The sequence below is a fragment of the Aliarcobacter vitoriensis genome (assembly GCF_003316695.1).
Taxonomy (GTDB): Bacteria; Campylobacterota; Campylobacteria; order Campylobacterales; family Arcobacteraceae; genus Aliarcobacter; species Aliarcobacter vitoriensis.
The window spans coordinates 1-57,671 of record NZ_PDKB01000011.1 but is presented as its reverse complement, the minus strand read 5'-3'; the positions used below and the strand labels follow the sequence as shown (position 1 = coordinate 57,671).

Annotated in this window: 46 protein-coding genes (1 of these 46 running past the window's edge); 22 read left to right on the top strand and 24 right to left on the bottom strand. The window is 28.1% G+C overall.

The genetic code is table 11. The annotated features are described in order from the left end of the window. A protein-coding gene (locus tag CRU91_RS07385) for a TonB-dependent receptor domain-containing protein (protein ID WP_113894585.1) crosses the window boundary here: on the bottom strand, positions 1-1,409 show its 5' portion. It extends 535 nt beyond the left edge of the window; only the first 1,409 of its 1,944 coding nucleotides appear in the window; the start codon lies at positions 1,407-1,409; its stop codon lies off the left edge, out of view. A 300-nt stretch (positions 1,410-1,709) separates the two neighbouring features. Between CRU91_RS07385 and CRU91_RS07380 the strand changes: the two genes are divergently transcribed. Then, positions 1,710-2,591 carry a DMT family transporter gene (locus tag CRU91_RS07380; protein WP_113894584.1) on the top strand — a complete coding sequence of 294 codons (882 nt, stop codon included), beginning with the start codon at positions 1,710-1,712 and terminating at the stop codon, positions 2,589-2,591. An 8-nt stretch (positions 2,592-2,599) separates the two neighbouring features. Here the strand turns inward: CRU91_RS07380 and CRU91_RS07375 are convergent, their stop codons facing one another. From CRU91_RS07375 to hisF, 9 genes are all read right to left on the bottom strand, one after another. Further along, positions 2,600-3,373, bottom strand: a complete 774-nt coding sequence (locus tag CRU91_RS07375) for an AraC family transcriptional regulator (RefSeq protein ID WP_113894583.1) — start codon at positions 3,371-3,373, stop codon at positions 2,600-2,602. 29 nt (positions 3,374-3,402) lie between these two features. Further along, positions 3,403-4,401 carry a sensor histidine kinase gene (locus CRU91_RS07370; RefSeq protein WP_222718416.1) on the bottom strand — a complete coding sequence of 333 codons (999 nt, stop codon included), beginning with the start codon at positions 4,399-4,401 and terminating at the stop codon, positions 3,403-3,405. Positions 4,402-4,528: 127 nt separating this feature from the next. Then, positions 4,529-5,182: a response regulator transcription factor gene (locus CRU91_RS07365; protein WP_113894582.1), complete on the bottom strand. Its 654-nt coding sequence runs from the start codon at positions 5,180-5,182 to the stop codon at positions 4,529-4,531. Positions 5,183-5,223: 41 nt separating this feature from the next. Beyond that, a complete protein-coding gene (locus tag CRU91_RS07360) occupies positions 5,224-5,490 on the bottom strand; it encodes an RNA recognition motif domain-containing protein (protein WP_113894581.1) in 267 nt (88 codons plus the stop codon). 52 nt (positions 5,491-5,542) lie between these two features. Next, positions 5,543-6,952 carry a glutamate--tRNA ligase gene (gene gltX, locus CRU91_RS07355; protein WP_113894580.1) on the bottom strand — a complete coding sequence of 470 codons (1,410 nt, stop codon included), beginning with the start codon at positions 6,950-6,952 and terminating at the stop codon, positions 5,543-5,545. An 88-nt stretch (positions 6,953-7,040) separates the two neighbouring features. Further along, on the bottom strand, positions 7,041-8,123 hold the full coding sequence (rlmN, locus tag CRU91_RS07350) for a 23S rRNA (adenine(2503)-C(2))-methyltransferase RlmN (RefSeq protein WP_113894579.1): 1,083 nt from the start codon (positions 8,121-8,123) through the stop codon (positions 7,041-7,043). Then, positions 8,123-8,674 carry a phosphorylase family protein gene (locus tag CRU91_RS07345; RefSeq protein WP_113894578.1) on the bottom strand — a complete coding sequence of 184 codons (552 nt, stop codon included), beginning with the start codon at positions 8,672-8,674 and terminating at the stop codon, positions 8,123-8,125. Before CRU91_RS07345 ends, rlmN begins: the two co-directional genes overlap by 1 nt. Further along, positions 8,671-9,369, bottom strand: a complete 699-nt coding sequence (locus CRU91_RS07340; RefSeq protein ID WP_113894577.1) for an SIMPL domain-containing protein — start codon at positions 9,367-9,369, stop codon at positions 8,671-8,673. The genes CRU91_RS07345 and CRU91_RS07340 overlap by 4 nt, the downstream gene beginning before the upstream one ends. A gap of 1 nt (position 9,370) precedes the next feature. Further along, a complete protein-coding gene (gene hisF / locus CRU91_RS07335) occupies positions 9,371-10,132 on the bottom strand; it encodes an imidazole glycerol phosphate synthase subunit HisF (RefSeq protein WP_113894576.1) in 762 nt (253 codons plus the stop codon). Between the two features lie 73 nt (positions 10,133-10,205). On the opposite strand from hisF, the gene rsmA reads away from it, so the two are divergent. The 8 genes from rsmA to CRU91_RS07295 are packed head-to-tail and all read left to right on the top strand — an operon-like array spanning position 10,206 to position 18,236. Continuing rightward, positions 10,206-11,009, top strand: coding sequence for a 16S rRNA (adenine(1518)-N(6)/adenine(1519)-N(6))-dimethyltransferase RsmA (rsmA, locus tag CRU91_RS07330; protein ID WP_113894575.1), 804 nt, complete (start codon positions 10,206-10,208; stop codon positions 11,007-11,009). Continuing rightward, positions 10,987-12,915 (top strand): ribonuclease J, encoded by a 1,929-nt coding sequence (locus CRU91_RS07325; RefSeq protein WP_113894574.1) that lies wholly within the window; start codon positions 10,987-10,989, stop codon positions 12,913-12,915. Before rsmA ends, CRU91_RS07325 begins: the two co-directional genes overlap by 23 nt. 8 nt (positions 12,916-12,923) lie before the next feature. Further along, positions 12,924-13,886 (top strand): KpsF/GutQ family sugar-phosphate isomerase, encoded by a 963-nt coding sequence (locus CRU91_RS07320; RefSeq protein ID WP_113894573.1) that lies wholly within the window; start codon positions 12,924-12,926, stop codon positions 13,884-13,886. A gap of 41 nt (positions 13,887-13,927) precedes the next feature. Next, the gene (locus tag CRU91_RS07315; protein WP_222718424.1) at positions 13,928-14,698 is read left to right on the top strand and encodes a pseudouridine synthase; all 771 of its coding nucleotides are present in this window, start codon (positions 13,928-13,930) and stop codon (positions 14,696-14,698) included. Further along, on the top strand, positions 14,682-15,866 hold the full coding sequence (locus tag CRU91_RS07310; RefSeq protein ID WP_113894571.1) for a replication-associated recombination protein A: 1,185 nt from the start codon (positions 14,682-14,684) through the stop codon (positions 15,864-15,866). Before CRU91_RS07315 ends, CRU91_RS07310 begins: the two co-directional genes overlap by 17 nt. A gap of 3 nt (positions 15,867-15,869) precedes the next feature. Then, a complete protein-coding gene (hemJ, locus tag CRU91_RS07305) occupies positions 15,870-16,379 on the top strand; it encodes a protoporphyrinogen oxidase HemJ (protein ID WP_113894570.1) in 510 nt (169 codons plus the stop codon). Then, positions 16,379-17,782, top strand: a complete 1,404-nt coding sequence (locus tag CRU91_RS07300) for a PhoH family protein (RefSeq protein WP_113894569.1) — start codon at positions 16,379-16,381, stop codon at positions 17,780-17,782. Before hemJ ends, CRU91_RS07300 begins: the two co-directional genes overlap by 1 nt. A 46-nt stretch (positions 17,783-17,828) precedes the next feature. Next, positions 17,829-18,236 carry a hypothetical protein gene (locus tag CRU91_RS07295; RefSeq protein WP_113894568.1) on the top strand — a complete coding sequence of 136 codons (408 nt, stop codon included), beginning with the start codon at positions 17,829-17,831 and terminating at the stop codon, positions 18,234-18,236. A gap of 164 nt (positions 18,237-18,400) precedes the next feature. On the opposite strand, the gene CRU91_RS07290 is transcribed toward CRU91_RS07295, so the two are convergent. The 7 genes from CRU91_RS07290 to accB form a co-directional block, all read right to left on the bottom strand. Then, positions 18,401-20,350, bottom strand: coding sequence for a TonB-dependent siderophore receptor (locus CRU91_RS07290; RefSeq protein ID WP_113894567.1), 1,950 nt, complete (start codon positions 20,348-20,350; stop codon positions 18,401-18,403). Positions 20,351-20,690: 340 nt separating this feature from the next. Beyond that, positions 20,691-22,283, bottom strand: a complete 1,593-nt coding sequence (gene asnB / locus CRU91_RS07285; RefSeq protein ID WP_113894566.1) for an asparagine synthase (glutamine-hydrolyzing) — start codon at positions 22,281-22,283, stop codon at positions 20,691-20,693. Between the two features lie 4 nt (positions 22,284-22,287). Beyond that, positions 22,288-23,181 carry an AEC family transporter gene (locus CRU91_RS07280; protein ID WP_268876313.1) on the bottom strand — a complete coding sequence of 298 codons (894 nt, stop codon included), beginning with the start codon at positions 23,179-23,181 and terminating at the stop codon, positions 22,288-22,290. A gap of 60 nt (positions 23,182-23,241) precedes the next feature. Beyond that, positions 23,242-24,828 carry an inorganic phosphate transporter gene (locus tag CRU91_RS07275; RefSeq protein WP_113894564.1) on the bottom strand — a complete coding sequence of 529 codons (1,587 nt, stop codon included), beginning with the start codon at positions 24,826-24,828 and terminating at the stop codon, positions 23,242-23,244. 194 nt (positions 24,829-25,022) lie between these two features. Next, the gene (locus tag CRU91_RS07270; RefSeq protein ID WP_113894563.1) at positions 25,023-26,537 is read right to left on the bottom strand and encodes a DEAD/DEAH box helicase; all 1,515 of its coding nucleotides are present in this window, start codon (positions 26,535-26,537) and stop codon (positions 25,023-25,025) included. A gap of 197 nt (positions 26,538-26,734) precedes the next feature. After that, complete coding sequence (locus tag CRU91_RS07265; RefSeq protein WP_113894562.1) at positions 26,735-28,087, bottom strand: acetyl-CoA carboxylase biotin carboxylase subunit; 1,353 nt, start codon at positions 28,085-28,087, stop codon at positions 26,735-26,737. A 9-nt stretch (positions 28,088-28,096) separates the two neighbouring features. Next, a complete protein-coding gene (gene accB, locus CRU91_RS07260) occupies positions 28,097-28,576 on the bottom strand; it encodes an acetyl-CoA carboxylase biotin carboxyl carrier protein (RefSeq protein WP_113894561.1) in 480 nt (159 codons plus the stop codon). Between the two features lie 144 nt (positions 28,577-28,720). On the opposite strand from accB, the gene CRU91_RS07255 reads away from it, so the two are divergent. The 11 genes from CRU91_RS07255 to CRU91_RS07205 all read left to right on the top strand — a co-directional run bounded on the left by CRU91_RS07255 (position 28,721) and on the right by CRU91_RS07205 (position 42,719). After that, complete coding sequence (locus CRU91_RS07255) at positions 28,721-29,167, top strand: deoxycytidylate deaminase (RefSeq protein WP_113894560.1); 447 nt, start codon at positions 28,721-28,723, stop codon at positions 29,165-29,167. Between the two features lie 69 nt (positions 29,168-29,236). Continuing rightward, positions 29,237-29,986: a (Fe-S)-binding protein gene (locus CRU91_RS07250; RefSeq protein WP_113894559.1), complete on the top strand. Its 750-nt coding sequence runs from the start codon at positions 29,237-29,239 to the stop codon at positions 29,984-29,986. Then, on the top strand, positions 29,983-31,353 hold the full coding sequence (locus CRU91_RS07245; RefSeq protein ID WP_113894558.1) for a lactate utilization protein B: 1,371 nt from the start codon (positions 29,983-29,985) through the stop codon (positions 31,351-31,353). Before CRU91_RS07250 ends, CRU91_RS07245 begins: the two co-directional genes overlap by 4 nt. After that, a complete protein-coding gene (locus CRU91_RS07240) occupies positions 31,346-31,933 on the top strand; it encodes a LutC/YkgG family protein (protein ID WP_113894557.1) in 588 nt (195 codons plus the stop codon). Before CRU91_RS07245 ends, CRU91_RS07240 begins: the two co-directional genes overlap by 8 nt. Positions 31,934-31,958: 25 nt before the next feature. Continuing rightward, a complete protein-coding gene (locus CRU91_RS07235) occupies positions 31,959-34,151 on the top strand; it encodes a sensor histidine kinase (RefSeq protein WP_113894556.1) in 2,193 nt (730 codons plus the stop codon). Further along, a complete protein-coding gene (locus tag CRU91_RS07230) occupies positions 34,152-34,796 on the top strand; it encodes a response regulator transcription factor (protein WP_113894555.1) in 645 nt (214 codons plus the stop codon). It begins immediately after the preceding gene. A gap of 80 nt (positions 34,797-34,876) precedes the next feature. Then, positions 34,877-36,517, top strand: coding sequence for a lactate permease LctP family transporter (locus tag CRU91_RS07225; RefSeq protein WP_113894554.1), 1,641 nt, complete (start codon positions 34,877-34,879; stop codon positions 36,515-36,517). 115 nt (positions 36,518-36,632) lie between these two features. After that, complete coding sequence (locus CRU91_RS07220; RefSeq protein WP_113894553.1) at positions 36,633-39,473, top strand: FAD-binding and (Fe-S)-binding domain-containing protein; 2,841 nt, start codon at positions 36,633-36,635, stop codon at positions 39,471-39,473. A gap of 77 nt (positions 39,474-39,550) precedes the next feature. Beyond that, on the top strand, positions 39,551-40,375 hold the full coding sequence (locus tag CRU91_RS07215) for a peptidylprolyl isomerase (RefSeq protein ID WP_113894552.1): 825 nt from the start codon (positions 39,551-39,553) through the stop codon (positions 40,373-40,375). Positions 40,376-40,396: 21 nt separating this feature from the next. Continuing rightward, the gene (gene gatB / locus CRU91_RS07210) at positions 40,397-41,821 is read left to right on the top strand and encodes an Asp-tRNA(Asn)/Glu-tRNA(Gln) amidotransferase subunit GatB (RefSeq protein ID WP_113894621.1); all 1,425 of its coding nucleotides are present in this window, start codon (positions 40,397-40,399) and stop codon (positions 41,819-41,821) included. Between the two features lies 1 nt (position 41,822). Continuing rightward, positions 41,823-42,719, top strand: coding sequence for an NAD(P)H-dependent glycerol-3-phosphate dehydrogenase (locus CRU91_RS07205; RefSeq protein WP_113894551.1), 897 nt, complete (start codon positions 41,823-41,825; stop codon positions 42,717-42,719). Position 42,720: 1 nt separating this feature from the next. Here the strand turns inward: CRU91_RS07205 and CRU91_RS07200 are convergent, their stop codons facing one another. Next, positions 42,721-43,059 (bottom strand): winged helix-turn-helix transcriptional regulator, encoded by a 339-nt coding sequence (locus CRU91_RS07200; RefSeq protein ID WP_113894550.1) that lies wholly within the window; start codon positions 43,057-43,059, stop codon positions 42,721-42,723. A gap of 110 nt (positions 43,060-43,169) precedes the next feature. Between CRU91_RS07200 and CRU91_RS07195 the strand changes: the two genes are divergently transcribed. Beyond that, positions 43,170-44,147 carry a YhdH/YhfP family quinone oxidoreductase gene (locus CRU91_RS07195; RefSeq protein WP_113894549.1) on the top strand — a complete coding sequence of 326 codons (978 nt, stop codon included), beginning with the start codon at positions 43,170-43,172 and terminating at the stop codon, positions 44,145-44,147. Positions 44,148-44,201: 54 nt separating this feature from the next. On the opposite strand, the gene CRU91_RS07190 is transcribed toward CRU91_RS07195, so the two are convergent. From CRU91_RS07190 to purB, 5 genes are read right to left on the bottom strand one after another with little or no spacing between them, the layout of a single operon-like run. Then, positions 44,202-44,690, bottom strand: a complete 489-nt coding sequence (locus tag CRU91_RS07190; RefSeq protein ID WP_113894548.1) for a hypothetical protein — start codon at positions 44,688-44,690, stop codon at positions 44,202-44,204. Between the two features lies 1 nt (position 44,691). Beyond that, positions 44,692-45,654 (bottom strand): OmpA family protein, encoded by a 963-nt coding sequence (locus tag CRU91_RS07185; RefSeq protein ID WP_113894547.1) that lies wholly within the window; start codon positions 45,652-45,654, stop codon positions 44,692-44,694. A gap of 21 nt (positions 45,655-45,675) precedes the next feature. Continuing rightward, positions 45,676-46,695 carry a ribonucleotide-diphosphate reductase subunit beta gene (locus tag CRU91_RS07180; RefSeq protein WP_113894546.1) on the bottom strand — a complete coding sequence of 340 codons (1,020 nt, stop codon included), beginning with the start codon at positions 46,693-46,695 and terminating at the stop codon, positions 45,676-45,678. A gap of 25 nt (positions 46,696-46,720) precedes the next feature. Beyond that, the gene (locus tag CRU91_RS07175; RefSeq protein ID WP_113894620.1) at positions 46,721-49,105 is read right to left on the bottom strand and encodes a ribonucleoside-diphosphate reductase subunit alpha; all 2,385 of its coding nucleotides are present in this window, start codon (positions 49,103-49,105) and stop codon (positions 46,721-46,723) included. A 10-nt stretch (positions 49,106-49,115) separates the two neighbouring features. Beyond that, on the bottom strand, positions 49,116-50,444 hold the full coding sequence (gene purB, locus CRU91_RS07170; protein ID WP_113894545.1) for an adenylosuccinate lyase: 1,329 nt from the start codon (positions 50,442-50,444) through the stop codon (positions 49,116-49,118). A 112-nt stretch (positions 50,445-50,556) separates the two neighbouring features. On the opposite strand from purB, the gene CRU91_RS07165 reads away from it, so the two are divergent. Further along, entirely contained in the window at positions 50,557-51,459 is a 903-nt protein-coding gene (locus CRU91_RS07165) for an RluA family pseudouridine synthase (protein ID WP_113894544.1), read from the top strand. A 57-nt stretch (positions 51,460-51,516) separates the two neighbouring features. Here CRU91_RS07165 and CRU91_RS12235 read toward each other — a convergent pair. Continuing rightward, positions 51,517-57,671: hypothetical protein (locus CRU91_RS12235; protein WP_113894543.1), on the bottom strand; the 6,155-nt coding region annotated here is incomplete at its 5' end.

The following is a 57,671-nucleotide window of genomic DNA, read 5'->3' as shown; positions in this document are numbered from 1 at the left end:
AAATGTAGATTATCTTCATTTGCAAAAATATCATTAAAATCAAGTTTTGTTCCTACTTCATATTTTTCAGATTCTTGAGCTTTTAAATCTCCATTTACTGAACCATTAAATGTTGGTACTTTATTATCAGTTAGCCAACCAATAGGAACTGTATTTGAAGAACTAACAGTTTCTCCCCAACCAGCAAAAACTGATATATTATCTGTTATAAAATATTCAGCATTAATATTTGGAGATACTTTATCTCCACTAAATTTCTTATTTGCAATAGTTTGTTCATAATCATCATATCTAGCACCAAAAGATAAATTAAAACTATTAAATATCATTCTATTTTGTACAAATAAACCTCTATTCTCATCTTCTACTTTTCTATTAAATCCTTGTGATTCACCCTTATTTTCTTCATAATCAACACCAACTGTTAATTCATTTTTTAAAGTATCGTTTCCAAAAGAAAAAGTATTCCTTAAGTCTGCACCTTTTGTTTCATTTGAATATTTTGTAGAAGTATCCAATCTTTGTAAATCTTGATCATTTTTATATAATTTCAATCCTAAATCTACTAAATCATTTGGATTAAATCCATAATTTAAAACTGATGTTTTTCTTTTAACCTTTTGTGGTACAGCTTCATTTTCATCTATTAAATATCCCATATCACTACCAGTTGAGCCAAACTTATAAAGTCCTTCTTGAGTATTTTGTTCATGGCTTACTCTTAAACTATGATTTGCTAAATCAATCATACTTAATTTTACTAGGTAATTTTTAACTTCTTCTGCTGAACCTAAAACCTCTTTGCCACTACCAGTTTTAAAATTTTCACTATCTGATTTATTCCCATAAATCAAAAGCCCAATATTATTATCCAATTTCCCATATAAAGCTAGAGAATTTTTGTAAGAGTCATCAATACTTCCTAAAGTAGTTTTTATAAATGCTCCATAATTTTTTCCATCTTCTAATAAATCTTGAGCATCAACTGTTTCAAATCTAATACTACCACCCAAGTTCCCAGAACCTTGATCTGCAAAAGAAACTCCAGCATTTACACTAACAGATTTTAAAATATCTGTGTCTATACTTGATAATCCACCTCTATGTTGATGTAAATCTTTACTCTGTTTTGCACCATCAATAGTAATGTTTGTTAATGCTTCACTTATACCTCGTATATACAATCTTTTTGCATTTGGACTTCCTCCTGCAATATCTATACTAGCATCTTGCTTTAACAATTCAGAAATATTTTTTGGTTGAGTTTTCATAGATTCTTTAAAATCAAAATTTGTTTCTGATTTCTCAACTATACTAACTGTATCTAGTTTTGTAGTTTCATTGGCACTTAATTGTATCCCGCTAGTAGTAAGAATTGTTGCAACAGACATTGCTAATCTTATTTTCATACTTAATCCTTTAAATTAAAATTTCGAAATAGGTTTTTAGGAAACCTTATTTATCAAAGTTTAATAATTATTATTAAAACAATGATTATGTAATTCTATTAACTTAATATTAATACAACATTAACAATACTTATTTTTAATATATTATTTTTATTTATAATTAGTACAACCAATCATATTATTAGAGATTATATTGTCTTAGCTTTTTTTTTAATTTCCTTTATCTGCAATATTGTTCTATACAAAATATTTTCTAAATTATATAATCCACCTTTTAAATTGAAAAACAAAAGGTGATTTATGTCTAAATATATACCATTCATTTTATTCTGGACTCTTGGGATAATTTGGGGTGCAAATTTTATATATATGAAATGGTCAAGTGATTATTTAAGTGCAACTCAAGTTGTTTTAATAAGGGTATTATTTGGTTTTATTCCAGTTTTTTTATATGCTTATTATTTAAAAGTTTTAAAAATAAAACACTTAAAATATAGTTTTCATTTTTTTATAATGTCACTACTAGGAACTTCCATATACTATTTTTTCTATGTAAAAGGTTCTGCATTGCTTTTATCAGGTGTTGCAGGAGCAGTAAGTGGAACTATTCCTCTATTTACTTTTATTCTTGCAACTATTTTTATAAAAGAGCAAAAAGTAACTCTTTCTTTGATTTTAGGTATTTTAATAGGATTCTCAGGAGTTATTCTTATCTCAAAACCTTATAATAGTAACTTATTTGAAACAAATCTTGAAGGTATAATATATATTCTTTTAGGCTCATTTATTTTAGCTTGTTCTTTTGTTTATGCCAAAAGATTCCTATCACCCTTAAATATTCATTTTGCAGCACTTACAACATATCAATTGGGTTTTGCATTTATACTTTTAGCTTTTATTACTGATTTTAGTGGAATTACAAATATTTTATCAGACAATCATACATTGTATGGACTGATAATAGGGCTTGGGCTTTTAGGAACAGGAATAACAACTATTCTTTACTACTATTTAATTCAAATTATTGGTCCAGTAAGAGCATCTTCAGCAACATATATTCCACCTGCGGTTGCACTTTTTATTGCGTATTTTTTAATAAATGAAAATATAACTTTTGTAGATTTAATAGGAACTATTTTAATATTTTCTGGAGTATTTTTGATAAATAAAAAAAGAGCTTAAACTCTTTTTTATCTATCAATTGAAGAGATATATTCAAAAGGTGTTATTCCATAAACTCTTTTAAAATGTCTATTAAAATGAGAAAGGTCTGAAAAACCAAACTCTACAATAGCCCCATATAAGTCCTTTTTAGAATCAAGATATTTTCTTGCATGATTTAATTTTGTATTTAAAAAATATTGATAAGGTGTAAAGCCTGTATTTGCCTTAAATTTTCTAATAAATTGAAACTTTGAAATATTAAATTCATTTGATATTTGCTCAATATTGAGTATATTTTCTATTTCATAGTAAATCATCTCTTTTGATTTTTCTATAAAATCTTTCTCTTTTTTGCTATTAAAAATAAAATCTTTTTTACTAAAATTATCTACTACATTTAAAAATAGTTCACTACAAAAAAGTTCATCTTTTTGTGTTAATATCGCATTTGAAAGATTTAGAATATCTTGTTTTAATTTATCATTATAAATTATTGGCGAATCAAACTTAATAATATTTTTTTGTTCTAAACCTTCTAAAACTAACTGTGGTTTTATAAGTAATAATACATAATCACAACTACCACTTTTACTTTCATGTATTTGTTCTGGATTAAAAAGTGTGATTCCATTTTTGTAAGAAGTAAGAGAAAAACCTTCTAGTTGATAATTTTGCTCTCCTTTTAAAGTAACTGCTAAAGAGTATTCTTCATGAGAATGTTTTTTAAGAGTAAGCTTGTTTACGCTTGCTTTTAATGCTGTAATTCCTAACTTGTTTTTATATACAAATCTATCTTCCAATATAAATCACTTTCATATTTTGATATATATTAATTAAAATTTAATTTAAAAATTGTTCCTTGATTTTCATCAGATTCAACTTCTATTTTTATATTATAATTCTTACATATCATATTTACAATATTCAACCCTAAACCAAAGCCACCACTTTGGTTTGTAGCTCGATAATATCGTTTAAAAATATCTTTTATTTTTGTTTTATCTATTCCTATTCCACTATCTTTTACTATTAATATTTTATTTTTTAAAATAACTTCTATTTGCCCATCTATCTTATTGTATTTTATTGCATTTGAGAAAAGATTATTGAAAAGCCGTATAAAATCATCTTTATTTATTTCATAATAAAACTCATATAAATTCAATTCTATAATTAACTTTTTTCTTATAATCATTGGTTCAAAATTTGCTATCTCTTCTTTTATAATTTGAGAGATTTCAAGCTTTTCTATACTCTTGTTTTGTGTTTTTTCTAAAAATATATATGTTAAATCTTTATATATTTCACTTATTCTTTTTGCACTAAATTTTATTCTCTCAAGCTGTTTTTGAGTCAAATTTTCACTGTTACTCGACATTATCAAAGCACTTATTGGAGTATTTAATTCATGTGTTGTATCTTTGATAAAATTATTCAATCTCTGTCTTTCATCTTTGATTGGTTTTAAAAATAATTTTGCCAAATACCATCCAACAAGAGCTATAATTGAATAAAATATTAAAAAGATGCCTATAATATTTAGAGTTAATTTTGATATTTTTTCTTTTAAACTATTATCTTTTAGAACTATATACCAAATTCCTAAATGCCCAACAGCTGAACTATCGACAATAATTAACTTATCTTTATCTTGATAAAAATTTAAAGAAAAATCAAAACTATCCTTTAAACTTCCAAATAATAACTTTTGATTCATATCATAAAATGACATTTCATACTCATTCAAATATCTACTTTTATCAAACTCTAAATTTGTCATATGTGAAATAATTATCTCATTTGAAGCTTTTGATACGACATTTTGCATATTGGATTTTGCTAAATCTATATATAATATTTTCTCATTTTGATAATAAAAAAATGTTGCAAGTAGCATCAATATAAAGGAAGAGCCTAAATAAAGTCCTAAAAAGCTAAAAAAACTTTTTTTTTCACTAGAAGTTAAGTCTATAACCAACTCCTCTGATATTTAAAATTTTATCTTCACCTAAAATTTTTCGTAAATTCTTTATATAAGTTCGTATTGTTGAACTATCAACATTATCTTCATAACTATAAATATTTGTAATAAGTTCATCAATACTTACTATTTTTGATGAATTTGTAAATAAATATTGTAGAACTTCGCACTCTTTTTTAGATAAATTATATATTTTATTATCTTTTATAATCTGGTAATTTTGTAAATCCAAATATATATTTTCACTTATCTTTGTTTTTAAATCTATATTAAAAAGCCTTTTTATATTATTTATTCGTAAATCAAGTTCTTTTAATTCAAAAGGTTTTCTAATATAATCTTCACATCCACTTTCAAACCCTTTTTGCATATCTTCTACCATACTAAGCGATGTTATAAATATTGCTGGTGTTTTTATATTGTGATTTCTAAGTTCTTTTAATAATTCAAATCCATTTAAATCTGGAACATTCACATCAAGTATTAGTAAATCAAAATTTTGAGAATACAAATAATCTTGAGCTTCATTTGAAGTAAAGGTTGTGATAACTGTGTGATTTTGTGTGATTAGGTGTTCTTGTAAGATTTCATTTAAAATTAAATCATCTTCAAGGAGTAAAATTTTCATTTTAGAAAGTTTAGTGATGTAAAAACATCACTAAATCATTTTTAGAATCTTCTTCTTGGTTTTTCTTCTCTTGGTTGAGCTTCATTAACTCTTAAAGTTCTACCTTCAGTTTCTTTACCATTTAAAGCTTCGATTGCTTCTTGTCCAGCAGATTGCTCAGCCATTTCAACAAATGCAAAACCTTTTGATCTTCCTGTTTCTCTATCCATTATAACTTTTGCACTTTTAACTGCACCAAACTTAGCAAACATTGCTTCAACTTCATTATCATTCATTCTGTATGATAAATTACCTACGTAAATATTCATAATTCTTATCCTTTGAAAAAGTTAGATATTATGCCTTAATATTTTTCAATAATCAAGTGTTTTGAAAATTTTTTTCCAAAGCTTTTGAAATTCGTGAAAAAACTTCATCAAATCCTAAAATAAAAATTATATCATAAACTGATGGCGCTTGCGTTCCACCCGTGATTGCTATTCGTATTGGTTGAAAAAGTTGTGGAAATTTTAAACCTTGTTCTTCTATAAAAGGTTTTGTAAAATTTTCTATTTTTTCTACACTATTTAAAGAATTTTTATTCTCTTTTAGTAAATTTATATATTTTTCTAATATTTCTTTTGTATCTTCTTTAACAAATTTTTTAACTCCAGCTTCATCATAAGAGTTTGGAATATTTAAAATATCTTCAATTAATTTTTTTAATTCTACTAAAGTATTTGCTCTTTGTTTTGCTAAATTCAATAAATCATCTTTTTTCTCTACATTTGACAAATCTAAATCAAAAAACTTTAACTCTTTTTCCAATCTTTCATTTGAAGTTTTTTTAATATATTCACCATTTAACCATAAAAGCTTTTCTGCATTGTACGCTGATGCTGATTTATTGATATTTGAAGGATCAAATAGTTTTAACATCTCTTCCATTGAAAATATCTCTTGATCTCCATTTGACCAACCAAGTCTTACTAAAAAGTTTAATAATGCTTCTGGTAAATATCCCAATCTTTTATAATCCATAACATCCATAGCACCATCTCTTTTTGATAGTTTTTTACCTTCTGGATTATTGATCATAGGAACATGATAGAATTTTGGAATTTTAAAACCTAAAGCTTCATAAATCACTATTTGTTTTGGAGTATTTGATAAATGATCATCTCCTCTTATAACATCTGTCATTTCCATCAAAGCATCATCTATTGTTACAACAAAATTGTATGTTGGCATTCCATTGCTTCTTGCTATTACAAAATCATCAACGAATGAAGATTCAAATTTCATAGCACCTTTTACTCCATCAAGAAACTCAATAGTTCCATCTTTTGGAGCTTTTATTCTAATAACTGGTTCAACTCCAGCTGGAATTTCTGGCAAAGTTTTCCCATCTTCAGGTCGCCAAGTTCCATCATATCTTGGTGTTTGTTTTACTGCTTCTTGTGATGCTCGTAAAGTATCAAGTTCTTCTTTACTCATATAGCATTTATAAGCTTTTCCACTATCTAACAATTTATTTATATACTCTTTATATATCTCTGTTCTTTTTGATTGATATTCAACTTCTCCATCATAACTTAATCCAACCCAATCAAAAGCTTCAATTATAGCTTTTAATGCATCTTGACTGTTTCTTTCTAAATCTGTATCTTCAATTCTTAGTCTAAAAACTCCACCATTTTTTCTAGCCCATAGATAACTATATAATGAAGTTCTTAATCCTCCAATATGTAAATATCCCGTTGGACTTGGGGCAAATCTTGTAACTGTCATAATTTATTCCTCATCTTTTTTATTATACATATAAAATCCTACACCTGCAATAATCACAAAAACAAATAAAAATATTAGTAATCCTACCTCAATTAATCCCATTTGCATCCTTTTCTTTTAATTGTCCACAAGCAGCACTAATATCCAAACCTTTTGATTCTCTAATTGTACAAATAACTCCTTTAGAGTTTAAAAAATCTTTGAATTTTAACATATCATTTTCCTGCGGTCTTTGATATGAAGTTCCTGGATATGGATTGAAATATATTAAGTTTACTTTCGCTTGTATTCCATTTAGTAAGCTAACAAGTTTTTTTGCAGCATCGATACTATCATTTTTATCTTTTATAACCAAATATTCAAACATAACTTTTTTTCTTGTATCAACTGGAAATGCTTTAACAGCTTCTATAATTGAAGCAATATTATAAGCTTTGTTCATTGGGATTAATTCACTTCTTAGCTCATCATCAACTGCATGAAGAGAAATAGCTAGTTGTATTTGTAAATCTTTTTCACCCAATTTTTTTATTTTACTTGCAATTCCTGAAGTTGAAACAGTTTGCCTTCTTCTACTTATTGCTAACCCATCAAGTTCTGAAAAAATCTCAACAGCTTTTACAAAATTATCAAAATTATCAAGTGGTTCACCCATTCCCATATAAACGATATTTAGAGCCTTATTTTCAGCTATATTATTGTCTCTTTTTATATTTACAATTTGTGCTATATACTCTCCAACAGTTAGGTTTCTTACAAATCCACCTTTAGCTGTTAAACAGAAACTACAGCCAACTTTACAGCCAACTTGAGATGAGATACAAACTGTATATTTTTCACTTCTTACTATTTGTCCATCTTCATCTATTTTTTTATCTTTCATCAAAAGTAAAACAGCTTCAACTGTGTGATTATCCCTTAATTTAAAAAGATATTTTATACTTCCATCACGGCTTTGTTCTTTTTTAACAACTTGCATAATGTCTATTGGATAATTTGTTTTTAAATCTTCAATTAACTCTTTTGGTAAGTTTTTCATCTCATCATAAGAACTTGCATATTTTTTATAAAGCCAATTATAAACTTGTTTTGCTCTAAATGATGGTTTTAATCTATTTTTTAATTCATCCAATGTTAAATCATAAATAGATACTAATTGCTCTTTTGCCATTATTTTCCCATTTTTATTTTAATTATATCTTTTTGTACTAGATAATTTGTTAGTTTGTCCATAGCAATTTTGTGATTTTCTAAAAAATCTTTATGTGCGTCTTTATTTGTGTAATTTGTTACAACAAATATTCCTGCAACTGGTATTTTAAACTCTTTTGCTACACTTAAAACAGAAAAAAACTCCATATTTTCAATACCAACTCCATAGTCCAAAAACTCTTTTGTAAGCTTATCATCTGTTGAAATATAGTTTGAACTATTTACTATTGTGTCATTTTTTACAAAGTTATTATCACTTTCTATTACATTATCAAGTGGAGTATAAGCACTTTGTGTTAAAAATCCTAACTCAATATTTGAAGATTTTTTTGATTCAACTATATCAAAAACTTTAAAATCTCCATAACTTCCAGCACTTCCAATAAAAAGTAGATATTCTGGCTTATTAAATAAACACATTCGTGTAAGATTTATAGAAGTTTCTATTAATCCTACACCAATTGACGTAGAAAAAGGGAAAGTTTCATTTCTACCTGCACTTATTATCACTTACAATCCAATACATAACTTGTTTCAAGAGAAATATTTTGTTCAGTATTTAAAGGTGAGATATCACTACTACTTTCATAATTCACACTATCTGAACTCATCATCATACTTTTTCGTGCATATACTCCACTTATTCCTCTTTGTTCAAAACTATTTACACTTTTAATTTCACATTTTTTTGAGATTTTAGATGACAACTCTTTTGAATATTCATCAATCCAAAGTAAAGATTCCAATCTTAATTCTTCAACATTTTTATCTAATAATATTTTGCTAACACTCCATGATAAATGTGAAATATTTAGTTTTAAATCATTTGATTTTATGCTATCTTTTAACTGCATAAGTTCCGATAAAAAGGTATTTATCTCTTTTGCATCTTTAGATTCAATTGAAAAACTACTATTCCCTGAATAACCTTTAAAAACTGATTTGTCTTTTTCATATTCATATTTTGGATACAAACTATAATTTGTATTTTTTATTGTAATATTCTTTGTATTCTTTATGAAATTGTTAAATTTCTCAATTTCATTATTCACAGATTTTTCATCTTTTTTATCAACACTTATCGAAATATTTGAAGTTAGTAAATCTCCATTAACTTTTTTTTCAAATACCTTAGTAAAACTCAACTCATAAGAAAACCCTAAAATTGGTAAGAATAGGGCTGTTGCTAATATTTTTTTATTCATTTTATATCCTTACATTTATTCCATTTTGTTGTAAATACTTTTTTAAATCCATAATATCTATCTCTTTGAAGTGGAAAATTGAAGCAGCTAATGCTGCACTTGCACCAACTTCATATGCATCTTTAAAATGTTGCATCCTTCCTGCTCCACCACTTGCAATTACAGGAATATCTACAATTTTTGAGATTTTTTGAGTAATCTCTAAATCAAATCCTTGTTTTACACCATCAGTATCCATAGAAGTTAAAAGAATCTCTCCTGCACCTCTATCATAAACTTCTTTTGCCCAAACAATAGCATCAAGTCCTGTATCTTCTCTTCCACCTTTTACAAAAACATGATAAGAACCATCAGAAACTTTTTTAACATCAATAGCTACAACTATACATTGGCTACCAAATCTTTTTGCACCATCATTTATTAAATTTGGTGTTGAAACAGCACTAGAATTTATAGATATTTTGTCACAGCCAACATTTAAAAGAGTATAAATATCGTCTAATTTTCTTATTCCTCCACCAACAGTTAAAGGGATAAAAACCTCTTTTGCTACATTTTTTACAATATCAACAATAGTTCCTCTATTCTCATAACTAGCTGTAATATCTAAAAATGTTAGTTCATCTGCACCTTCATCATTGTATCTTTTTGCAACCTCAACTGGATCTCCAGCATCTTTCAATCCAACGAAATTAACACCTTTTACAACTCTACCATTATTCACATCTAAACAAGGAATAATCCTTTTTGCTAAACTATTCACTATTAAATTCCTTAAAAATAAGTAAAAAATATTATCTAATTGTAAGTTAAAAACAGATATACTCCTCGCTATTATGGAAAAAGTAAAAGCAAAAAAACAATACGGACAAAACTTTTTAAAAGATAGTTCAATTTTAAATAAAATCATCGAATCGATGCCCCATAACAATAACCATATTGTAGAAATTGGGCCTGGATTAGGTGATTTGACTAAAAATTTAGTCAAGTACAAAGATGTAACAGCTTATGAGGTTGATACCGATTTAATTGGTATTTTAAAGTCAAAGTTTGCAATTAACTTAGATAAGGGAAATCTAAAAATCATTCACGCTGATGTTTTAGATGCTTGGGATGAGCAAAAAACCTTATATAATGGTAATTATGATTTGATAGCAAATCTACCATACTATATTGCAACAAATATTATATTAAAAGCTTTTGAAGATAGCTTTTGTGAACATATTATTGTTATGGTTCAAAAAGAGGTTGCTTTAAAATTTACTGCAAATGTAAATGATAAAGAGTACTCATCTTTAGGTATTATCACTGAGTTATTATCAAATGACTCAAAGATACTTTTTGATGTTCCACCTGAAGCTTTTGATCCAATTCCAAAAGTTGTATCTTCAATTCTTTATATAAAAAAGGATTTGTCAAAAAATATAGATAAAGATTTTAATAGATTTTTGAAGGCCTGTTTTATTCAGCCAAGAAAAAAACTATCAAAAAACTTGTCTACTATATTAGATAAAAATCAAATTCTTGAACTATTTAAAGAGCTTGAAATTGACGAAAATTTACGACCTCATGAAGTTTGTTCATCTTTGTATAGCCAAATGTATACAAAGGTAAAAAATGGAAGAAACAAAAGAATTTAAAGAACAGACAACACAAAGTAACGAGATACAAAACAGCACTCAGGCTGAACAATCAACAGAAGCTCCTCAAAAAAGGCTTCCTTATAACAAAAAAAGAAAACCAAAACCAAAATATGCTGTAAAAGATGCTCAAAATAGTAGTAGTGGAGAAGGTTGGACTAATGATTTAAAAAAAGCATATATTATTAATGAGAAAATTCATAAAGATAGATTGAATCCTCACTATAAATTAAATCTAAATACAAATGCCAAAATAAGAATAACTCCACTTGGTGGATTAAACGAAATTGGTGGAAATATGATGGTTGTTGAAACTGAAAATGAAGCAATCATAGTAGATGTTGGTATGAGTTTCCCTGATGGAGAGATGCACGGAGTTGATATTTTAATACCTGATTTCTCATACTTAAGAGATATAAAAGATAAAATTGTAGCTGTTATTATCACTCATGGTCATGAAGATCATATAGGAGCTATGCCATATTTATTTAAAGAGATGCAATTTCCTATTTATGGAACATCTTTACCACTTGAAATGATTGGTTCAAAATTTGATGAACATAAGATGAGAGAACATAGAAATTTATTTAGAGCAATTTCTAAAAGAACTCCTATAAAAATTGGAAATGATTTTGAAATAGAGTGGATGCACATAACTCACTCTATCATAGATTCATCTGCAATTGCTATTAAAACTGCTGCTGGTACTATGATACATACAGGAGATTTTAAAATTGATCATACTCCAATAGATGGTTTTCCAACAGATATTCATAGACTTGCTCATTATGGAGAAGAGGGTGTTTTAGTTTTAACTTCTGATTCAACAAACTCTCACTCTCCTGGTTTTACAAAAACTGAAAAAGCTGTTGCTCCTACATTTGAAAGAATATTCTCAACTTCTCAAGGAAGAGTTATAATGAGTACATTCTCATCAAATATTCATAGAGTTGCTCAAGCAATAGAAAAAGCTTTAAAATATGGTAGAAAAATATGTGTTATTGGTCGTTCAATGGAAAAAAACCTTGAAATTGCTATGAATCTAGGTTATATAAAATTCCCAAGAGATCAATTTATTGAAGCTCATGAAGTAGGGAAATATAACGATAAAGAAGTTTTAATAGTAACAACAGGAAGTCAAGGTGAATCAATGAGTGCTTTATATAGAATGGCAATTCATGAACATAGACATATTAAAATTAAACCTGAAGATCAAATAATTTTATCTTCAAAAGCAATTCCAGGAAATGAAGGAAGTGTTTCTGAAATTATAAATCACTTATTAAAAGCTGGAGCAAAAGTTGCTTATCAAGATTATGCAGATATTCACGTATCTGGACATGCGGCTCAAGAAGAACAAAAACTTATGCTAAGACTTGTAAAACCTAAATTCTTCCTACCAGTACATGGAGAATATAATCATGCTTTAAAACATGGAGAGACTGGAGTTGATTGTGGAGTATTAGAGAGAAATGTTTATGTTATGGCTGATGGAGAACAAATTGAAGTTAATCCAAAATATCTAAAAAAAGTAAAATCAGTTAAAAGTGGAAAAGTTTATATCGACAACCAACTAAACAATAAAATTTCTGATGATGTAGTTATCGATAGACAAACTATGGCAAAAGAGGGTGTTGTTATGATAGTTGCTCAAATCAATGAGAGTGATAGAACACTTGCTGGAAAACCAAAAGTTGCTAGTTTTGGATTGATATCTGATAAACAAGATAAATTTTTTACAAAAGAGATAGAAGATATCTTAGGTGTATTTTTAGAAAATGCAAAACCAGGTATTTTCAAAAATAGTAGAATCTTAGAAGATGAGTTAAGAAAAGTTGTAAGAAAACACTGTATTAGAAAATATAAAAAATACCCTATGATTGTTCCTACAATATTTGTACAATAGGACAAAATATGAACTACAAAGAGATAGTAAAAGATGTTTTGCTAACTGAATCAAAAGAATTAGAAAAGAGTGCAAACTCTGTCTCTTTTGATATTGAAAATATTATTGATTTAATCATACAATCAAAAGGAAAACTTATTGTTACAGGAGTTGGGAAATCTGGACTTGTAGGAGCAAAAATTGCTGCAACATTGGCAAGTACAGGAACAAGTTCCTTCTTTCTTCATCCAACAGAAGCTATGCACGGTGATTTAGGAATGATAAGTAAAGATGATATTGTGCTAGGAATATCTTATAGTGGCGAAAGTGAAGAGCTAATCCAAATTTTACCACACTTAAAAAGATTGAATATCCCTTTAATATCTATGGCTAAAAGTGAAAACTCAACTTTAGCAAAGTATTCAGACTATTTTATAAATATTGCTGTTGAAAAAGAAGCTTGTCCACTTGATACTGCTCCAACTTCTTCTACAACTTTAACTATGGCAATGGGTGATGCTCTTGCTGTTTGTTTGATGAAAAAAAGAGATTTCAAAAAAGAAGATTTTGCTTCTTTTCATCCTGGTGGAAGTTTAGGTAAAAAACTATTTATAAAAATAGCTGATTTACTAAAAAAAGAAAACTTACCTATTGTTTCACGTGAAACAAAACTAAAAGATGCAATTATTGTAATGAGTGAAGGTAGAGTTGGTTCTGTTATTATTGTAGATGAAAATCAAAAGGTTATTGGAATATTAAGTGATGGTGATTTAAGAAGAGCATTGATGAAACCAAATTTTTCTATTGATTGTAACATTGAAGATATTGCAACTATGAATCCAAAAACTTTTGATGATGAGAATTTACTAGCTAGTGATGCACTTCAAATTATAGAAAATTATAAAATACAACTTTTAGTTGTTACGGATAAAAATAAAAAATTAGTCGGATTACTTCATATTCATGATTTAATTGAGGCAGGAATAAAATGAAAAAAGATACAAAAAAGAGTGATGAAATACCATATGAAGTAATGAGATTAAATAAATTTTTATCTCATAATAGTAACTATTCAAGAAGAGAAGCAGATAAATTGATTGCTGATGGACTTGTAAGAGTAAACAACAAACTTATCACAGATTTAGCTACAAAAGTTAAAACAACAGATAAAGTTGAAATAGGTAAAAAAATCATAAAAGAAGATAAGAATAGGATGTACACTGTAATAGTTTATAATAAGCCAAAAGGTGAAATTGTAACAAAGAGTGATCCACAAGGTAGAAAGACGATTTACGATGGTTTAGAAGCAAAATACAAGCATTTCTTGAGTGTAGGGCGACTTGACTATTCAAGTGAAGGATTATTGCTTTTAAGTGATAGTGTTGATATTGTAAATAAATTAATGCACTCTGATTTAGAAAGAGTTTATAAAATAAAAGTTAGTGGCTTTATCACTCCTAAAGTTGAAGAAGCTATGCAAAAAGGTATTACAATAGAAGATGCAACAAAAGGTGCATATAGTAAAACAAAGATAAAATCTATGCATTTTGCTCCATTTTTAGCTTATGATATTCAGGCAAATGGTGAGAAGATTTCTAAAATAAAAGTAGTAATAAATGAAGGGAAAAATAGAGAATTAAGAAGATTTTTTGCACACTTTAATCTTGATGTTATGGATTTAAAAAGATTAGAATATGGTGGAGTATCTTTAAACAATCTTCCAACAGGAAAGTCAAGATTTTTAACAAAAGATGAATATAAAAATCTTAGAATTTTTATGAATGAAGATGATAGATCTATCTAATAAACTTCGTCCAACAAATTTAGAAAACTTTGTTGGACAATCTCATATAATAGGTAAAGATAAAGCACTTTACAAACTTATAAAACAAAAAGACATTCCTCATCTATTTTTTCATGGCAAACCAGGAACTGGTAAAACAACATTAGCAAAAATAATTGCTCGTGAAATAAACACAGATTATTACTACTTCAATGCAACCTCTATTAAAATTGAAGACTTAAGAAAAGTTTTTGATAAATACAAAGGTGCATTGATAAAACCTCTTATTTTTATAGATGAAGTTCATAGACTTTCAAAAAATCAACAAGAAGTGCTACTTCCAATAATGGAAAATTATGATGCCATTATTATAGGTGCAAGTACAGAAAATCCTTTCTTTACTTTAACAAGTGCTATTCGTTCAAGATCTTTTCTTTATGAATTTAAAGCATTTGATTATGAAGATATGCTAAAAATATTTGATATTGCTTTAAAAGATATTGATATAAATATATCAAGTGAAGCTAAAGAGTATTTAATACAATCAAGTTCTGGTGATGCTCGTGCAATGCTAACATTGTTAAATTTTTCATATAAAGTATCTAAAGATATTGATATAGATTTGTTAAAACAATTAAGAGAAAGAGTAATAGGAGATGGAGTAAGTTCTAGCAACACTCACTATGATTTAGCAAGTGCTATGATAAAATCTTTAAGAGGTTCAAATATAGATGCAGCACTATACTATATGGGAAGACTGATTGAAGGTGGAGAAAGTGTAGATTTTATCACAAGAAGATTGGTAATTTTTGCTAGTGAAGATATAGGAAATGCAAATCCAAATGCTTTAAATCTTGCAGTTAGTACAATGTTAGCTTGTAATAAAATAGGCTATCCAGAATCAAGAATAATACTATCTCAGTGTGCAGTTTATTTGGCTTCTTGCCCAAAATCAAATAGTGCATACAAAGGTATAAATAAAGCTTTAGAACAAATAAAAAATGGTAAGATACTTGATATTCCAAAACATTTAGATAGCCAACATATTGGATATCTTTATCCACATGATTTTGGTGGATATGTTGAACAAGAGTATTTAAAAGAAGATTTAAAACTCTATGATTCATCAAATATTGCATTTGAGAAAACTCTAAATGAATGGATAAATAAAATAAAAAATAAGGATTAATTTATGGAATATTACACTTGGATTTTGAGTTTACATGTAATTGCTGTTTTATCTTGGATGGCAGTTTTGTTTTATCTTCCAAGGCTTTTCGTATATCACACAGAGCATATAGATAAAAAAGAGTTTGTAGAAGTTGTAAAGATACAAGAACTAAAAATAGATGCTTATATAGGTCATCCAGCTATGACAGTAACAATATTAAGTGGTATCACTATGATTGTTTTAAATCCAGCACTTTTAAGCCAAGATTGGATGATAGCAAAGATTGTAGCTATAATATTGCTTGTAGCTTATGCTATATCTTTAACAAAATTTAGAAAATCTTTAGCAAATGATGCCTGTACAAAGAATGGAAGATTTTTTAGAATGTACAATGAATTACCAACAGCTTTGGCTATTTTAATAGTTACTTATGTTATAACTAAAAATCTATCTTGGATATTTACAGCTATTGTAATTTTACTATTTGCATTTATCTGTTATAAAATATTAAATCACAAAAAGGCTAAATAATGAATTTTGAGAAGTTCTATCTACTTGATACAAATATATTGCTTGAAGATGCTACAAATATTGTAAAACTATCTGATGAAAACAAAAATCTTATCATATTGGCAGAAACAGTTTTAGATGAAATAGATAGTAAAAAAAGTGGTTTTGAAGAGATAAATTTTCAAGCTAGAGAGTTCGCAAGACTTTTAGAAAATTCAAAGATAATAGACTCAAAAAAAGTAGATAACTATAAAATTATCAGATTAAAAATAGAAAATAAAAAAGATACTATTGTAGATATTATTTCAAAAGATGAGTATGATATCAATACAAAAAATGTTTCATCAAACATCATAAATGATAGAAAAATTTTAGAAATAGCAACTTTCTCAAATAGTTACTATGAGAAAAATATCGAATTTATTTCAATGGATATTATGGCAAGAACAAGAGCTATATCTCTTGATATAAAATCTTCATCTCTTTTAGGTAAAGATAAAGATGACTTTTATTTTGAATTTATAAAAGATATAGAGATAGATTTTAATGATTTAGAGTATTTAGACAATCAAGATATAAAAAAGTTTGATAAAGAGTATAAAGTAGAAAACTTTTCATATTGTATGAAAGTAAAACACTCTGATCAAGTAGTTTTAGCAACTATTCAAAATGGTAAAATACAACTTCTAAATGAAGAAGAAGTTAGAAATCAAGTCATAACTCCTTTAAATAAAGAACAACTATTTTTCTCAAATGCAATCATAAACCACGTTTACAATGTTTTGATAATTGAAGCAAAAGCTGGTAGTGGGAAAACGCTTTTAGCTTTAAGTGGAGCATTAAAACTTGTAAAACAAAAATATTTTCAAAAGATTATATATATAAGAAACTCTATTGAATCTTTAGATAAAGGTGAAGATGTTGGATATTTACCAGGACTTGAAGAAAAATTTAGAATATACAATCATCCACTTATGGATAGTTTAGAATATATCATCAGAAGTGAACATAAAAAAAGAAGAAATAAAAGAGCAGAATTACCATATTCTCCACTTGAAGATAGCGAAGTTCAAGCTAGAGTTGAACAGATGATTTCAAACTATGCAATAGAAACTATGTGGGTAGGTGAAATGAGAGGAAGAACACTATCAAATTCATTTATAATCATAGATGAAGCACAAAATATGTCAAATAAAACTATGCAAATGGTTTTATCAAGAATTGATGATAGTTGTAAAGTGGTAATCCTTGGTTCAAATAAGCAAATAGATAATTTTTATGTAAATAAATATACAAATGCTCTAACAACTCTTTTAAAATCAACAAAAAATGAAAATAATCTTGTAAATATTTTTGCTATAAAACTAGAAAAAGTTTTAAGAGGACCAATAACTGAGTGGGCTGAAAATTTATTCTCTAAATAACTTTGTTTTGTGATATAATACATAATTAAATTTGTAAAGGATTACAATGTCACTACTTCAATATAGTTCAAAAGAGATGTTTTCAGCAACTGATTTAGTAAGAAAAAACAAACCTATATTTGATAAACTAAACAATAAAGAGATTGAAAAAGCAGTAATATTAAAAGATGGAAGACCTTCGATAGTTCTTCTTGATTTTAATGAATATGAAAAGTTAATTGAAGAGTATTTATCTTTTAAAGGAAAATCTACTTCTACAAATCATTCACAAACTTCTACAAAAATAGAAACAAATTTAAACTCAAAGGAAGAGAATAAGTTTGATAAAATCTCAGAAGATGAATATAAAACTGCTTTAAAAGAGATAGAAAGTCTATCTACAAATATTAACTCAAATTCTAGTACAGAAACAAATGAAAATAGTAAAGCATTGAAAGAGTTTTGGGAAAAATAGAAAATGTTTCACGGGAAACATTTTATAAAATAGATTTAAGTATGAGTTCCAAAGTATAAAAGGAAAGTATATTTTATCATCGAAATTTTAATCTCAAAATTAAATAAATACTTTGAAACCCATGCTTAAAAATATAAAGAGAGAAAAACTCTCTTTATAATATTTTAGAATTTATATTTTAGTGTTACAGTTGCATTTCTTGGATCACCAAAAATATATTGATTACTATATACCATATTTGAGTAATACTCTTTATCAAATATATTATTTATATTTAATTGTGCTGATAAATTTTTATTGAACTCATATTTTGCCATAGCATCTACTACAAAAAAGTCATCTTGAGTAGCTCTAATTTTACCAGCTGGAGTTGTTATATCTGTATAAAACTCACTTCTGTAATGAATATTTCCACCAAATGTTAAATCACCTATTTTATATGTTGAAGATAGCATAACTTGTGTTTGTGGAGTTAAAGTAGATCTTCTCTCTCCTTTTGCATTTTTCATCTCATAATAAGATATACCAAATCCTACATTCCAGTTATCAAGTATTTCTCCATTTAAGTCAAACTCTATACCTTCAGTTTTACTTCCTTTTTCTGCTGTATAGTATGAATCTCCTGTTATTGGATCTACTCCAGCTAAAGTAGGAACATTATCTTGTTGAACTCTAAATAAAGTTAGTCCTGTATTTAATTTTTTATTAAAATACTCTCCTTTTACTCCAACTTCATAGTTATTACCCTCTCTTGGATCTAACTTTTTGCCACTTTTATCTTTATTATCTTGTGGTTGAAAAATATCTGTGTAACTTGTATAAATACTATGATTTTCATCTATATTATAAACCAATCCAGCATAAGGAATAAAAACTTCTTTATTTTTATAAGAGTATTTATTGAATTTATCATCTGATTCATAATTAGTCAATCTACCACCTGTTATAAGTGTTAAATCATCTAATAAAGAAAATCTTCCAACAACATAAGCCGCTTTTTGTTCTGCTGAACTTTCTCCACTTCTTACTTTAGCTTGATAAATTGGTTCAGGAATATTTGCATTCCAAGAATAGATACTATTTCCTGATAAATCTACATTTGATGATTTTTGCCCAAAAGTATCTCTATTTTGCTTTTGATACATAGCTCCAGCTATAATTTCATGTTCTTTATTTCCAAGTTCAAAAGGAATAGAAGCATAAATATCAAAAGTATTATCCACTTGCTCATCATCTGATTTCCAAGGAGAAGTAGCACTTGTTCCTAATCCTGTATTTTTATCGAGCTTACTATAATTCATATAAAGCATATTTGTTTCATAAGAAGTTTTATAGTATGAATAATTTGCTTTTATTTTTATATCATTATCAAAATAGTGTTCAAAATTTAAAAATGCTGAATTAGTTTCTTTATTATAATAAGTCCAATCAGTAACAAAAGAGTCTTCAGGACTAAAATTTGTTAAAGTTCCATCACTAAAATAGATAGGAACTCCTCCCCAAGTTGTACCTTTTGGTTTACTTTCTAACCTACTTGCACCAACTGAAACTTGTGTATTATCACTTATATCTACATCTACAACTGCATATAAAGTATTGCTTTCTTTACTATAAAAATCTTTATATGAATCTTGGTCTGCATAACTTGCTACAATTCTTCCTCTTATACTTCCATCGCTATTTAAAGGAGTTTGCATATCAACTGTTCCTTTATAAGTATCCCAAGAACCACCCTGTAAAGTTATATCTCCTTTAAATTCTTTAGAGTTTGCATGTTTTCTAACTAGATTCATTGAAGCAGCAGGATTTCCTGCACCACTCATAAGACCATTTGCACCTTTTACTATTTCAACTCTATCATAAATTGATAAATCTTCTAAAGTGATATATCTACTTGTAGGAATTCCATCAAGTTGATAATAATCTATTTCAAACCCTCTAGCATTGATATATACTCTATCAGTATCAAATTTTGAGGCTCTTAAACCTGCTGTATTATTTACAATATCTTCAAAAGAGTTATAGTTAAAATCTTCCATTTGTTGTTTTGTTATTACAACAACGGATTGTGGTGTTTCTTTGATTGATAAATCGAGTTTTGTAGCAGTATTCATACTTCCAGTTGTGTATGAATTTGAGTTTTCTGTTGTACTTCCTAAAGTATTACTTTTTACTGAAATAGTGTCTAATACCGTAGTTTCATTAGCACTTAATAGGTTACCCCCCCCCGCAAGTCAATATTGTAGCAACTGAAATTGCCATTCGTATGTTCATGTTTTTTCCTTTGTTTTGGTTTTTCTCGATTAAAATTTCGATAAACTTTAGGATGATTTATCTTAATTTTATATCATTTTATTAATGTTGATATCAACTATTAATAAAAGATAAATAAAATATTAATAAAGTACAACTTAAATAAAGATAAAATTGATAATAGTTATATTATAAGAAAATTTATAAATAAGTTTTTTTATACCATAAAGAAAAGACAAAAAGAGAATATAGATGTTGTTTAAATTTGTTTGAACTAGCTAAAGTATAGATATGTTTTACATAAACATCATTAAACAAATTTGTAGATTTATTTACTTCTAAAATAGTCTCCAATATACCATCTTTAAACTCTTTTTGAAGCCATTCATTGTATGGAGAGTTAAAACCTTTTTTTGTACGGTTTATGATCTCTTGTGGAAGGTATTTTGAAGCTATCTTTTTAAGAAGATATTTATTTGTATCTCCAACTTTTATCTCTGAATTTATACTAAAAACATAATCTATCAAAGTTTTATCTAAAAAAGGTGTATTTATCTGTAAAGAGTTTGCACTTGACAAAGTGTAAACTTTTGTCAAAACAGCATTTGCAACCCAAATTTTTAAATCAAGATAACTCATATTATCAACTGGATCTTGCTTTGGGTTTTCTGTTTTAAATGTAGGAACTTTTTTAAATAATCTTCTTTTTTGTATATCTGTATAAATCTCTCCAAAAGAGTTATAAATATTTTGTTTTTTTACTACTCTTCTTAAATATTCGCTCTCTTTTGTATTGTTTTGTAAAGCAGAGATTATCTCATCTAAAAACTCATTTTGCTCTTTAGATAAAGATTTCTCAAAATTGTAATATTTTAAGAATTTTGCATAATTATCATAACCTAAAAATATCTCATCGCTTCCTTCACCTGATAACAAGCACTTTATATTTTCTTTATTTACTTGATTTAAAAGTATATTTAAAGGCACACTTGCACTATCACTATGCGGTTCATCAAAGATATCAAGTGTTTTAAAAAAATTGTCTATATAATCTTTTTGATTTATGATAACTTCATTATGATTTGATTTTATATGATTTGCTGTAATTTTTGCAAAATCCAATTCACAGTAATTTTTGTATTCACTATAACCTATACTAAAAGTGTTTATTTTTTTACCACTTAGCTTTGTATATATCGAACTGATAAATGAACTATCTATTCCACCACTTAAAAGTGTGCTAGGAGATGATACAAGCCTTTTTTCTATTGAGTTAAATAAAATCTCTTCTAAATCATTTAAAGCTCTATTTTCATCATTTATGGCTTTATATGTCTTGATTTTATAATATCTTTTTTTTATCAACTCTTTTTTAGCTTCAAAAACTAAATATGAAGCCTCTTCAAGCCTAAAAATATCTTGATAAAATGTATCTTCACCAAATGTCGCAAAATATTGTAGATATTTACTCAAAGCAACTTTATTCATATTTGGAAGATAATTTAACTTATTTAATATATTTTTTATAGAAGTTGAAAATAAAAAAGTTCCATTTTTAATATAGTAAAAAAATGGAATATTACCAAATCTATCTCTTGAACAAAAATATAAACTTTTCTTTTTGTCATAAATACAAAAAGCAAAAATACCATCAATCTTATCTAAAAAATCAAAACCAAATTTCGTATAAAAATCTTTTAATAAAAGTATCTCATCATCAAAAAAGAACTCTTTTTTATTATATATTTCACCTTCGAAATATACTTCTAAATCATCAAAATCTTGTTTTTTCATATTTTCACTTTATGTAGTATTCGATTATTTCAATATAAAAATACAAAAAACCAACAAAAAGTACAGAAGATACTAAAATAGTTGCTGCAACATCTGATGGTTTCATATTAAATATTACTGAAAAATTCACATTATTTACAGCCAATGGCACCATAAGTTCCATAATCAGTATAGAAGCTACAAAAGAATTAAGATTTGTAAAATTTAAAATTACAATTAACCCAATAAGTGGTAACAAGATATGTTTTGCAAAACTTATTTGAAAAGATAGTTTCCAAGGCATTGAACTTACTTTTACACTATAAAGATATGTTCCAAATATAAAAAGTTGTGTTGTCAAAGATGTATATGCACCCATTTCAAGTGCTAAATGGATATTATCGCTTATAGGCACTTGATAATAATTTATAAATAAAGCAAAAACAGCAAACCAAATAACTGGTATTTTAAATATAGATTTTAACGAATCAAAAACTGAAAACTTATCTCTTGCAAAAAAATAAATAGAAACTGTGTACATAAAAAATATATTTGCAATATTTATAATGCTTGTATATGGAACTGACTCTACACCAAACAAAGCAATTCCCAAAGGAATTCCTAAATTTCCTGTATTACCTATCAATCCTGTTGCTAAAAAAATATTTTTATCTGTATTTTGGGTAAATACAAATTTAGAGTACAAAAGCATAATAAAAAGTGTAAAAAACATACAAACCAAGAAGAAAATAGGGGACATTACAAATTCATAATCAATAGGAGCTTTTGTTAATCCCCAAACAATTAAAATAGGTTGAAAAAAATAAAGTGAAAGTAAAACCAAAGTTTTTTCATCTATTTGAGTTTTAAACCTTTTCTTTGCGATAAAACCCAAAAAGATAAAAAAGTATATTGGAATAACAGAAAGTATAGCTTCTATTTAATATCCTTAAATCTATAAAACAGTATAAGTAAAAACTTATACTGCAACAATTCCTTTAATCATATAAAAAATTCCAGCTGCTAAAAGTGCTGAAGCAGGTACAGTTATGACCCATGCTGCAACTATCTTTTTAACTGCATCTCTTTTTACGTATTTAGCACCTTTTGCTTCTTTAAAATCTTTTTTCTCTTGTTTTACAATATCTTCGATTTCATCAATTTTCTTAAATGTATCAACAATTTTAATATAAATAGCTTTTGATTTATCTTTTATAAGTTCAAGTCTCACTAACTCTGATTTTAATTTATCTAACTCTTTTTTATGTTTTTTAAATTTTTCTCTAATATCTTGAACATAATTTTTCTCTGTCATATCAAGAGCTTCTCTTAAAAATCCAACCCCAAATACTCCACCTATTGTAATATGTGTTGAAGATACAGGAAGTCCTAATTGACTTGCAACAATAACTGTAATTGCTGTTGCCATCGCTATTGCAAAACCTCTCATTTGATCAAGTTCAGTTATTTCATTTCCAACTGTTTTAATCAATCTTGGTCCATATAAAATAAGTCCAATTACAATACCAATAGCACCAACAAGCATAATCCAAAATGGAATAGATGCACTAGCACCTATCTCACCAGCATTTACAATAGCATCATTTATAGCTGCAAGTGGTCCAATAGCATTTGATACATCATTTGCACCATGGGCAAAAGATAATAGTGCAGCAGCAAAGATTAAAGCAGGTGTAAATAGCTTATTTACACTTGCTCTATCATTTAGTAAAGATGGTAAAGTTTTTTCAATATGTCTTTTAGATATATAATATGCAATAAATGCAAAACCTAAACTTATAATTGAAGCCCCTATAAAACTAACATGTACTAATTGTTTTAAACCTTTTAACATCAAGTAAGTAGAAAAAGCCCAAGTCATAATCGCTATTAGATATGGAACAAATTTTTTAGCTTGTCCTAGCATATCTTCTTTATAAACAATTTTTTTCTTTATGAAGTATAAAAATGAAGCCGCGATAATTCCACCTAAAAGTGGAGAAATAACCCAAGAACTAACAATAGTTCCAAGGCTTCCCCAATTTAATATAGAAATTCCAGCTGCTGCAATACCAGCACCCATAACTCCACCAACAATTGCATGAGTTGTAGAAACAGGTGCTCCAATAGAAGTAGCAAAGTTTAACCAAACAGCACCTGCCAAAAGTCCAGCTGTCATAGCCCAAATAAAAGAATTAACATCTGTAATCGCAGCAGGGTCGATAATACCACTTTTAATTGTATTAACAACATCTCCACCAGCAATAATAGCTCCTGCACTTTCAAAAATAGCAGCAATAATAATAGCCCCAGTTAAAGTTAATGCTTTCGCACCAACAGCAGGACCAACATTATTTGAAACATCATTTGCACCTATATTTAAAGCCATATAAGCCCCAAATATTGCTCCAATAATTAAAAAAGAGTTATCAGGAATAGTTCCGTGTGAAGTGTATGTCCAGAGAAAAACTGCTAAGATAAATAGCAAAGAAAGACTAAATTTTGCAAAACTTGGAAGTGTTTGCTCGGTGGCTTTTTCAAGCGTACTTATTGTTTTAATATCCATATATTTTCCTTATGTAATCATAATGTAATTAAGATATTGTAGTTCAAATTTACTTATTTATTTATTATAGAATCGATATTATTTATTGAAATATATGGAATTTGTGGATATTTTATAAGCGAAAACTGTATTTAATATCATGATAAAAGATAGAGATTAAAAGTGTTACTTTTATTCTCTATTCATAAATGTTATTAATCTTGTTTTCTACTTCTATTAGATGATCTAGGAGGTCTATCTGTATTACTTCTTGGTGGTCTTGAAGATGATGAATTTCTATTTCTACTTCTTCCTCCACCATTTCCATAATCTCTATCTCTTCCACCTCTGTTTCTATCTCTACCTCTTGATGATCTTCTTCTATCATCTCCTCTATCTCCACCTTTAGAAATCATTTCTACCAATTTTTGAAGATCAACTTCGCTTTTACCTATATTATTATTTCCTTTAACATAAGTTTTTGAGGCAATAATTGAAGCTAATTTAAAAGCAATTGTAGAGATATCAAACTCATCTTTTAAACTCTCAACAATATCAATAGCATAATCTTTCACTTCTTGATTTATGATATCTGATTTAAGTTCATCAATCTTTTTTTGTTTTACAGTTGAAATATTTGGAACAACTTTAGACTCAAGTTTTGTACCTATACTTTTTTCGATTCTTTGAAGAGTTTTAAACTCATGTGGAGTTACAATAGATACAGCAACACCATCTTTTCCAGCACGTCCAGTTCTTCCTATTCTATGTACATATGATTCACTATCAAATGGTAAATGATAGTTAAATACGTGTGTTACATCGTTTACATCAAGTCCTCGAGCTGCGACATCAGTAGCAATTAGAATTTCTAATTTTGAAGATTTAAAAGCTCTAATAGCTTCTTCTCTTTGTTTTTGTTCCATATCACCATGAAGTGCTTTTGCCATAAAACCTTGAGATACTAAAAAAGTTGATAATCTATCTACATCTTTTTTTGTTCTACAAAAAATAATAGATTTTTTTGGATTTTTATAATCAAAAAGTCTAATAAGAGCATCATCTCTTTCTCTTTCATCAACAACATAAAAAGTTTGAGTGATGTTTGAATTTGTCATATCTGCTTTTGTGATAGTTATAAATTCTGGTTCATTTAAAATTGTTTTTGCTAAATTTTTTATAGCTACTGGCATAGTTGCTGAGAATAAAAGTGTTTGTCTCTCTTTTGGAAGATATGTAAAAATTTCTTTAATATCATCTAAGAATCCCATATCAAGCATCTCATCTGCTTCATCTAAAATAACAAATTTTGGTTTTACTTTTATTTGTTCATTTCTTAATAAATCAAGAAATCTTCCAGGAGTTGCAACTATTACACTTGCATTTTCAATAAGTTTTAGTTGTCTTGTATATGATTGTCCACCATAAACAGTTGCAGTATTTAGATTTAAAAACTTTCCAAATCTATAAAGTTCATCTGATACTTGCATTGCAAGTTCTCTAGTTGGAACAATGATTAATGCTTCTGCATTTTTACCAGACAATTTATTTAAAATTGGAAGTCCAAACGCTGCTGTTTTACCAGTTCCAGTATGTGCTTGTCCTACAAGATCTTTTCCATCTAGTATATAAGGAATTGCTTCTATTTGTATTGGACTAGGCTCTTTAAAACCAGCTTCTTCAATCGATTTCTGAAGTTGCTCTTTAAAATTAAAATCTTTAAAAGTCATATTTTACCTTGAATATTATTTTAAATATACACTATTATATAGCTCATAAATGTATAATTAAAAATCATGCAAGTAAGATAGTCTAAAATTTGATATACCAATCAAAGTAGATATATAAATGTGTATAAGTCGGGGCGGATTGTATCTAAGTTTATATTAAGTTTTGCTTTAAGAAAAGGGTTTTTTAACCCAAATTCTTAAATACTGTCTAATCCTCGATAATTTTCAAGGTATTTTGTATCATAGTTGTTTGAAATAAAGTCTTTATTTATCATCATTCTCTTATGGAATGGAATATTTGTTTTTATTCCTTCCACTTCAAATTCACTTAAAGCTCTTTTCATAATATTTATAGCTTTTTCTCTATCTCTTCCCCAAACAATTAGTTTACCAATCATAGAATCATAATGCGATGGAACAACATAATTTGTATATATATGAGAATCTACTCTTACATTTCTTCCACCTGGAACCATCCATTGCGTTATTCTTCCAGGGCATGGAAAAAATGTATTTGGGTCTTCTGCTGTAATTCTACACTCTATAGCATGACCTCTAAACTTAATTGTATCTTGGGCTGGTAATTTTTCACCTTGTGCTACTTTTATCATCCATTCAACTATATCAAGTCCTGAAACCATTTCTGAAACTGGATGTTCAACTTGAAGTCTTGTATTCATCTCCATAAAGTAAATATTTTGCTTATCATCTGCTAAAAACTCAAAAGTTCCTGCACCTTCATATTTCAAATATTTTGTTGCTTTAACTGCAACTTCATGAAGTTTTGCTCTTGTTTCATCATTTAATAATATGGCTGGTGACTCTTCAATAACTTTTTGGTGTCTTCTTTGTAAAGAACAATCTCTTTCACCTATATGAATAGCATTACCATGAGAATCTCCAATAACTTGAACTTCTATATGTCTTGGATTGTTGATAAATCTTTCTAAGTACATTGTTCCATCACCAAAAGCAGCAAGTGCTTCACTTGAAGCTGCCATAAAGTTTTGGTCAAATTCACCTTCTGTTTTTATCAATCTCATTCCTCTACCACCTCCACCAGAAGCAGCTTTGGCCATAATTGGGTAACCAATTTCAAGTGCTATTCTTCTTCCTTCTTCTAAAGTTTTAACAGCACCTTTACTTCCAGGAACAACAGGAACACCAGCTTTTATCATCTCTTCTTTTGCTTTAGATTTATCAGACATTTTTTCCATTACTTCAACAGAAGGTCCAATAAATTTAATATTATGAAGTTTACAAATCTCTACAAAATCTTGATTTTCAGATAAAAATCCATATCCAGGGAAAATAGCATCACAACCTGTCATTTCAGCAGCAGTAATAAGGGCAGGTATATTTAAGTAAGAATCACTTGATTTTGCTCCACCAATACAAATAGCTTCATCAGCATGTTTTAAATATGAAGCATTTTTATCTCCAGCACTATAAACAGCAACAGATTTTTTACCCATCTCTTTTATTGTTCTTATTGCTCTTTGAACTATTTCACCTCTATTGGCTATTAAAATCTTTTTTATTTCTGCCATAATGAACTCTTATATTTTTTCAACAACAAAAATTGGCATATCATATTCAACTGGAGAACCATTTTGAATTAAAATCTCAACAATTTTACAATCAAATTCTGCTTCAACTTCATTCATAATTTTCATAGCTTCTAAAATACAAAGTGTTTGTCCTTTTTTTACTATATCTCCAACTTTTACAAAATCTGGAGATTCAGGAGATGGTGCACCATAATATGTTCCAACCATTGGAGCGTTTATAGTTAATCCATCTTTAGTATTTGATTTATTATCTTCACTCGATACTGCAACAGAAGTTTGTTGAACTGGAGCTGAAACTTGAGCAGCGGTAGGAACAGATTGAACATAAGGAGTCGTAGATACAGTTGTAACACCACTTTCAAATCCTCTTTGCATAGAAATTTCAAAATCTGCTTCTTTAATTCTTAGCTTATTTAGTTCACTCTTATCAAAAACTCTAATTAGCTCTTTAATATCTTTAAAATCCATTTTTTCCCTTTATTCTTATAAAATTTCTCTCATAATATCAAAATTTTTCTAATATTTATATTTTTATTATTAAAAATAAGCTTGATTTAAGATTGTAATTAGAATTCTGTTATAATAAAAAAATTTTATTTTAGGATTACTTTTATGTTAAATGATAGAAGCTTCATAAATATAGCAAAAGAGATAGCACTTGCTTCAAAATGTGTATCAAAACAAGTAGGAGCTGTTATAGTAAAAGATGGTCGAATACTATCAACAGGATATAATGGAACTCCAGCTGGATATATAAATTGTAGTGAGCATTGGAAAGGTGAATATACAAAAGATCATCATGAATGGTCAAAAACTTATGAAATTCATGCAGAAATGAATGCTATTATTTGGGCTGCAAGAAAGGGAATAGCTATAGAAGGTGGAACAATTTATGTAACACTTGAACCTTGTAGTGAATGCTCAAAAAATTTAATTGCAAGTGGAATAAAAAGAATTGTTTATGAAAAATCTTATGAACATACAAATTCTAAAATTATCTCAAAATTCTTAAAAGATAATGGGGTAGAGATAGAACAAATTAAAAATATTTCTGAATAAAAACAAAATATCATAAATTTTTCATATTTTAACTATAAAATAAGTTGAATAATATTTTAAGGAGAAAATATGAAAATTGGTCTGTTTATACCATGTTTTATGAATGAACTGTATCCTAATATTTGTAAAGCAACATACAAACTATTAAAAAATCAAGGTTTAGATATAGATTATCCAATGAACCAAACTTGCTGTGGTCAGCCAATGGCAAACTCTGGATGTTCAAAAGATATAAAAACTTTAGCAATAAATTTTGTTAATACCTTTAAAGATTATGATTATATAGTAGCCCCTAGTGGTTCATGTGTTACTATGGTAAAAGAGCATTATGCAGAATTTTTTCATGATAACAAAGATTACAATAAAGTAAAAACATCAATTTATGAAATTTGTGAATTCTTACATGACATAATCAAAATTGAGAATTTAAAATTTGACCACTCTTTCCCTTATAAAATTGGAGTACACAATTCATGTCATGGGCATAGAGTTTTAAAACTTGCAACTGCTAGTGAATTAAATATTCCATATAACTCAAAATTAAAAAATCTTTTAAATAAAGTCAATGATATTGAAATAGTAACTTTAAAAAGAGAAGATGAATGCTGTGGATTTGGTGGAACATTTAGTGTTCAAGAAGAAGCTATTTCAGTTGCAATGGGAAAAGATAGAGTAAAAGACCATCTTGATTCAAATGCTCAAATCATAACTGGTGCTGATATGTCCTGTTTAATGCACATAGATGGAATAATAAATAGAGATAATACACCAATTAAAGTTATGCATATAACTGAAATTCTTGTAGGAGTTAGACCATGAGTAGTCATAGTATAAATGCAGCCAAATTTGTTGCAAATGATGAAAGAATGCATTGGCATGATGGTGCATTATGGTTTGTAAGAGAAAAAAGAGATAGAGCTAGTAAGTCTATACCTGAATGGGAAACCTTACGAGAATATGCAAATCAAATAAAAACTCATACTATGGCAAATTTGGATAAATATCTTTTAGAATTTGAAAAAAATACAACAGCAAAAGGAATAACAGTTCACTTTGCTTCTGACGCAAAAGAACACAACGAAATTGTTTATAAAATTTTAAAAGAGAATAGTGTAAAAAAACTTGTTAAATCAAAATCTATGCTAACTGAAGAGTGCCACTTAAATCCATATTTAGAAAATCATGGAATTGAAGTAATTGATACAGATTTAGGAGAAAGAATCGTTCAGCTTAGAAATGAACCACCTTCGCATATTGTTCTTCCAGCAATTCACTTAAAAAAATCTGATGTTTCTGATACTTTTCATGAAAAACTTGGAACCCAACAAGGAAACTATGATCCAACTTATCTAACACGAGCTGCACGAGCTGCACTTAGAGAAGATTTTTTAACAGCAGATGCTGGATTAACTGGAGTTAATTTTGCTATTGCAAGTACTGGTGGAGTTGTTGTTTGTACAAATGAAGGAAATGCAGATATGGGAGCTAGTGTTCCAAAACTTCATATTGCTTCAATGGGAATTGAAAAAATCATTCCAAGGCTTGAAGATTTAAGTGTATTTACAAGATTACTTGCACGAAGTGCAACTGGACAACCTGTAACTTCATATACTTCACATTTTCATGCTCCTGTTGAAGATGGACAAATGCATATAGTTATAGTTGATAATCAAAGAAGTCAATTTTTAAGTTCAGAAAAAAATAAAAAAGCATTAAATTGTATTAGATGTGGTGCTTGTATGAATACTTGTCCTGTTTATAGAAGAAGTGGTGGTCACTCTTATGAATATGTAATTCCTGGTCCTATTGGTTCAATTTTAGGAAGTGTAAAAGAACCAGAAAATCATAATAGTTTACCATTTGCTTGTACATTATGTGCTTCATGTACAAATGTTTGTCCAGTGAAAATAGATTTAGATTCACAACTTTACAGTCTAAGACAAGATTTAGGGAAAATGAACCTAATTGATAGCAAAAAACAAATGGCTATGAAAGTAACTGCTTGGTTTATGAGTAAACCAGCTTTATTTGATTTTATGGGTAAAATGGCAAGATTTATAGTTCCAAAACTTCCAAAATCTATAATTTATAATAAATTTAATGCTTGGGGGAAACAAAGAGATTTACCAAAATTCCCTAAAAAAAGCTTCAAAGAAATGTTTAAAGATGGAGATTTAGATGACTAGTAAAGAAAAAATTTTAAACTCTATAAAAGAGAACAATTTAGTAAAAGATGTGAAACTTCCATCTTATGAAAATTTTGGTATCAAATTTGAAAACAGATTTGAAACATTTTCTACAATGCTTGAAAGTGTTGGAGGTAAAGCTTTACTAATTTCAAAAGAGGATTTAGACAAAACAATAAAAGAGATATATCCTGAAGAAAAAGTAATTGCTTCGAATGTAGATTTTTGTAGTTTAGGAAACTTTGATTCAAATTCACAAGAAGATACTCATAATCTAAAAGATATTGATTTAGCAATTGTAAAAGGAAATTTTGCAGTTGCAGAAAATGGTGCTATTTGGATGAAAAATGAATCAAATAGACATAGAGCTTTATATTTTATTGCACAAAATATTGTAATTGTAATAGATGAGAATGAAATAGTAAATAATATGCATGAAGCTTATGAAAAACTTAACTTTGAAAAAGCTGGATTTGGTGTCTTTATCTCTGGACCTTCAAAAACTGCTGATATTGAACAATCACTTGTTATTGGAGCACATGGACCAAAATCTGGTTATGTAATTTTTATCAAATCTTGATATAATCGCTAAATAGGAGAGAATAATGAAATATTTTTTACTATTTAGCATACTTTTTTTAAGTTTTCTAAATGCAAATGAAAACAAAGAAGTATTATTAATCCACTCTTATCATAAAGGATATGCTTGGACTGATGATATTTCAAAAGCCATTGAGAACAACTTTTCAAAACACGAAAATATTGAACTTACAACTGTTTATATGGATACAAAAAGAATAGATGATAAATCATATTTAGAAAATTTATCAAAATTATATAAAGAACAATTTTACAATAGAAAATTTGACTTAATAATCATAAGCGATAATAATGCTTTTGATTTTATTAAAGATTATTATGAAGATTTGTTTAAGGGAATTCCTATTTTATTTTGTGGCTTAAATGACTATACAAAAGAGCGTTTAAATTCTCTACCTTTTAAAGATGTTTCAGGGGTTGCTGAAGCTGTGGATATTGAAAATAATTTTGAACTAATTTCAAAACTACATCCAAATATACAAAATCTTTTAATTATAAATGATAAATCAATAACAGGTTTAGCTGTAAAAAAAGATTTAGTCAAAATCATGGAAAAATATAAAGAAAGATTTAGTATAGAATATACAGACAATCTTGAAATAAATGATTTAAAGCAAAAAGTATCAAATCTTGAAAAAGGGAAAAGTGCAATTTTATTTGTTCTACTTTTCAAAGATACTACAGGAAAATATTTTACACATAAACAAAGTTTTGAACAAGTAAGAAAAGTGAGTGAAGTTCCTATTTATGGTCTTTGGGATTTTTACTTAAATAGTGGAATGGTTGGAGGATTATTAACATCAGCAGTTGCACAAGGACAAACTGTATCAAATATGGCAATAGAAGTATTAAATGGTAAAGATATAAAAGATATTCCAGTACTTGAAAAATCACCAAATCTTTATATATTTAATTATGATGAATTAAAAAGATTTAATCTTAATATCTCAAAATATATCGAAAACCCTATAATTATAAATGAACCAAGTTCCATATATAAAGAACATAAAAACTTTTTTATTATTACAATTCTTACAATTTCCCTATTAAGTATAATTGTTGTTATTTTAAAAGCAAATATTAAAAGAAGAGAAAGACTTGAACGAGAACTTTCAAATAGAATAGAGTTTGATAAAGTACTTCTTGATACTATTCCAAATGCTATTTATTACAAAAATATAAATGGCAATTTTTTGGGATGTAATAGTGCTTTTGCATCTTTAGTAAGTTCTACAAAAGAAGAGGTTATAGGTAAAACTGCTTTTGATTTTTTTCCAGAAAATATTGCAATTCAAAATATAAAAATTGATAAAGAAGTACTAAAAACTTTTACTACTATTAGTTCTGAGTTTACTTTTTATACTCCATCAAAAGATATGAAACATATAATTTTAAATAAAGCAGCTTACAAAAATATAGATGGAACTATTGGTGGAATTGTTTGTATAATGGATGATATGACTGAAAGAACTCAACAAAGACAATTCTTAATTCAACAAACAAAACTAGCTGAAATGGGTGATATGATATCAGCAATTGCCCATCAATGGAATGAACCTTTGGTTGAATTATCAGCACTTGTTCAGGATATTCAGACTTCTTATTTGCTAAATGAATTAAAAAATAGTGATGTAGAAAACTTTGTAAATGACTCTATGATACAGATAAAATATATGTCAAGAACTTTGAATGATTTTAGAAATTTTTTAAAACCATCAACAAAAAAAGTCCTTTTTTCTATTTCTAAAGCATTTAATGAAATAAACGAAATCATAGGAAAACAAGTTTTTTACTCAAACATAAATATGAATTTTAACTACAAAAATACAAATGAAGAACTTTTAATTTATGGCTATGAAAATGAATTTAAGCAAGTTCTATTAAATATTATAAACAATGCAAAAAATAAAATTGTTGAAAAAAACATACCATTTAATAAAAAAGCTAAAATAGATATAAATATTCAAAGATGTGAAAACTGTAATATGATAGAAATAATAGATGATGCAGGTTCTATTGATGAAAAAATCATAAATTCAATTTTTGAACCATATTTTACAACAAAAGAGAATGGAATGGGACTGGGGCTTTATATGGCAAAAATAATAATTGAAGATAAAATGAAAGGTACAATAAGTGTTAGAAATAATGGGAATTGTGCTATTTTCTCAATAAAACTTCCATTTAAAGAGTTATAAATGAAAATATTACTTTTAGAAGACAATAAAAAACTAAATGAGACTATCACTAAAAGATTGAAAATGAAAAATTATAATGTAATATCTTTTACTGATGGAGCTATTGCTTATGAAAAAATTACAGATGGCTTTTCATGTTTTATATTGGATATAAATGTTCCGAATATTGATGGTATAAATATCCTAAAAAAAATTAGAGAATTTTATGAGATTGTTCCAGTTATTATAATAAGCGCGAGTGTTGAACTAGATATAATAAAACAATCTTATGATTTTGGCTGTAATGACTATTTAAAAAAACCTTTTTTTATAGATGAACTAGAAATAAAAATAGAAAAACTTTGTAAAATTAAAAATAATAAAATATGTTTTGATGAAAATTCATATTTTGATTTTATATCTTCTACAATAATTGTAAATAATGAAGAGATTAGATTAACAAAAAAAGAGAAGCTCCTTATAAATTTATTTCTTAGTAAACAAAATCAAGTCATTACTTATGCACAAATAGAGAACTATGTTTGGGAAGGAAATTTTGTAACTTTAGATTCAATAAGAAGCTTAATAAGAAGATTAAGAAAAATTTTAGATAAAGATTTTATTCAAACTGTTGTGGATACTGGTTATATTTTTAAGAATATTTAACCAATTGTTAATTAAAAATCATATAAATCTCATATCTTTCTATTAATATCATTTTTATGATTTTAATTAAGGAGGTTTGTATGCAAACTTGGCAACAAGTATACGCACCAATAGGTGACAGTTTAGTTCTATCAGCACTTGTAGCACTAATTCCTATTGTTTTTTTCTTTTTGGCACTTGCTGTATTTAGGATGAAAGGACACTATGCAGCAATCATTACATTAGCTTTATCAATGGTTGTAGCAGTTTTTGCATTTGAAATGCCAGTTAATATGGTATTCTCATCAGCTAGTTATGGTTTCTTATTTGGTTTATGGCCAATTGCTTGGATTATTGTAGCATCTGTATTTTTATACAAGTTAACAGTAAAAAGTGGTCAATTTGAGATAATTAGAAATTCTATTATCAAAATAACTGAAGACCAAAGAATTCAAGTTATTTTAATTGGTTTCTCATTTGGAGCATTTTTAGAAGGTGCTGCTGGATTTGGAGCACCTGTTGCTATTACAGCTGCAATTTTAGTAGGACTAGGATTTAAACCGCTATATGCAGCAGGATTATGTCTTATTGCAAATACAGCACCTGTTGCCTTTGGAGCACTTGGAGTTCCAATCATTGTTGCAGGGCAAGTTACTGGAATTGATGCATTTACAATTGGAGCAATGGCAGGAAGACAACTACCTTTACTATCTTTAATTATTCCTTTATGGCTTGTTGCTATGATGGATGGTTGGAAAGGAATTAAAGAGGTATATCCAGCAGCATTAGTTGCAGGAGCTAGTTTTGCTGTATCTCAATATGTTACTTCAAACTTTATAGGTCCTGAATTACCAGATGTTACTTCAGCGATAGTTTCTATTGTTGCAACAACAATTTTCTTAAAATACTGGCAACCAAAAAATATCATGAAAACAGTAGAATTAGGTGATGTTGTTCAATCTACATACTCAACTGGTCAAATAGTTAAAGCATGGTCACCATTCCTTATACTTTCTGTAATTGTTACTATTTGGACAACTACTTGGTTTAAAGCTTTTTTTGCAAAAGGTCAAATTTTAGAAAGTACTATTTTTAAATTTGAGTTTTCAGCTATTCATAATATGATATTTAAAATGCCTCCTATTGTTAGTGAGCCTAAAGCATTTGATGTTGTATATACATTTAATCCTATTTCAGCAACAGGTACTGCTATTTTCTTAACAGCAATTATTACTTTGTTTATATTTAGATTAAATATATTAACAGCTATAAAAACAATGGGAGAAACTCTTTTTGAATTAAAATGGGCTATTGTATCAATCGGTATGGTTTTAGGATTTGCATTTGTTATGAACTATTCAGGTATGTCTTCAACTATGGCATTAGTTTTAGCAAATACTGGCTTCTTATTTCCATTCTTCTCACCATTCTTAGGTTGGCTTGGAGTATTCCTAACAGGATCAGATACTTCATCAAATGCACTTTTCTGCGGATTACAACAACAAACTGCTCAACAATTAGGATTAAATGAAACATTAATGGTTGCAGCAAATACAACTGGTGGGGTAACTGGAAAGATGATTTCACCACAATCAATTTCTATTGCTTGTGCATCTACAGGAATTGTAGGAAAAGAATCTGATCTATTTAGATTTACAGTTAAACATAGTTTAATACTTGTTGTTATTATGGGACTTATTACAATGTCTCAAGCATATATTTTTACTTGGATGATTCCATAAAATTATAAATTTATTTAGGCTTTTTGCCTAAATAAAATCATTCTTTTATAAATATCATATTATTATCATTTCGTAAAGTTAAAATTTATACTTTATGAATCTTAGGAGAACTAATATGTTAGAAAGTAAATACCAAAAATTTTTTGATGAGATATCAACAAAAATCTCAAAAGAAAAAATCTTTACAGATAAACTTCATACATTAGCTTATGGAACTGATGCTTCTTTTTATAGGCTAATTCCAAAAGTTGTTATAAAAACAGACAATGCACAAGAAGTTCAAAATATTATTGAATTAGCAAATAATATGAATTTAAGTATTACGTTTAGAGCAGGAGGTACTTCACTTTCAGGACAAGCTATTAGTGACTCTATTTTAGTTATAACTTCAAGAAATTTTTCAAATTTCAAAATTGCAAGTGATGCTAGTTTTATCTCTTTACAACCAGCACTAACTGGAGCTCAAGCAAATGGATTACTTGCACGTTATTCAAAAAAAATAGGTCCAGATCCAGCAAGTATAAATGCAGCTATGATTGGTGGAATTGCTGCAAATAATGCTTCAGGAATGTGCTGTGGAGTTTCACAAAATTCATATAAAACTTTAAAATCAATGAAACTAATTTTTGCAGACGGAACAAAACTTGATACAGGGGATGAAAATAGCAAAAATAAATTTAGAAAAACTCATAAAGATTTTTTAGAAGATTTAAAAAGTTTTTCTAATGAAACAAAATCAAATGAAGAGTTAAGGGAAAAAATTGAGAAAAAATTTAAAATAAAAAATACATGTGGTTACTCAATAAATGCTTTAATAGATTTTGAAGATGAGTTTGAAATTTTACAACATCTCATCATTGGAAGTGAAGGAACTTTAGCATTTATTGAAGAAATTACTTATTACACAGTTGAAGATTTAAAAGATAAAGCAAGTGCACTAATCTATTTTAAAGATATGAATGAAGCCTGTCATGCTGTAACAAAACTAAAACTTGCACGAGATTCTAAACAAATCATTGTTGATGCAGTTGAACTTATGGATAGAGCAGCTTTAAAAAGTATAGAAAATGACCCTGCAATGCCAATATTTATAAAAGATTTCGATGATGAGGTAACTGCACTTCTAATAGAAACACGAGCTTTAAATGATGAAAAACTAAATATTCAAATAAATGAAATTGAACAGTTATTAAAAGAGTTTAGTGTAGAAAGAGATATATATTTTACAAAAGATGAACAAGAATATAATCTTTATTGGAAAATCAGAAAAGGTCTTTTTCCAGCTGTTGGAGCTGTTAGAGTTACAGGCACAACTGTTATAATAGAAGATGTTGCATATCCTATTGAAGTGTTAGCAGAAGCTACTCTTGAACTTCAAGGATTATTTCAAAAATATGGTTATACAGAAGCAATTATTTTTGGTCATGCACTAGATGGAAACTTCCACTTTGTATTCACTCAAGATTTTTCAGATGAAAAAGAAGTAAAAAGATATGATGATTTGATGAATGAAGTAGTTAATTCAGTTGCACTTAAATATCAAGGTAGTTTAAAAGCAGAACACGGAACTGGACGAAATATGGCTGCATTTATTGAAGTAGAGTGGGGTAAAACTGCTTATGATATGATGAAAAAAATCAAAAATTTATTTGATCCAAAAAGTTTATTAAATCCTGGAGTTATAATAAATGATGACAAAGAAGCTCACTTAAAAAATTTAAAAACTCTTCCAGCAACAAATGAGATTGTAGATAAGTGTATCGAGTGTGGATTTTGTGAACCTACGTGTCCATCAAATGAAATAACATTAACTCCTAGACAAAGAATTGTAATCAATAGAGAAATTTCAAGACTTGAATCTATTGGAAATACAAAAGAAGCTAAAGAGTACAAAGAATTATACCAATATGATGGAATAGAAACATGTGCAACATGTAGTTTATGTTCTAGTGCATGTCCAGTAAAAATTGATACTGGTAGTTTGACAAAACATTTAAGAGCAGAACAACTAACTTCTAGTAGTAAAAATATTGCAAATTTTGTAGCAAATAATTTTAGTACAACTTTAGCAGGTGTTCGATTTGGTCTTCATAGTTCTAACTTTATACATAAAGTTTTAGGAACTTCAAATATGCAAAAATTCACTAAATCTTTAAGAAGCTTTAGTAAAAATAAAACTCCTAAATGGTCAGCATATATGCCAAAAGCTATAAACATAAATATAAGTTTTGAGCAAAAAGATAGTGATAAAAAAGTTGTATATTTTCCTTCATGTATTAGTAGAACGATGGGATTGAATAGTGCATCAAAAGAAGAAAAAGAACTTTTTGATATTACAGTTGAATTATTACAAAAAGCTGGTTACCAAATAATCTTTCCTCAAAACCTATCAAATCTTTGCTGTGGAATGCCATTTAGTTCAAAAGGATTTAATGATGCTTCACATACGAAATCAAGCCAATTAGAAGAAGCACTTTTAAATGCTAGTGAATTTGGAGAGTATCCAATTTTATGTGATACAAGTCCATGTACTAAAAAAATGATGGAAAGTTTTTCACATAAATTATCAATTTATGAACCAATAGATTTTGCTTTAACTTTTTTAAAAAATGATTTAGAATTTACACCAATAGATGAAGCTATCACAATTCACACAACTTGTAGTTCAAGAAAAATGGGATTGGAAGATAAGTTTAAAAAACTTGCTTTGATGTGTTCAACAAATGTGATTATTCCTTCAGATGTAAAATGCTGTGGATTTGCAGGAGATAGAGGATTTAATTTCCCTGAACTCAATGATTCAGCTTTAAGATATTTAAAAACACAAACAGATGGTGCAAAAATGGCATTTTCTACAAGTAAAACTTGTGAGATAGGTTTAAGTGAACACTCTGGACTTGATTATAACTCTATTTTTTATTTAGTAAATCAAGTTACAAAAGCTAAGAGTTTATAGTTCTTTATTTATTCAAAACTTTATATTTACAATTTTTTTGGTAAAATATCCCTTTTACCAAAGAAAGGATTTCCAAAATGCACAAATTTTTACTATCTTTAGTTTTTAGCACAGGACTTATCTATGCTTCAACAATAAATGGTATAGCACTAACAGTAAATGAAGAACCAATAACTCTATACGATATAGAACGAACTATGGTTGTAAACAAAATCCCAAAAAATGAAGCTGTTGCTTACTTAATTGACAAAATATTATATGATCAATTAGTTAAAGAAAATGGCATCACAGCTGATATTTTTGAAGTTAATGATTACATTGAAAAACTTGCAAATTCAAATGGAATGGATGTATTTGCTTTTAAAGGAATTGTAAAACAAGAGTATCCAGATTATGAAATTTTTGAAAATGAATCAAAAAATGCAGTTATTAGACAAAAGTTAATATCTAAAATTGTACAAGGTCAATTAGCAATAGCAAATGATGAAGATATGAAACTATATTATGAAAAGAATATAAACAAATACCTTACAGCAAAATCTTTTGATGTTATTCAATATGCTTCAACAAATCGAACAGCTTTAGAAGAGACTATGAGATCTCCAATGAAAGTATCAAATGAGATAAGTAAAACACCTTTAAAACTTGAAAGTCAAAATCTTCAAGCACAACTTCAATATATTTTAAATGGTACAAAACAAAACTCTTTTACTCCAATATTTACTTTTAATAAGCAATATGTAACTCTATTTTTAAAAAGCTCTGAAGGTAAAGTTGCTTTGCCATTTGAAAGTGTAAAACCTAGAGTGTTCAATGACCTTATGTCACAAAGAGAACAAGCATTTTTAAAAGAACATTTTGAAAAACAAAAATTAACAGCAGATATAAAAGTTTTAAGATAAGGATAAAGAGATATGTCAAGTATGTTTGAAGTAATTATAGGATTAGAAGTTCACGCACAATTAAACACAAAAAGTAAACTATTTTGTTCTTGTGCAACAAGTTTTGGAGAAGAACCAAATACAAATGTATGCCCAACTTGTTTAGGTCTTCCTGGAGCATTACCAGTTTTAAATAAAGAAGCAGTTCACAAAGCTATTATGCTAGGAACTGCTCTAAAATCACAAATAAATAAAAAATCAATTTTCAATAGAAAAAATTACTTCTATCCAGATTTACCAAGTGGTTACCAAATATCACAATTTGAAGTTCCAGTTGTAGGTCTTGGAGAGCTTACTATTGATTTTCCAGATGGTAGCCAAAAAACTATTGGGGTTACAAGAGCTCACTTAGAAAATGATGCAGGAAAAAATATTCATAGTGGAAATGTTTCACAAGTTGATTTAAATAGAGCGGGAACTCCTTTACTTGAAATAGTAAGTGAACCTGATATGAGAAGTGCAGAAGAAGCTATTTTATACCTTAAAAAACTTCATTCAATTGTTAGATATTTAGGTATTAGTGATGCAAATATGCAAGAGGGTAGTTTTAGATGTGACGTGAATGTATCTATTCGTCCAAAAGGTGATACAAACTTCTATACAAGATGTGAAATCAAAAATATGAACTCATTTAGATTTATTGAAAAAGCTATTCATTATGAAGTAAATAGACATATTGAAGCTTGGGAAGATGGTGTTCATTCAACTGAAATTGTGCAAGAAACGAGACTTTTTGATACAAATACTGGAGAAACAAGAAGTATGAGAGGAAAAGAAGATGCTGCTGATTATAGATATTTTCCTGATCCAGATTTGCTTCCTTTAATCATTACAGATGAAATGATAGAAAAATATTCAAAAATTCCTGAACTTCCAGATGAGAAAAAAGAGAGATTTGTAAAAAATTATGAAATCAAAGAGTATGATGCGTCTGTTATTACATCATCACTTGAAATGGCAAACTATTTTGATGAGATGATGAAAGAAGGAATTACTGCAAAAAATGCTGTAACATGGCTTACTGTTGAACTTCAAGGAAGACTAAAAGAGGGTGTTACAATCGAGCAATCTCCAATTGAAGCAAAAACTTTAGCAACTTTAGTAAAAAGAATAGAAGATAATACAATTTCTGGAAAAGCAGCAAAAGAAGTTTTAGATTATTTAATGGAAAATCAATCAAATGTAGATGAAGCTATTGAAAAACTTGGACTAAAACAAGTAAGTGATGATGGAGCATTACTAGCTATTATTGATGAAATTTTAAATGCAAACCAAGATAAAGTAGTTGAGTACAAAGCTGGTAAAGAAAAAATGTTTGCATTCTTCGTTGGGCAAACAATGAAAGCTTCAAAAGGTACAGCAAATCCAAATAAAGTAAATGATTTACTAAAAGAGAGATTATCTTAAAATGCAAAAAGGCTCTATTGCAGTTATTGGTGCAGGAAAATGGGGACAAGCTCTTCATTTTGCACTAAGTCAAAAACAAAAATGCTACATCACTTCACGAACAAAAAAAGATATAGAAAATTTTGTTGATTTGAAAACTGCAATGGATTGTGAATATTTAATAATTGCTATTCCAGCTCAAGAAATAAGAAGTTGGTTAAAAGAAAATTTTATTTTTAAAGGACAAAAAATCCTTGTAGCATCAAAAGGTATCGAAGCAACAACTGGTGAGTTTTTAAATGAAATTTATGCTAATTTTATTCCAAGTGAGAATGTTGGATTTATCTCTGGTCCTTCATTTGCAGCTGAAGTTATAAAAGGATTACCTTGTGCATTGGTAATCAACTCTACATCAAAAAAATTATATGAATCATTTCAGCCTTTTTTCCCTAATTTTATAAAAACTTATTATAGTGTTGATGTAATTGGTGCAGAAATTGCTGGGGCTTATAAAAATGTTTTAGCAATAGCAAGTGGAATTTGTGAAGGATTACAACTTGGAAAAAATGCTCAAGCCTCTTTAATTGCAAGAGGATTAGTTGAAATGCAAAGATTTGGAAAATATTTTGGTGCTAAAAAATCATCTTTTTTAGGATTAAGTGGAGCAGGTGACCTATTTTTAACGGCAAATTCAACGATGAGTAGAAATTTTAGAGTAGGGCTTGGACTTTCACAAAGCAAAAAACTATGTGTTATCTTAGAAGAGTTAGGAGAAGTTGCAGAGGGTGTAAAAACAGCTGATGCAATTGATAAATTATCAAAAAAATACAAAATTTATACTCCAATAGCGAATGAAGTAAAACTAATACTAGATGGTAAAAACCCAAAAGATAGCTTAAAAGATTTACTAAAAAACTAAACTATCTTTTTTTATGATTATCTCCCCACAAATAAAGCTGTTTAATAATAGGTTTTAAACTCTTTCCATATTCAGTTAATGAATATTCAACTTTTGGTGGAACAATAGGATAAACTTCTCTATGAACTATTCCATCAACTTCTAACTCTCTTAATTTTTGAATCAACATTTTTTGAGTAGCTTTTGGTAATAATTTTTGTAACTCATTAAATCTTTTTTTTTCATCCTTTAAATACCAAATTATCAAAATCTTCCATTTCCCTGCTAATACATCGATAGCTGTTTCTACTGGACATTTAAACTCTTTATCTGTATTAATTTGATTCATTTTTTTAGTCATATTTTACTCCTAAAGTATCTTTTTAGTGAGTACATTTCTAAAAAGATAGTTCTTGCTCTTTTAAAATATTTTAGCTAAAGTTTTAAATCAAAAAGCTAAAAGGAGAGATAATGAAAGCTTTTGTTGTAGAAAAAAATAAAAATGATGAAATAATATCTAGTGTAAAAGATGTACAAAAACCAATTTGTAATGAAAATGAGATATTAATCAAAGTTGAATATTCATCTTTAAACTATAAAGATGCTCTTAGCTCTATTGGTCATTCAGGAGTTACAAGAAATTTCCCACATATTACTGGTGTTGATGTTTCAGGAACCGTTTACGAAACAAAATCTCCTATTTTTAAGATAGGTCAAAATGTTGTAGTAACTGGTTATGATTTAGGTATGAATAGTGATGGTGGTCACTGTGAATTTGTAAAAGTTCCAGCTTCTTGGGCTATACCAACACCAGATTCCATATCAAATAAAGATATTATGATTTATGGTACAGCTGGACTTACATCAGCTTTGAGTATAAATGAATTAATAAATAATGGATTACAAGAGCATTCATCAGTATTGGTTACAGGTTCAACTGGCGGAGTTGGTTCTATATCAGTTGCTATTTTAAATAAGTTAGGATTTAAAGTAACTGCCCTAACAACAAAAAAAGATAAAGATAACTTTTTAAAAAGTCTTGGTGCAACTGAAGTTATTTTAATAGATGATTTTATGCAAAATAAACAAAAACCAATGCTAAAAGAAAATTTTGATGCAGTAATAGATAGTGTAGGGGGAGAAATACTAGCTCAAGCAATAAAACAAGTTAAATATGACGGAATAGTTACTTGTTGTGGTTTAACCGCTTCTTATGAGCTAAATACAAATGTTTTTCCTTTCATACTAAGAGGTATAAGACTTATTGGCATAGATAGTGTCGAGTGTAAAATAGAGAAAAAGCAAAAAGCTTGGGAGAAACTAGCAGGAAAGTGGAAAATAGAGTGTTTAGATGCTATTACAAAAGAAATATCACTTGAAGAGATAAAAGAAGCTTATGAGAAACTTCTAAGTGGTAAAGCAACAGGAAGATATCTAATTAAAATATAAATATTAAATCATAAGATATTCTAAAAACTATAAAGAGGAATGATGTAGAAAGCTCTAATTTTGTTCTTCTTTAATAGTATTTTCTTCATCTAACAAGCTTTGACTATAGTTTGTTTCTTTCCCTGTTCTTAAAATTTTTGCTTGTTCAATCCACTGATGATTTCTTACATAATTTGGAAGGTTTAAAAAGTTTTCTATCCACTCAGAATTTTTTTTAGTCCAATTTGATATTTGATTAAACTGATAAATCCCAAGTTCATATAACGCTGTTTCTAAATCTTCATCAATACCTTTAATTTTCTTTAGATTGTCTTTAAGACTCGATGAACTCAAAACCATTGGTTTATAGTCTAGTGAAGCACTTTTATTGAAGATTGGGTTCATTCTAAATCTTTTTTCACCAGTACAACAAGAACCTGTATTTGAAGCATTTATTTTACTAAATTTCTCTTTTCTTCTTCCAATTAAATAACCTACTAGTATTCCTAAAACAAATGCTATAAATAAATTTACTACTATATATTGAGCAATTTCCCCTAACATTTTATTCCCCTATGTTGAATTCTACTCTTCTATTAATTTCAGATAAACCGTTTTCATCATCTTTTGCAATTGGTCTTTCATTTCCGTACCCAATTGCTGTAATCCTACTAGATTCCACTCCAAAGCTTTCTAATAATGATTTTACACTATTTGCTCTATCTTGAGAAATCTGTTTATTTAATTCCTTATTCCCTCTTGAATCAGTGTGTCCAGCAATTTCAACTTTGTAAACAGTATATTGATTTAGAATATCCGCTATTTTTTGAATAGTATCTTTTGATTTGGGTGTTATTTCAACACTTCTTCTTTCAAAAATAATTTTATTTTCAATAATAGAATTATTAATTAATAATTGTATCTCATCTTTTGTTAAAATATTACTTTTGTTTATATGATTATTATCTATATTTATATCTTTTTCTAATTCTTCTACTAAGATTGGCTCTTTTATGTTATTAAAGATAGTTACTGAAGTAATTTTAGAGATCTTATCAAAAACTAAATCTTTATATTTTATGTCTTTCAATACTCCATCAAAAGTTAGTGTATTATTTATAAAAATAATCTTTGAATCATTTTCAAAGAAATCTTTTAATAATTCAATTAAGCCAGAAATTTCAACTAAAAGTTGCTTATCAACTTTACTATTTTCAACTATCTTAATATCATTCGTTTTATTTATTTTTAGCAGTTCAACAATTTGATTTACGGTATTTTGATTAGGAAAAGTACCATTTAAAAGAATTAAGTTATTCTCTTTATTTATAAAAAAATCTGACGGAATATATTCAACTTTTTTAAATATCTTTTCTTTTATAGATTTTAATATTCCACTATTTTCATCTAAAGTAATCTCTTTTTTTCTATCACTAAAATAATCTTCATAGCTAAAAGTATAAATAGATACTATATTTAAAGCTACAAAAAGTACAAAGAGTATAAGAATCTTTATAAAAATAGACATTATGTTTCCTTTTAATTTATATTAAAAATCATCAAAATCTATACTACCTTTTGAGTAGTTTACTACATTTCCTTCAAAAAAGTTTGTTCTTTGGTCATTAAACGAAGCATAACCATCAACCCATGGAATAGGATGTTTTACATTGTATTCTGGCTTATACCCTACTGCTTCAAGTCTTCTATCAGCCAAGTACTCTATATATTGTTTAATAATCGCATCTGTAAATCCTAAGATTTGTCCTTGCGTAATATATGATCCCCATGAAGCTTCTAATTCAACAGCTTTTCTGAACATAGCCCTAACTTCTATCTCTAATTCTTCTGTGAATAACTCAGGTCTTTCTTTTCTAACACTATTTATCATATTTTGAAATAATAAAAGATGTGTTACTTCATCTCTTTGGATAAATCTAATCATTTGAGAACTACCTAACATTTTTCCAGATTTTCCAAGTGCATAAATAGCTGCAAATCCAGCATAGAAATATAACCCTTCTAAGATTTGATTTGCAAATAGTGCTAAAACTATTTTTGTATCATCAATTTCACCTGAAAGATTTTTATAAACTTCTGCGATATAAGTATTTTTTTCTCTTAATTTAATATCAGTTTTCCACATATCATAAATTAAATCTGTATTGTCAGAGATTGATTCAACCATAACTGCATAAGATTTACTATGATTTGCCTCTTCATAAGATTGTCTTGATAAACATGCATTTATTTCAGGAGCTGTTATATACGGATTTATATTATCCATAAGATTATTTGTTTGCAAACTATCCATAAATATTAACTGAGAAAGAACTAAATCATACATTCTTTTCTCAGCTGGAGTTAAAAATTTATAATCTTTTGCATCAGCAGTCATCTGAACTTCTCTTGGAAACCAAGTATTTGCTTCCATTGTATCCCAAAGATTTAAAGCCCATAAATATTTCATTCTAGTGAAATTGATCATTCCATCACTATTTCCACCAAAAACTCTTCTATCATTTAAACTCTCTTTAGAATCTGGATTGTAAATAGTTTTTCTTTCCATTAAACTTTCCTTTTTAAATTTATAATTATTGACAACCTGCACACTCCATACTTCTATCTTCGACATCATTTTTAGCTTCAGGAGATTGGCTTCTTAGGTAATAAGTCGATTTAAGCCCTAGCTTCCAAGCTAAAGTATAAATTTCATGAAGATATTTCCCACTTGCTTTATCTAAACTCATAAAGATATTTGTTGATTGCCCTTGGTCTATCCATTTTTGTCTAATTGCAGCAGCTTTTATAACTTGTAATTGGTCAATTTCAAAAGCTGGTGTATAATAACCCCAAGTCTCTGGACTTAGCTTTGGTACAACAACAGGAATTAATCCTGATAAATTTTCTTCAAACCATTTTCTTTTATAAACAGGTTCTATTGCTTGCGTAGTTCCTACTAAGATTGAAATCGAAGAAGTTGGAGCAATAGCCATCAAGTAACCATTTCTCATTCCATCTTTTTTTACTTTTTCTCGCAAGAAATCCCAATCATAATTTGTATCAAACAAATCTCTATCCACAAGAGCATTAACGCTTTGTGAAGCATGATCATGTGGCATTATTCCTTTACTCCAATTTGAACCAACAAATGTAGGATAACTTCCTTTTTCTATTGCTAAATCAGAACTAGAAAGAATGGTATTATAAGAAATTGATTCCATAATTTTATCTATTTTCTTAAAATGTTCTGTTGACCCCCAAGAAACTCTATATTGAGTTAGCATTTCAGCTTCACCCATCACACCTAAACCTATACTTCTTGATTTTAAGTTTGTTGCTTTTACTTTTCTAAGAGGATAGAAATTTAAATCAATTACATTATCTAACATTCTTACAGCAATTGGTACAACTCTTTTTATATCTTCATCTGTATTTATTCTTGATAAATTTATTGAAGCTAGATTACAAACAGCAGTATCTCCATCAATTTTATCTTTTTCAACAATAAATATTTTTTTTCCATTTATGCTATCCAATGCCGTTACTTTATTTGCTTTTTTCGTAATTCCACCATCAACAATTACCAAATCTTCTTCTTCAAAAGTTTTAATAGTTCCATCTTCGAACTCAATTTTTATTTTATAGTGATTTGGATTTGTATTTTGGAATATTTCTGTACAAAGATTTGAACTTCTAATATGTCCTACATGAGTATTTGGATTGGCTCTATTTGCTGTATCTTTAAAGCATAAAAATGGACTTCCAACTTCAAAATATGAAGTTAAAACTTTTTTCCAAAGTTCTTTTGCCTTTATTCTATTTTTTGTAACATTATCATCACTTTCATATGCAATATATTTAGATTTAAACTCTTCACCATAACATTCACTCAAATCTTCTACTTCAACAGGGTCAAATAGTGTCCAATAAGAGTCTTCTAACACTCTTTCCATAAACAAATCAGTTATCCATAAAGCTGGGAACAAATCGTGAGCTCTTCGTCTTTCTTCACCAGAATTTTTCTTCAAATCTATAAAGTCTATGACATCCATATGCCATGGTTCCATATAAACAGCAATTGCACCTTTTCTTGTACCCAATTGATCAACAGCAATAGCTATATCATTTGTAATTTTTAAAAATGGTACAGTTCCACCAGCTGCACTTTTATGCCCATCAATAGCTCCACCTAAACTTCTAATTTTATTCCAATCCCAACCAATACCACCACCATATTTAGATAATAGTGCCATTTCTTTGTAACCATCGAAAATGCCTTCAATATTATCTGGACTTGAACCAATATAACAAGAACTTAATTGATGTCTATTTGTTCTAGCATTACTTAATGTTGGAGTGGCAAGCATAACCTCAAATTTAGAAATAACATCATAAAACTCTTTTGCTTTTGTCTGTTTATCATTTTCATTTTGAGCTAAGAACATAGCTATAGCCATAAACATTTGTTGTGGTAACTCTATTGGCTCACCTTTACTATTTTTCAACAAATATCTATCATATAAAGTTTTAATTCCTAGATAGTTAAACAAAAAGTCTCTATTCGGATCAATATATGAGTTTAAATCATCTAAATCATACCCATTTGCTAAATTAGGGATTATTCTTCCAGATTCTATTCCAAAATTAATATAATCTTTTAAATGTCTATATGCATCACCTTTTACACCATGTGTTGCAATTCCTACTCTATGATATAAATCATATAAAAATAGTCTAGCTGCAACAAATGTCCAATTTGGAACATCAATATCTATTTTCTCAACTGCTGTTTTAATTAAAGCATCTTGAATATCACTAGAGTTCATTCCATCAATAAATTTAATATGAGCATCAAGTTCTAATTCACTTTGACTAACACCTTCTAAGTTAGCTGTTGCTTCAATAGTCATTTTTTGAATTTTTGTAATATCCAAAACCTCTCTTCGACCATTTCTTTTTTGAATCATTATTGCCATTGGATAACCTTTATTTAAAAACTCTTTTGAATATTGCATCTACATTCTTTGTATAATAATCAAAGTTAAAACAATCTCTTATTTGTTCTTCACTTAAACTATTTCTCAACTCATCATCTGCAAGTAAATATTGAAGATACAAAGACTCTCCTTTTTCATTTGTAGTTGATTTTCCTTTTTGTATCTCTTCCCAAACTTTCATAGCATTTCTTTGAACTATTCTATAAGCATCTTCTCTACTTACACCTTTTAATGGAAGTTCTAGTAAAACTCTTTGAGAAAATACCAATCCACCTGTTAAATTTAGATTTTTCATCATATTTTCAGGCATAACAGTTAAATTTGCAATAACACTATTCATTCTATGAAGCATAAAATCAGTTGTGATAAAAGCATCTGGTAACCAAAATCTTTCAGTCGAAGAGTGAGAAATATCTCTTTCATGCCAAAGTGCCACATTTTCCATAGCAGGAATACAATAAGCTCTTATCATTCTAGCAAGTCCTGTTATATTTTCAGTTAAAATAGGGTTTCTTTTATGTGGCATTGCTGAACTTCCTTTTTGTCCAGCTGAAAAATACTCTTCAGCTTCATAAACCTCTGTTCTTTGTAAATGTCTTACTTGAACTGCAAATTTTTCAACAGAAGATGCTAAAAGAGCTAAAGCCGTAGCAAGTCTTGCATATCTATCTCTATGAATTACTTGATTACTACAAGGTTCAGGTTTAAGTCCAAGTTCAGCCATCGCATACTCTTCAAGTTCAAGTGGTGCATGAGCAAAATTTCCCATAGCCCCTGAAATTTGTCCAACTGCAATAACTTCCATAGTATCTTCAAGATTTTTAAGATGACGTGCAACTTCATCATACCAAACAGCCAAAGTTAAACCAAAAGTGATAGGTTCACCATGAATACCATGACTTCTTCCTACCATCAAAGTATATTTATGTTCATTTGCTCTTTTTTTGATACTTTCAAGAAGCATTTTTACATCATCAATGATGATATTTAAAGAGTCTCTCATTTGTAAAGCAACACCAGTATCAACAGCATCTGAACTTGTCATACCATAGTGGAACCATCTACTTTCTTCACCTAAACTTTCAGATACACTTGTGTTAAATGCTATTAAATCATGTTTTGTGATAGCCTCTATCTCTTCTATTCTCTTAACTGAGAATTTTGCATTTTCAACTATCTTTTTACAATCTTCATCAGGTATAAGCCCTAATTTATTCCAAGCTTTTACAGCTGCTTTTTCTACTTCAAGCCAAGCAGCATATCTTGCTTCTTGTGTCCATTTTGAGCTCATTTGCTCTCTAGCGTATCTTTCAACCATTGCTAACCTCATATAATCGTATTTCTATATTTTTTATTATAAAATTTCATAAAATTTAGTTTGTATTGTATCTAAAAGAACTAAAAGAAAATTAAAAACGTAAGGTTAGATTTTGCCATTCATTCTCAAAAAATTCAAAGCAATAAAAGATAAAAGAATACAGATTTTTTTAGTTAAAGATTTAAAATACTCACCCAAAATAGCACAAAAACTAACCTCCAAAGGAAGAGTTTTTGACGAAAATATGCAAGTAATAAATGCTGGTGAAACAATACCAACTGAATACATATTTATAGCACTTTTTGAAGGTCAAACTAGGGGTTTAAAACCGATGTTAGAGTTTGCTAATTTTGCTATTTTTGATAAACCTACAAATTTGATGGTTCATCCAATTTCAAAAAACACTCCTTATTCTTTACTTGATGAAATAAGATACCATTTTGGAGAAGATTCTAACTTGGTTCATAGGATAGATGCTGAAACATCAGGGCTGATAATAGTAGGTAAAAATAAAAAAAGCGAAATTGAACTAAAAGATATGTTTCAAGAAAAAAAATATCATAAATCATATCTAGCAATAGCAACTGGAAAAATAGAAAATGAAATAACAATAGATAGGAATATAGACAAAGAAGGGCTTTTAATAGGTGTGAGAATGAAAGTTTGTGAAGATGAAAATGAAGGTAAAAAATCAGTAACCATCATAAAACCTCTAAAATACAACAAAGAAAAAGATTTAACACTTGTTGAAGCAATACCACTTACAGGAAGACAACATCAAATAAGAGTTCATCTTTATAGCATAGGTCATACAATTTTGGGTGATCCAATCTATGGAATTGATGATGAAAATGCTGAAAATTATCTAAATAAAACTTTAAGCCATGAAGATAGAATAAAAGTTACAAAATCGCATAGACTGTGGCTTCATGCAAACTATTTAGAATTTACATATAAAAACAATCAATATAAAATATTTTCTAAAAATGAAGATTTATATAAAGAATTTTTTTAAATAAAAAAAGGTAAGGAAAAATTCCTTACCTTTAAAATGTAGCTTTTCAAGATGAAATTAGTTTGTAATTCCATCTGAAATTGGTTGCTCAACCTTAACCGTAACAGTAGTATCTCCAGTAGTATTTGACCACTCTGTAAATGTTTTACCATTTTCAAAAGTTGTTGTATCAGATTTTTGCCATTGAGTTTTATCTGCAAATGTCAATTTATCTTCTGAATTTCCAAGAATTGTAAGATTAATATTCCCTTCTCCATCTTTTGTCCCAATACTTAAAACATCTTCAAGTGTAAGATTTAAAAGTTTATTTTCACCTTTTGCACTTAAATCTATTGTACTAACACCTTTGATATCTCCATTTTCAATTTTAGAGAAATCTATATTTACTTCTTTTCCTAAAGTAAATTTACCATTTTCTACTGCATTTTTAGCAAAATCTACTTCCATAAAACCAGTTGCTGGTTTTTCCCTTGTACTATCATCCCCATCTGTTGTCCAAGCTTTTATATCTACAGTAGTATCTTTATCATTTGTAAATTGGATATCGTTTATCTTGTCATATGCAATATCTTTAATTGTCCAAACTTTATTAACAGAGTCATACTCAGATTCTACAATTCCACCATCTTTTAGTTTAAATTGTGCAAATGATCCAAGACCTTTAAGCTCAAGATACATTTTTTCACTACCATCTAAATCTTTCATGTTTGCATTTAAATTTAAAGTTGTCCATTCAAATCCATTTACATTAGTTCCTGTTTTTGTAGGATCAATTGTAACACCATCCGCAACTTCTTTAACATATACAGATCCTGTAAGTTCTTTTGTAACTTTTGCTTCACCATCTTTTGCATTTATAGTTGCAGTAAATTCTATCTCTCCTCCTAAATGCTCTTTTCCTTTAAAAAATATTTCTGGTAAAGAACCATCACTATTAACAGGAACTAACCAAGAACCATCACCAACATTCATAGCTAAACTACTTCCATTTGAACCATGATAAACAGCAACTCCAGAAGCAACTTTGATAAGTACACTTTCAAATTTCTCTGATGGATCATATTTATCAACTGATAATTTAACACTTGCCATTTGTCCATCTTCAATACCATCTTGTACTTTCTCAACTTTAATTTCAGAAGAAACAACTGGTTGAACAGTAATACTTGTACTACCAGTTGCAAGTGTATAATTATCAGCATTCGATTCTTTGTTTTCAGTAGAAACAGTTATTGTAACATTTCCATTTCTATTTTCTCCAGTTTCATAAACAAATTGTGGTAAATTATCTATAGTGTAACCATCTTTTAATTCAAATTTACCATCAGCATCTAGCTCAACTTTGTTACCTAAATTATCTATATAATATAATTTTCCAGTTGAACTTTCATTACTATCTTTGTAATTTTCATTTGCTTTTATATAAATCACATTATCTTTTAATGTAGTTCCTATATCTACATTATTTTCAAATTTAATATCAAACTTAAATTCACCATTTTCATCTATTGTCGTTGCACTATCAACTGGTGTTATAGTTATTACTCCAGAATCTGTTACAGGAGTTACAGATACATCAACTATCTTATCTGTAAGTCCAAAACCATTAACTGTTAATTGCATTTGACCTTTATTGTCATTGAAGTTTGCATCAGGAATAACTTTTATTTGAGATAAAATTGTTCCAATATCAGCTGCATTACCTTTTAATTTTATAGTATATTCCCCATTAGCATCTGGAGTATATCCTTCAATAGTTCCATTTGTTACTTTGATTTTAATATCATCTGTTTGATGTCCACCAGAGATATTGAAAATATCTAATAATCTGAAATCAGTATCTTCTTTTGTTACATAATCTGATTTTGTTTCTAATGAAATTCCTTGTCCATTACCACCAGTACCATAATCTTTTACTATATTTATTGTTTTTGAGTCTTGTTTTATATCACCATTTCCACTATCTTCAGTATAAGTTGTAATAGTAATATCTCTATCTATAAAATTAGCATATGATGTTATATCAAATTTAATATTTTCTAAAATACCATCTAATGATGTAATATTTTTATTTAATTCAATAACATAAACTCCATTATGCTCATATAAAGTAACTCCATCTTTATCATCAGTTAATTTATCTGTTATTCCACTTATCATTACACCTTGTGGCACACCAGAGATGATTATTTTAACTACTTTCTCACTATTATCTATATCTTCACTAGTAGTTTTAGTATTTAAAGTGAAACTAGCATTTTCTGCTTTTATCAAAATCTTAGTACCATTAACTACACTATTAGATAATTTATCAATAGATTCAATTTTCAATTCTGGTTGATCTGTAACAGGTGTAATTGTCAATTTATGTGTAAATGTATCTGTTTTTACTGTTTCATAATTTACATCTTTTCCTACACCATTTTGGCTATCTTTTACAGTATAACTACCTGTTATATCAAAATTACCATGTTGATTTTCAGGAGCTTGTACATAGATATTTTTTAGCTCAGCTTCTGTATAAGTTTTAGTAAAATCAGTTATTTCAGTATATGTTCCATCAGTACCTTTGATAACTAATATATAATCTCCATCAGATGGTTTATCTATAGTAACACTTACTAAAGATTCATCAGTATCACTATTTTGATAAGAAATTCCTAAATCAAGTTTATAATAACTTTTTCCATTAACTGTTATCTCTGCTCCTATATCTTCAGCTTTTGTAGTATTTGAATTAAATTCAGCATCAACAGTTGGTTTTACAAAAATACTCACATTATCAGTAGTTTTTTTACTATCAAAAGTTTTACTTGGATTATCTGTTTCTTTACCTGCTTCAGTAGTAATATAATCAATTTTGAAGTTTAACTCTCCACTATAATTTGGTGGAGTAACTATCTTGATATTTGGAATATCACTAGCCTTGAAAATATATTGACCATTAATTAAAGTTACATTTCCTTCTAAGATAACATCTTTTGGTAAATCTTTAAGAATAATAGTTAAATCTTCACTTGCACTATCATAAGAAGCAAGTTTTGTAGAATCTGTAAATATAGAATTTAAAGATATTTTTCCACCATTATCATCTTCATTTACTATTACATTGTATTGTTTATGTGTTCCTATAACTTTATCATCAGTATTTGGTGTTACAACTAAAGTTTCTTGATTATAGTCATTTCCAACAACACTATCAGCTACATCTTTTACAACGACAACTATTTCTTTACTCGTTGCTACTTCTTGAGTATGAGTTTTATCTACTCCATTTATTTTTACAGTATCAACTGTTTTTACATCAACTTTTAAAGGAAAATCACCATGTGTATTGTGTGGTGGAATAAATTTTGGTTCTTCAATAATATACTTTCCATCTCCATCTTTTAGAGCATTTTGATAATCTTTTATCTCAACTGCAAATTTACCATTTTCTTCTTTTACACTGATATTTCCACTTATATTACCATTAATAACTTGACCATTAATAGTAATTTGTGTTCCATCTTTAGATACTTCTACTAATTTGTAACTTGCAGATGATTTATCATAAACATATAGTCCTGAACCATTTGGAATATCTTTGATAGTTACAGTAAATGTTTCACTTCCATCTTTATCAGTTGATGTAACCTCAATAGGTAGTCTAATACCATTTTCTGGATTATCAATTTTTGAAGCATCAGTTACTACATTTGAAATATTTCCTAAACTTCTTCCAGCATCTTCATATCCTTCTGGTTGCCCAACTTTTACTGTAGCATCATCCGCAACTGGGTTTACAGCAACTTCAAATTTAACAGTTTGTTTTAATTCTTCCCCCCACTTAGAAGAATCATTTTTCTCTTCTACTCCTCTATCTTGAACATGTAAAGTTAATTCTCCCTTTAGTGTACCACCTGAGTAACCATTTGGAAATTGAACTTTAAAATCTGGATCTGCTTTTGTATTTTCAGATGCAGTAAATTCATATTTATATTCACCATTATTATCTGAGTATACTACTTTTTCATTGATTATTAAATAATCTGGATGATCTTTTAAATCTCCTTCAAATTTAACAGTGTACCATCTAATTTCACTACCATCCAAATCTCCTTTTTCTGTACCATTTGTACCATCTGTAGTACCACTTGTATTTGATAGAAGATCATTGAAGTTTATGATTCCTTCTTCTTTTATTATATCTTTATTGAATACAAATGTTTTTCCATCAGAAGATATTGTTCCAACATCATTTCCAGCAAGCTTATTACTATCAAATTTCAATTCTATAGCATCAGTTACTGGTTTGATAACAACTGTCATAGTTTTACTATCTGATTTACCTTGATTATTTGCTTGAGAATTTAATAAAGGTTTCCCATTATCATCAACTTCATAAGTTTTAGTTGAGATATTAATTTTTATATCTGTATCATTATCTTCAGCATGTTGGATTTTTAATCCCTCATACTCTTCTTTTGTAAGATAATCTACTCCTGTTTGCCCTAAAGCAATATTTGAATGATGGAAATCTGTGTCTACTACCATTTTTCCTGTTCCATCATCTTTAACAATAACTATTTTAACTGCATCAGTATTTTTAGTAATAGTTAAAATATCAGAACCATCTGCTTTTTCTAAAATAGCTCCATTTACAGAACTTCCATTTGTAAACTTAAGTGTAATATAATCAACTCTTTCACCATGGTCACCTTTTGCAGTTTCATTTTTATCTGTATTATCTTTTATAGTTGGTTGTACTAATCCTAAAGATACAGAATTTTTACCTTCTTGAGTATTTTTATTATCTTCATAAGTTGTTATTGTTCCATTTCCATTTTTATCAACTATTATTCCATCTTGGAATTTGATTTCTGTACCATCAGTTACTGGTTTAACATGAATATTGATTTGTCCTACAGCATAATCTCCATCTGTATCATAAACTTTATATTTGAAGTTTGGTAAATAACCATTATCAGCTTCATATTTACTATAATCTTTATTTGGAGTAAAAGTTAGAGTTCCATTTGCATTATTTTTAAGCGTTCCTACAACTTCATTCCCATCATAAATATTAACTGTCCCATCTTTAGCTACTGTTTGATATCCATCTTTACCGTTATCTATTTCAATTACTCCATTTTTAAATGGTTCATCACTTAAAACGATTACCAATGGTATATCTTCAATAGTATTTATTGTTTTATCTCCAACTTCAGGTGTAGAATCATTTACAGTAACTTTAAACTCTTTTGAAGGACTTGTTACAGTTTGTCCATTTTTAGATACTGTAGTAATATTAAATTTGAAATTTAAATCAATATTATCTTTATCATTATAATTTTCTTTTCCATTTGATTCATTTACATTTCCAGATTTTGGATGGTCAATATTCTCATATTGTGTATATTTATATGTTCCATTTTTATTTAAAACAATATCAAATACCTTCTTTTGATCAGTAGTTCTTATAGCTGTAATAACATTTCCATTTACACTATAAGTAATATCTTGTCCATTTGATTTTAAAATATAATCTTGACCATCAACTGTAACTTTTGGTTTTCCATCAAAGTTAATTGTATATTGCCCAACTTTATCTTCATATCCAGCTGGAACATTAATCCCTAAGCTTTTTGAATCAGCAATATTTTCTTTAGTTGTAGAAGCACCTGCAAAGAAGTTATCTTCATCAACATAAGCATTTTCTGGATTTCCAAGTGTAATACCATCAAGAATTGTATCTGTTACTGTATTGTGTTTAGAATCAATTTCTACATTCTCAAATACTTTTTTGTTTCCAGTCTCTTTTACATCTTTAATTGATACTTCATAAACCTCTTTTCCTTCAGCTTCAAAATCAACTTTTGATTTACTTAAAACCTCTGCCAATGTTTTACCTGCTGGGATAACTACTGTTACTTGTTGTGTTTCATAATCATCAGAGTTTGTACCATCTTTTATTTTGTATTCTAAAGTTACAGTAATTTCTCCATCTTCTGGAATTGTTACAGATTTTCCATCTTTATCTACTAATTGTACAGTATGTTTTAAATCTCCACCTTCAATAGTTTCTGCATTGTTTATAATTCTTACATACACTGTATCTTCTGGTCCATATCCTGGATTATCTCCTGGTGTTAATGGATTATCTGGCTCTCCTGGATTATTTGGATTTGAATTATCTAATATTGTCGTATCTACTTCTTTATTCTTCCCTT

Excerpts from the sequence above, each read along its gene's own strand:
- CRU91_RS07205 (WP_113894551.1), top strand. The coding sequence starts at position 41,823 with ATGCAAAAAGGCTCTATTGCAGTTATTGGTGCAGGAAAATGGGGACAA.
- CRU91_RS07270 (WP_113894563.1), bottom strand. The coding sequence starts at position 26,537 with ATGACTTTTAAAGATTTTAATTTTAAAGAGCAACTTCAGAAATCGATT.
- CRU91_RS07175 (WP_113894620.1), bottom strand. The coding sequence starts at position 49,105 with ATGGCAATAATGATTCAAAAAAGAAATGGTCGAAGAGAGGTTTTGGAT.
- CRU91_RS07255 (WP_113894560.1), top strand. The coding sequence starts at position 28,721 with ATGTTAAATGATAGAAGCTTCATAAATATAGCAAAAGAGATAGCACTT.
- CRU91_RS07290 (WP_113894567.1), bottom strand. The coding sequence starts at position 20,350 with ATGAATACTGCTACAAAACTCGATTTATCAATCAAAGAAACACCACAA.
- CRU91_RS07325 (WP_113894574.1), top strand. The coding sequence starts at position 10,987 with ATGGAAGAAACAAAAGAATTTAAAGAACAGACAACACAAAGTAACGAG.
- gatB (WP_113894621.1), top strand. The coding sequence starts at position 40,397 with ATGTTTGAAGTAATTATAGGATTAGAAGTTCACGCACAATTAAACACA.
- CRU91_RS07370 (WP_222718416.1), bottom strand. The coding sequence starts at position 4,401 with ATGCAAAATGTCGTATCAAAAGCTTCAAATGAGATAATTATTTCACAT.
- CRU91_RS07245 (WP_113894558.1), top strand. The coding sequence starts at position 29,983 with ATGAGTAGTCATAGTATAAATGCAGCCAAATTTGTTGCAAATGATGAA.
- hemJ (WP_113894570.1), top strand. The coding sequence starts at position 15,870 with ATGGAATATTACACTTGGATTTTGAGTTTACATGTAATTGCTGTTTTA.
- CRU91_RS07240 (WP_113894557.1), top strand. The coding sequence starts at position 31,346 with ATGACTAGTAAAGAAAAAATTTTAAACTCTATAAAAGAGAACAATTTA.
- CRU91_RS07220 (WP_113894553.1), top strand. The coding sequence starts at position 36,633 with ATGTTAGAAAGTAAATACCAAAAATTTTTTGATGAGATATCAACAAAA.
- CRU91_RS07320 (WP_113894573.1), top strand. The coding sequence starts at position 12,924 with ATGAACTACAAAGAGATAGTAAAAGATGTTTTGCTAACTGAATCAAAA.
- CRU91_RS07185 (WP_113894547.1), bottom strand. The coding sequence starts at position 45,654 with ATGTCTATTTTTATAAAGATTCTTATACTCTTTGTACTTTTTGTAGCT.
- CRU91_RS07265 (WP_113894562.1), bottom strand. The coding sequence starts at position 28,087 with ATGGCAGAAATAAAAAAGATTTTAATAGCCAATAGAGGTGAAATAGTT.
- CRU91_RS07295 (WP_113894568.1), top strand. The coding sequence starts at position 17,829 with ATGTCACTACTTCAATATAGTTCAAAAGAGATGTTTTCAGCAACTGAT.
- accB (WP_113894561.1), bottom strand. The coding sequence starts at position 28,576 with ATGGATTTTAAAGATATTAAAGAGCTAATTAGAGTTTTTGATAAGAGT.
- CRU91_RS07250 (WP_113894559.1), top strand. The coding sequence starts at position 29,237 with ATGAAAATTGGTCTGTTTATACCATGTTTTATGAATGAACTGTATCCT.
- CRU91_RS07195 (WP_113894549.1), top strand. The coding sequence starts at position 43,170 with ATGAAAGCTTTTGTTGTAGAAAAAAATAAAAATGATGAAATAATATCT.
- CRU91_RS07310 (WP_113894571.1), top strand. The coding sequence starts at position 14,682 with ATGATAGATCTATCTAATAAACTTCGTCCAACAAATTTAGAAAACTTT.
- CRU91_RS07380 (WP_113894584.1), top strand. The coding sequence starts at position 1,710 with ATGTCTAAATATATACCATTCATTTTATTCTGGACTCTTGGGATAATT.
- CRU91_RS07275 (WP_113894564.1), bottom strand. The coding sequence starts at position 24,828 with ATGGATATTAAAACAATAAGTACGCTTGAAAAAGCCACCGAGCAAACA.
- CRU91_RS07315 (WP_222718424.1), top strand. The coding sequence starts at position 13,928 with ATGAGATTAAATAAATTTTTATCTCATAATAGTAACTATTCAAGAAGA.
- CRU91_RS07180 (WP_113894546.1), bottom strand. The coding sequence starts at position 46,695 with ATGGAAAGAAAAACTATTTACAATCCAGATTCTAAAGAGAGTTTAAAT.
- CRU91_RS07230 (WP_113894555.1), top strand. The coding sequence starts at position 34,152 with ATGAAAATATTACTTTTAGAAGACAATAAAAAACTAAATGAGACTATC.
- CRU91_RS07225 (WP_113894554.1), top strand. The coding sequence starts at position 34,877 with ATGCAAACTTGGCAACAAGTATACGCACCAATAGGTGACAGTTTAGTT.
- CRU91_RS07365 (WP_113894582.1), bottom strand. The coding sequence starts at position 5,182 with ATGAAAATTTTACTCCTTGAAGATGATTTAATTTTAAATGAAATCTTA.
- CRU91_RS07300 (WP_113894569.1), top strand. The coding sequence starts at position 16,379 with ATGAATTTTGAGAAGTTCTATCTACTTGATACAAATATATTGCTTGAA.
- CRU91_RS07215 (WP_113894552.1), top strand. The coding sequence starts at position 39,551 with ATGCACAAATTTTTACTATCTTTAGTTTTTAGCACAGGACTTATCTAT.
- purB (WP_113894545.1), bottom strand. The coding sequence starts at position 50,444 with ATGGTTGAAAGATACGCTAGAGAGCAAATGAGCTCAAAATGGACACAA.
- asnB (WP_113894566.1), bottom strand. The coding sequence starts at position 22,283 with ATGAAAAAACAAGATTTTGATGATTTAGAAGTATATTTCGAAGGTGAA.
- rlmN (WP_113894579.1), bottom strand. The coding sequence starts at position 8,123 with ATGGCAAAAGAGCAATTAGTATCTATTTATGATTTAACATTGGATGAA.
- CRU91_RS07235 (WP_113894556.1), top strand. The coding sequence starts at position 31,959 with ATGAAATATTTTTTACTATTTAGCATACTTTTTTTAAGTTTTCTAAAT.
- CRU91_RS07190 (WP_113894548.1), bottom strand. The coding sequence starts at position 44,690 with ATGTTAGGGGAAATTGCTCAATATATAGTAGTAAATTTATTTATAGCA.
- CRU91_RS07200 (WP_113894550.1), bottom strand. The coding sequence starts at position 43,059 with ATGACTAAAAAAATGAATCAAATTAATACAGATAAAGAGTTTAAATGT.
- gltX (WP_113894580.1), bottom strand. The coding sequence starts at position 6,952 with ATGACAGTTACAAGATTTGCCCCAAGTCCAACGGGATATTTACATATT.
- CRU91_RS07360 (WP_113894581.1), bottom strand. The coding sequence starts at position 5,490 with ATGAATATTTACGTAGGTAATTTATCATACAGAATGAATGATAATGAA.
- CRU91_RS07340 (WP_113894577.1), bottom strand. The coding sequence starts at position 9,369 with ATGAATAAAAAAATATTAGCAACAGCCCTATTCTTACCAATTTTAGGG.
- rsmA (WP_113894575.1), top strand. The coding sequence starts at position 10,206 with ATGGAAAAAGTAAAAGCAAAAAAACAATACGGACAAAACTTTTTAAAA.